Origin of the sequence: Streptomyces sp. NPDC047525 (assembly GCF_040643025.1) — a bacterium.
Classification (GTDB): Bacteria; Actinomycetota; Actinomycetes; order Streptomycetales; family Streptomycetaceae; genus Streptomyces; species Streptomyces durmitorensis.
This window is the reverse complement of sequence record NZ_JBEYTL010000010.1, coordinates 1-56962: the sequence shown is the minus strand read 5'-3', so window position 1 is coordinate 56962 and position 56962 is coordinate 1. Positions and strand designations below refer to the sequence as shown.

The 56962-nt window shown below is 71.3% G+C and carries 51 protein-coding genes and 1 pseudogene (1 of these 52 cut by a window edge); 24 read left to right on the top strand and 28 right to left on the bottom strand.

Translation table 11 applies throughout. The annotated features are described in order from the left end of the window. From ABZ833_RS28335 to ABZ833_RS28290, 10 genes are all read left to right on the top strand, one after another. Nucleotides 1–405 carry the end of an extracellular solute-binding protein gene (locus tag ABZ833_RS28335; protein ID WP_361051966.1) on the top strand. 858 nt of this gene lie to the left of the window's left edge, so the window shows 405 of its 1263 coding nt (coding positions 859–1263); its start codon lies beyond the left edge, outside the window; it ends in the stop codon at nt 403–405. Between the two features lie 129 nt (nt 406–534). Next, a complete protein-coding gene (locus ABZ833_RS28330) occupies nt 535–1413 on the top strand; it encodes a sugar ABC transporter permease (protein ID WP_361051963.1) in 879 nt (292 codons plus the stop codon). Further along, the gene (locus ABZ833_RS28325; RefSeq protein WP_361051960.1) at nt 1413–2303 is read left to right on the top strand and encodes a carbohydrate ABC transporter permease; all 891 of its coding nucleotides are present in this window, start codon (nt 1413–1415) and stop codon (nt 2301–2303) included. Before ABZ833_RS28330 ends, ABZ833_RS28325 begins: the two co-directional genes overlap by 1 nt. A gap of 198 nt (nt 2304–2501) precedes the next feature. After that, nucleotides 2502–3701, top strand: coding sequence for an ROK family transcriptional regulator (locus ABZ833_RS28320; RefSeq protein ID WP_249587155.1), 1200 nt, complete (start codon nt 2502–2504; stop codon nt 3699–3701). A gap of 120 nt (nt 3702–3821) precedes the next feature. Then, entirely contained in the window at nt 3822–4907 is a 1086-nt protein-coding gene (locus tag ABZ833_RS28315) for a substrate-binding domain-containing protein (protein ID WP_361051956.1), read from the top strand. A 192-nt stretch (nt 4908–5099) separates the two neighbouring features. After that, entirely contained in the window at nt 5100–5879 is a 780-nt protein-coding gene (locus ABZ833_RS28310) for an ATP-binding cassette domain-containing protein (protein ID WP_249587153.1), read from the top strand. After that, a complete protein-coding gene (locus ABZ833_RS28305; protein ID WP_361051953.1) occupies nt 5876–7162 on the top strand; it encodes a sugar ABC transporter permease in 1287 nt (428 codons plus the stop codon). The genes ABZ833_RS28310 and ABZ833_RS28305 overlap by 4 nt, the downstream gene beginning before the upstream one ends. A gap of 201 nt (nt 7163–7363) precedes the next feature. Then, a complete protein-coding gene (gene dxs / locus ABZ833_RS28300; protein ID WP_361051950.1) occupies nt 7364–9298 on the top strand; it encodes a 1-deoxy-D-xylulose-5-phosphate synthase in 1935 nt (644 codons plus the stop codon). A 145-nt stretch (nt 9299–9443) separates the two neighbouring features. Next, complete coding sequence (locus tag ABZ833_RS28295) at nt 9444–10949, top strand: amino acid permease (RefSeq protein ID WP_361051947.1); 1506 nt, start codon at nt 9444–9446, stop codon at nt 10947–10949. Between the two features lie 83 nt (nt 10950–11032). Beyond that, the gene (locus ABZ833_RS28290) at nt 11033–12523 is read left to right on the top strand and encodes a glycosyltransferase family 39 protein (protein WP_361051944.1); all 1491 of its coding nucleotides are present in this window, start codon (nt 11033–11035) and stop codon (nt 12521–12523) included. Here the strand turns inward: ABZ833_RS28290 and ABZ833_RS28285 are convergent. Then, complete coding sequence (locus ABZ833_RS28285) at nt 12499–12885, bottom strand: NTP pyrophosphohydrolase (RefSeq protein WP_361051941.1); 387 nt, start codon at nt 12883–12885, stop codon at nt 12499–12501. The genes ABZ833_RS28290 and ABZ833_RS28285 overlap by 25 nt on opposite strands. A gap of 111 nt (nt 12886–12996) precedes the next feature. On the opposite strand from ABZ833_RS28285, the gene ABZ833_RS28280 reads away from it, so the two are divergent. After that, the gene (locus ABZ833_RS28280) at nt 12997–14118 is read left to right on the top strand and encodes a hypothetical protein (RefSeq protein ID WP_361051938.1); all 1122 of its coding nucleotides are present in this window, start codon (nt 12997–12999) and stop codon (nt 14116–14118) included. Nucleotides 14119–14200: 82 nt separating this feature from the next. On the opposite strand, the gene ABZ833_RS28275 is transcribed toward ABZ833_RS28280, so the two are convergent. From ABZ833_RS28275 to ABZ833_RS28255, 5 genes are all read right to left on the bottom strand, one after another. Next, entirely contained in the window at nt 14201–16342 is a 2142-nt protein-coding gene (locus tag ABZ833_RS28275) for a 3-hydroxyacyl-CoA dehydrogenase NAD-binding domain-containing protein (protein WP_361051935.1), read from the bottom strand. Further along, a complete protein-coding gene (locus ABZ833_RS28270) occupies nt 16339–17565 on the bottom strand; it encodes an acetyl-CoA C-acyltransferase (protein ID WP_361051932.1) in 1227 nt (408 codons plus the stop codon). Before ABZ833_RS28270 ends, ABZ833_RS28275 begins: the two co-directional genes overlap by 4 nt. An 869-nt stretch (nt 17566–18434) precedes the next feature. After that, entirely contained in the window at nt 18435–19712 is a 1278-nt protein-coding gene (locus ABZ833_RS28265; protein WP_361051929.1) for a ribonuclease D, read from the bottom strand. A gap of 78 nt (nt 19713–19790) precedes the next feature. Then, complete coding sequence (locus ABZ833_RS28260; protein ID WP_160507754.1) at nt 19791–20453, bottom strand: response regulator transcription factor; 663 nt, start codon at nt 20451–20453, stop codon at nt 19791–19793. A gap of 285 nt (nt 20454–20738) precedes the next feature. After that, nucleotides 20739–21422: a DUF3000 domain-containing protein gene (locus ABZ833_RS28255; RefSeq protein WP_361051926.1), complete on the bottom strand. Its 684-nt coding sequence runs from the start codon at nt 21420–21422 to the stop codon at nt 20739–20741. A 121-nt stretch (nt 21423–21543) separates the two neighbouring features. Between ABZ833_RS28255 and hemE the strand changes: the two genes are divergently transcribed. Continuing rightward, complete coding sequence (gene hemE / locus ABZ833_RS28250) at nt 21544–22608, top strand: uroporphyrinogen decarboxylase (protein ID WP_249587138.1); 1065 nt, start codon at nt 21544–21546, stop codon at nt 22606–22608. Between the two features lie 174 nt (nt 22609–22782). Here the strand turns inward: hemE and ABZ833_RS28245 are convergent, their stop codons facing one another. Next, nucleotides 22783–24165 carry an FAD-dependent oxidoreductase gene (locus tag ABZ833_RS28245; protein WP_361051923.1) on the bottom strand — a complete coding sequence of 461 codons (1383 nt, stop codon included), beginning with the start codon at nt 24163–24165 and terminating at the stop codon, nt 22783–22785. A gap of 37 nt (nt 24166–24202) precedes the next feature. Next, entirely contained in the window at nt 24203–25168 is a 966-nt protein-coding gene (locus tag ABZ833_RS28240; protein ID WP_361051920.1) for a DUF4349 domain-containing protein, read from the bottom strand. A 153-nt stretch (nt 25169–25321) separates the two neighbouring features. On the opposite strand from ABZ833_RS28240, the gene hemG reads away from it, so the two are divergent. The 3 genes from hemG (at nt 25322) to ABZ833_RS28225 (ending at nt 28015) form a co-directional block, all read left to right on the top strand. After that, nucleotides 25322–26773 carry a protoporphyrinogen oxidase gene (gene hemG, locus ABZ833_RS28235; protein WP_361051917.1) on the top strand — a complete coding sequence of 484 codons (1452 nt, stop codon included), beginning with the start codon at nt 25322–25324 and terminating at the stop codon, nt 26771–26773. A 4-nt stretch (nt 26774–26777) separates the two neighbouring features. Next, nucleotides 26778–27497 (top strand): hydrogen peroxide-dependent heme synthase, encoded by a 720-nt coding sequence (gene hemQ / locus ABZ833_RS28230; RefSeq protein WP_351158322.1) that lies wholly within the window; start codon nt 26778–26780, stop codon nt 27495–27497. Between the two features lie 143 nt (nt 27498–27640). Continuing rightward, on the top strand, nt 27641–28015 hold the full coding sequence (locus ABZ833_RS28225; RefSeq protein ID WP_249587133.1) for an RNHCP domain-containing protein: 375 nt from the start codon (nt 27641–27643) through the stop codon (nt 28013–28015). On the opposite strand, the gene ABZ833_RS28220 is transcribed toward ABZ833_RS28225, so the two are convergent. From ABZ833_RS28220 to ABZ833_RS28175, 10 genes and pseudogenes are all read right to left on the bottom strand, one after another. Continuing rightward, the gene (locus tag ABZ833_RS28220) at nt 28016–29635 is read right to left on the bottom strand and encodes an alpha/beta hydrolase (protein ID WP_361051914.1); all 1620 of its coding nucleotides are present in this window, start codon (nt 29633–29635) and stop codon (nt 28016–28018) included. Nucleotides 29636–29740: 105 nt separating this feature from the next. Next, nucleotides 29741–30502 (bottom strand): TIGR04222 domain-containing membrane protein, encoded by a 762-nt coding sequence (locus tag ABZ833_RS28215; RefSeq protein WP_361051911.1) that lies wholly within the window; start codon nt 30500–30502, stop codon nt 29741–29743. Between the two features lie 214 nt (nt 30503–30716). Then, nucleotides 30717–31451: pseudogene (locus ABZ833_RS28210) on the bottom strand (DUF4142 domain-containing protein); the annotation flags it as partial. A 133-nt stretch (nt 31452–31584) separates the two neighbouring features. Continuing rightward, entirely contained in the window at nt 31585–32637 is a 1053-nt protein-coding gene (locus ABZ833_RS28205; protein WP_361051908.1) for a TIGR04222 domain-containing membrane protein, read from the bottom strand. A gap of 30 nt (nt 32638–32667) precedes the next feature. Next, nucleotides 32668–33969, bottom strand: coding sequence for a DUF692 domain-containing protein (locus ABZ833_RS28200; protein WP_361051905.1), 1302 nt, complete (start codon nt 33967–33969; stop codon nt 32668–32670). Nucleotides 33970–34078: 109 nt separating this feature from the next. Then, nucleotides 34079–34846, bottom strand: a complete 768-nt coding sequence (locus ABZ833_RS28195) for a DUF4142 domain-containing protein (RefSeq protein WP_361051902.1) — start codon at nt 34844–34846, stop codon at nt 34079–34081. Nucleotides 34847–34945: 99 nt separating this feature from the next. After that, nucleotides 34946–35536, bottom strand: coding sequence for a TIGR03086 family metal-binding protein (locus tag ABZ833_RS28190; protein ID WP_361051899.1), 591 nt, complete (start codon nt 35534–35536; stop codon nt 34946–34948). A gap of 7 nt (nt 35537–35543) precedes the next feature. Then, nucleotides 35544–35993: a hypothetical protein gene (locus ABZ833_RS28185; RefSeq protein WP_361051897.1), complete on the bottom strand. Its 450-nt coding sequence runs from the start codon at nt 35991–35993 to the stop codon at nt 35544–35546. 78 nt (nt 35994–36071) lie between these two features. Continuing rightward, on the bottom strand, nt 36072–36737 hold the full coding sequence (locus tag ABZ833_RS28180) for a TetR/AcrR family transcriptional regulator (protein WP_361051894.1): 666 nt from the start codon (nt 36735–36737) through the stop codon (nt 36072–36074). Nucleotides 36738–36899: 162 nt separating this feature from the next. Next, nucleotides 36900–37847, bottom strand: a complete 948-nt coding sequence (locus tag ABZ833_RS28175) for a LysR family transcriptional regulator (protein ID WP_361051891.1) — start codon at nt 37845–37847, stop codon at nt 36900–36902. Nucleotides 37848–37960: 113 nt separating this feature from the next. On the opposite strand from ABZ833_RS28175, the gene ABZ833_RS28170 reads away from it, so the two are divergent. Both ABZ833_RS28170 and ABZ833_RS28165 read left to right on the top strand, forming a co-directional pair. After that, nucleotides 37961–38857 (top strand): NAD(P)H-binding protein, encoded by an 897-nt coding sequence (locus ABZ833_RS28170; RefSeq protein WP_361051888.1) that lies wholly within the window; start codon nt 37961–37963, stop codon nt 38855–38857. A gap of 50 nt (nt 38858–38907) precedes the next feature. Further along, complete coding sequence (locus ABZ833_RS28165) at nt 38908–39273, top strand: darcynin family protein (protein ID WP_249587122.1); 366 nt, start codon at nt 38908–38910, stop codon at nt 39271–39273. A 47-nt stretch (nt 39274–39320) separates the two neighbouring features. Here the strand turns inward: ABZ833_RS28165 and ABZ833_RS28160 are convergent, their stop codons facing one another. Beyond that, nucleotides 39321–40067: an aminoacyl-tRNA hydrolase gene (locus tag ABZ833_RS28160; protein ID WP_361051883.1), complete on the bottom strand. Its 747-nt coding sequence runs from the start codon at nt 40065–40067 to the stop codon at nt 39321–39323. 86 nt (nt 40068–40153) lie between these two features. Here ABZ833_RS28160 and ABZ833_RS28155 point away from each other — a divergent pair, with 86 nt between their 5' ends. Both ABZ833_RS28155 and ABZ833_RS28150 read left to right on the top strand, forming a co-directional pair. Next, complete coding sequence (locus tag ABZ833_RS28155) at nt 40154–41134, top strand: ATP-binding cassette domain-containing protein (RefSeq protein ID WP_361051880.1); 981 nt, start codon at nt 40154–40156, stop codon at nt 41132–41134. After that, nucleotides 41131–41799: an ABC transporter gene (locus tag ABZ833_RS28150; protein WP_361051877.1), complete on the top strand. Its 669-nt coding sequence runs from the start codon at nt 41131–41133 to the stop codon at nt 41797–41799. Before ABZ833_RS28155 ends, ABZ833_RS28150 begins: the two co-directional genes overlap by 4 nt. A gap of 25 nt (nt 41800–41824) precedes the next feature. Here the strand turns inward: ABZ833_RS28150 and ABZ833_RS28145 are convergent, their stop codons facing one another. The 4 genes from ABZ833_RS28145 to ABZ833_RS28130 all read right to left on the bottom strand — a co-directional run bounded on the left by ABZ833_RS28145 (nt 41825) and on the right by ABZ833_RS28130 (nt 45339). After that, the gene (locus ABZ833_RS28145) at nt 41825–41965 is read right to left on the bottom strand and encodes a hypothetical protein (RefSeq protein ID WP_249587119.1); all 141 of its coding nucleotides are present in this window, start codon (nt 41963–41965) and stop codon (nt 41825–41827) included. 10 nt (nt 41966–41975) lie between these two features. Continuing rightward, a complete protein-coding gene (locus ABZ833_RS28140) occupies nt 41976–42908 on the bottom strand; it encodes a polysaccharide deacetylase family protein (protein WP_361051873.1) in 933 nt (310 codons plus the stop codon). A gap of 310 nt (nt 42909–43218) precedes the next feature. Beyond that, nucleotides 43219–43911 (bottom strand): alpha/beta hydrolase, encoded by a 693-nt coding sequence (locus ABZ833_RS28135; protein WP_361051870.1) that lies wholly within the window; start codon nt 43909–43911, stop codon nt 43219–43221. A 147-nt stretch (nt 43912–44058) separates the two neighbouring features. Further along, nucleotides 44059–45339 (bottom strand): MFS transporter, encoded by a 1281-nt coding sequence (locus ABZ833_RS28130; protein ID WP_361051867.1) that lies wholly within the window; start codon nt 45337–45339, stop codon nt 44059–44061. Nucleotides 45340–45476: 137 nt separating this feature from the next. On the opposite strand from ABZ833_RS28130, the gene ABZ833_RS28125 reads away from it, so the two are divergent. Further along, entirely contained in the window at nt 45477–46553 is a 1077-nt protein-coding gene (locus ABZ833_RS28125) for a LacI family DNA-binding transcriptional regulator (RefSeq protein ID WP_361051864.1), read from the top strand. Between the two features lie 15 nt (nt 46554–46568). Here ABZ833_RS28125 and ABZ833_RS28120 read toward each other — a convergent pair whose 3' ends face one another. The 5 genes from ABZ833_RS28120 to ABZ833_RS28100 all read right to left on the bottom strand — a co-directional run bounded on the left by ABZ833_RS28120 (nt 46569) and on the right by ABZ833_RS28100 (nt 52579). Next, nucleotides 46569–47021, bottom strand: coding sequence for a hypothetical protein (locus tag ABZ833_RS28120; protein WP_361051861.1), 453 nt, complete (start codon nt 47019–47021; stop codon nt 46569–46571). A 99-nt stretch (nt 47022–47120) separates the two neighbouring features. Further along, nucleotides 47121–48335 carry a D-mannonate dehydratase ManD gene (gene manD, locus ABZ833_RS28115; RefSeq protein WP_361051858.1) on the bottom strand — a complete coding sequence of 405 codons (1215 nt, stop codon included), beginning with the start codon at nt 48333–48335 and terminating at the stop codon, nt 47121–47123. A gap of 66 nt (nt 48336–48401) precedes the next feature. Continuing rightward, entirely contained in the window at nt 48402–49940 is a 1539-nt protein-coding gene (locus ABZ833_RS28110) for a mannitol dehydrogenase family protein (protein ID WP_361051855.1), read from the bottom strand. Beyond that, the gene (locus tag ABZ833_RS28105) at nt 49933–51075 is read right to left on the bottom strand and encodes an NAD(P)-dependent alcohol dehydrogenase (RefSeq protein WP_361051852.1); all 1143 of its coding nucleotides are present in this window, start codon (nt 51073–51075) and stop codon (nt 49933–49935) included. Before ABZ833_RS28105 ends, ABZ833_RS28110 begins: the two co-directional genes overlap by 8 nt. Nucleotides 51076–51172: 97 nt before the next feature. Then, on the bottom strand, nt 51173–52579 hold the full coding sequence (locus ABZ833_RS28100) for an MFS transporter (protein WP_361051849.1): 1407 nt from the start codon (nt 52577–52579) through the stop codon (nt 51173–51175). A gap of 135 nt (nt 52580–52714) precedes the next feature. Between ABZ833_RS28100 and ABZ833_RS28095 the strand changes: the two genes are divergently transcribed. The 4 genes from ABZ833_RS28095 to sph all read left to right on the top strand — a co-directional run bounded on the left by ABZ833_RS28095 (nt 52715) and on the right by sph (nt 56843). Beyond that, nucleotides 52715–53596: a GntR family transcriptional regulator gene (locus ABZ833_RS28095; protein ID WP_361051846.1), complete on the top strand. Its 882-nt coding sequence runs from the start codon at nt 52715–52717 to the stop codon at nt 53594–53596. A gap of 136 nt (nt 53597–53732) precedes the next feature. Continuing rightward, entirely contained in the window at nt 53733–54926 is a 1194-nt protein-coding gene (locus ABZ833_RS28090) for a Cmx/CmrA family chloramphenicol efflux MFS transporter (protein WP_361051843.1), read from the top strand. Nucleotides 54927–55062: 136 nt separating this feature from the next. Beyond that, nucleotides 55063–55641, top strand: a complete 579-nt coding sequence (locus ABZ833_RS28085; protein WP_361051840.1) for a TetR/AcrR family transcriptional regulator — start codon at nt 55063–55065, stop codon at nt 55639–55641. Between the two features lie 209 nt (nt 55642–55850). Continuing rightward, nucleotides 55851–56843: a sphingomyelin phosphodiesterase gene (gene sph / locus ABZ833_RS28080; protein WP_361051837.1), complete on the top strand. Its 993-nt coding sequence runs from the start codon at nt 55851–55853 to the stop codon at nt 56841–56843. Nucleotides 56844–56962 lie beyond the last annotated feature (119 nt).

Genomic DNA, 56962 nt, shown 5'->3' with positions numbered 1-56962 from the left:
GGCGTCGCGCCGATCCCCGGCAAGGCGGGCCCGCTGGAGTCCACCCTCGGTGTCGCCGACTGGATGATGGCGTTCAAGGACGGCGGCGCGGAGAAGGAAGGCGTCAAGAAGTTCCTGGACTTCACGTACTCCAAGAAGATGCTGGAGTTCGACGAGATGTACAACCTGATGCCTGTCACCCAGGACACGCTCAAGGAGATGCAGACCAACGGCAAGCACAAGGACCTGGAGCCGTTCTTCGAGGTCCTGCCGAACGCCAAGTTCTACCCGCTGGGCGACACCTCGTGGGACGTCATCTCCGCGGAGATGAAGAAGACCGGTGGCAAGGCCGCGAGCGACGACCCGAAGTCGGTCCTCGGTGACCTCCAGAAGAAGGCGGAGGACGCGGCTGCCGCGAGCAAGTAGCGCTCAGACGGCTCCCCTTCGTCCCGTACCTCTCGTACGTCCCGTTCGCTAGGAGACCTTGTGTCACTGAAGGCCCCTCCGCCCCCGGCCGACACCGGCCGGGGACGGAGCGGGCGCGCACCCAGGCCGGTGAGCCGTCGCAGCGGCATCGCCCGACTCGGCCCGCTGCCCTGGATAGCGCCCGTCATCCTGCTGATCCTCGCCGTGGTCATCTGGCCGGTCGTCGAGCTGGTCCGCACCTCGTTCCTCAACATCTCCATCGCCGGGATCGTGCGCGGCAGCGCGGGGACCGACAAGTACAAGAAGCTCTTCGACGAGACCGACTTCGGGGCGGTCCTGCTCTGGACGGTCGTGTGGACCGTCGTCGTCGTGACCGTGACGATGCTGCTCTCGCTGGCCCTCGCCCAGCTGTTCAACCAGAAGTTCCCCGGCCGCACCGTCACCCGCTGGGCGCTCATCGCACCCTGGGCTGCATCCGTCCTGATGACCGCCATCGGCTTCAAGTGGATGCTCAACCAGACCGCGGGCGTGCTCAACACGCTGATGCTGGACCTCGGCCTGATCGACAAGTCCAAGGACTGGCTCGGCAAGCCGGAGACGGCCTGGCCGTGGATGATGGCCGTCGCGATCTTCGTGTCGCTGCCCTTCACCACGTACACCCTGCTAGCCGGGCTGCAGACCATCCCGCACGAGGTCTACGAGGCGTCGCGGATCGACGGGGCGGGCGGCTGGCAGACGTACCGGCACATCACGCTGCCGATGCTGCGGCCCGCGTTCCTCGTCGGCGTGGTCATCAACCTCATCAACGTCTTCAACTCCTTCCCGATCATCTGGGCCATGACGCAGGGCGGTCCCGGCTATGACACCTCCACGACCATGGTGTTCATGTACAAGCTGAAGGAGACCGACATCGGCGAATCCGCCGCCATGTCCGTGGTCAACTTCGCGATGGTCGTCGTGCTCGTGCTGATCTTCCTGAAGGTCAGCCGGTGGAACGAGGAGGACTGATGGCCACCGCGACGGCTCCCCGGGCGGGGTCCCCGAAGGGCCCCGCGCCCGAGCACAAGCCCAGGCCCAAGCGCACGTTCCGGCCGCGCACCCTGGTCATCACGGTGGTCGCCTGGGCGCTCGCGGCGATCTTCCTCGCTCCGTACCTGGAGATGGTGATCACCGCGCTCCGCCCCAAGAGCGAGCTGCGCGACCGGACCTACCTGCCGCAGGACCTGGAGTGGTCGAACTTCATCGAGGTCTGGAAGGAGTCGGAGCTCGGCCAGAACCTCCAGGTGACCCTGCTGGTCGCGGGCGGGGCGACGCTCCTGGTGCTCCTGGTCTCGCTGCCCGCCGCGTACTACACGGCGCGCATGCGCTACCGCGGACGCAAGGCCTTCCTGCTCCTCGTCCTGATCACCCAGATGTTCCAGCCCACCGCCCTGCTGGTCGGTCTCTACCGCGAGTTCCACCAGCTGGACATGCTCAACTCGGTCTGGACGCTGATCATCACCAACGCGGCGTTCAACCTCGCGTTCGCGGTGTGGATCCTGACGGCCTACATCAGCTCCATCCCACCGGAGCTGGAAGAGGCGGCCATGGTGGACGGCACGAGCCGCTTCGGCGCGATGGTGAAGGTGACCCTGCCGCTCGCGCTGCCGGGTGTGGTCACCGCGGTGATCTTCACTTTCATCACCTCGTGGAACGAGTTCGTGATGGGCCTCACGCTCACCACCGAGCCCGACAAGCAGCCGCTGACCGTTGGCATCAACAACTTCATCGGCGCCTACACCGTGGAGTGGAACTACCTCTTCGCGGCCTCCGTGGTGGCGATCGTGCCGGTCATCGTGCTGTTCGCCTTCATCGAGCGGCACGTGGTCTCGGGTCTCACCGCGGGATCGGTCAAGTAACGGATCGGCCCTCTCAGGCCGGGTCTGGGTGGTTTGGGGTGCATCCTCGCCGCTTGGACCCGGCCTGTCCGCTGTTCAGGAGCGCCGATTTACGTCAAGGACTTGACTGCGCCAACCCGTTCAGCAGAGCTTGGAGTTCACAACTTGTACGGGCGGCGACGATGCCGTTACGTCAGACGGAAAAGGGTGGCTGAGTCAATGGAGACTCCGGGGTCGCAGTCGTCGCTGCACCGGGCCAATCTCGAGCGGGTCGTACGTGCCGTACGGCTCGCCGGGTCGCTCACTCAAGCGGAGATCGCCAGGACGACGGGTCTGTCCGCGGCCACGGTCTCCAACATCGTCCGGGAGCTCAAGGACGGCGGAACGGTCGAGGTCACGCCCACCTCGGCAGGCGGCCGCAGGGCCCGCAGCGTCTCGCTCAGCGGCGACGCGGGCATCGTCATCGGCGTCGACTTCGGCCACACGCACCTGCGCGTGGCCGTGGGGAACCTCGCCCACCAGGTGCTCGCCGAGGAGGCCGAGCCGCTGGACGTGGACGCGTCGGCCGCGCAGGGCTTCGACCGCGCCGAGCAGCTGGTCAGCAGGCTGATCGCGGTGACCGGCGTGGACCGAACGAAGATCGCGGGCATCGGCCTCGGCGTGCCGGGCCCCATCGACGTGGAGTCGGGCACGCTCGGCTCGACCTCGATCCTGCCGGGCTGGACGGGCACCAAGCCCGCGGAGGAGCTCAAGGACCGCCTCGGCGTCCCCGTGCATGTCGACAACGACGCCAACCTCGGCGCGCTCGGCGAGCTGGTCTGGGGGAGCGGCCGCGGGGTCAAGGACCTCGCGTACATCAAGGTCGCCAGCGGTGTCGGCGCCGGTCTGGTGATCAGCGGACGGATCTACCGCGGCCCCGGCGGCACCGCCGGGGAGATCGGGCACATCACCCTGGACGAGTCGGGCCCGGTCTGCCGCTGCGGCAACCGCGGCTGCCTGGAGACCTTCACCGCGGCCCGCTATGTGCTGCCCCTGCTCCAGTCGAGCCACGGCACCGAGCTGACCATGGAGCGCGTGGTCGCCCTCGCGCGTGAGGGCGACCCGGGCTGCCGCCGGGTGATCGCGGACGTCGGCCGGCACATCGGCAGCGGCGTGGCGAACCTCTGCAACCTCCTGAACCCCAGCCGTGTCGTCCTCGGCGGTGACCTGGCGGAGGCCGGTGAGCTGGTCCTGGGGCCCATCAGGGAGTCCGTGGGGCGCTATGCGATCCCCAGCGCGGCGCGCCAGCTCTCCGTCCTTCCAGGGGCTCTCGGAGGCCGCGCCGAAGTCCTGGGCGCACTGGCTCTCGCACTCAGCGAAATGGGCGATTCGACCCTTTTGGACGGCTCGCTGCCCGCGACCGCACCTGCCTTCACTTAGATAACGCATGGCACCGTTGTCATCTCGTTAAGGATTTACTCCTTGACGCTGGTGTGGCGGCCGAGTTGACTTCGAGCCACCTCGGCCGCAACGACGCGGCCACGTCAGGGAGGTTGGACAGTGAACACCCATCTGCGTCGTGCCGCGATAGCCATGACCGCTACCGCGATGGCCGTTTCCCTTGCCGCTTGTGGCGAGGCTGGTGGCGGTGACAAGGGAGACGGGGACAACAAGACCATCGGTCTGTTGCTGCCCGAGAGCAAGACCACGCGTTACGAGTCCTTCGACTACCCGCTGATCAAGGCGAAGGTCCAGGAGCTCTGCTCCGACTGCAAGGTCAATTACAAGAACGCGTCCGAGAACGTCTCGACCCAGAAGCAGCAGTTCGACGACCTCGTCGACTCCGGCGTCAAGGTCATCGTCCTGGACGCGGTCGACTCCGGTGCCACCAAGGCGTGGGTGCAGGAGGCGAAGAAGAAGGACATCAAGGTCGTGGCGTACGACCGTCTCGCCGAGGGTCCGGTCTCCGCGTATGTCTCCTTCGACAACGAGAAGATCGGCAAGCTCCAGGGCCAGGGCATCCTCAACGCCCTGGGGGACAAGGCCAAGGACTCCAATGTCGTCATGATCAACGGCAAGGAGTCCGACCCGAACGCCGCCCTCTTCAAGAAGGGCGCGCACTCGGTCCTCGACGGCAAGGTCAAGAAGGTCGTCTACGAGCAGACCGGTGAGTGGGACCCGAAGATCGCGGGCGAGAAGATGGGCACCGCCATCACCTCCCTGGGCAAGGACGGCTTCGACGCCGTCTACTCGGCCAACGACGGCATGGCGGGCGGCATCGTCGCGGCGCTCCAGTCGGCCAAGGTCAAGGGGATCCCGGTCGGCGGCCAGGACGCCGAACTCGCGGGCATCCAGCGGATCCTGAAGGGCACGCAGGCCTTCACGATCTACAAGCCCTACAAGCCCGAGGCCGAGAAGACCGCCGAGGTCGCGGTCAAGCTCCTCAAGGGCGAGAAGATCGACTCGCTGGTGACGGCCAAGCTCGACAGCCCCAGCGACAAGGCCATCCCGTCGGCCCTCGTCCAGGCCTTCGTCGTCACCAAGGACGACATCAAGGACACCGTGGTCAAGGACAAGTTCTACAAGACGAGCGAGATCTGCACCCCGGACTTCGCCAAGGCCTGCGCGGACGCCGGCATCAAGTAGCCGCGTTGCAGGCAACGGACTCGTACGGCGTCTCGGTCCCCGTCACGCTTGCCCCGCTGTCGGGGGCCAAGACGCCGTACGTCTGCTCGCCTTCCTGCCTCATCCCCCCTTAGCCCACACATCACATCCCGCCGTACGCCATGTCCGTACGGCCTCCGCCGCACCCCTCGGCGGACGAAGGAGATGGTTTGCATGTCCGCTCCGCCCGTGCTGGCGTTGCGCGGAGTCTCCAAGCGCTTCGGTGCCGTTCAGGCGCTCACCGATGTCGAACTGGAAGTACACGCAGGTCAAGTGGTCGCCCTGGTCGGCGACAACGGAGCCGGTAAGTCGACCCTGGTCAAGACGATCGCCGGGGTCCACCCGATCGACGAGGGCACCATCGAGTGGGACGGCAAGCCCGTCTCCATCTCGCGCCCGCACGACGCCCAGGGACTCGGTGTCGCGACCGTCTACCAGGACCTCGCACTCTGCGACAACCTGGACGTCGTGGCCAACCTGTTCCTCGGCCGTGAGCTCGGCCGCGCCAAGGTCCTCGACGAGGTGGCGATGGAGAAGCGTGCCAAGGAGCTCCTTGACACCCTCTCCATCCGCATCCCGAGCGTGCGCATCCCGATCGCCTCGCTCTCCGGCGGTCAGCGCCAGGTCGTCGCGATCGCCCGTGCCCTGGTCGGCAACCCCAAGCTGGTGATCCTCGACGAGCCCACCGCGGCGCTCGGCGTCGAGCAGACCGCACAGGTCCTCGACCTGGTCGAGCGGCTGCGCGAGCGCGGCCTCGCGGTGCTCCTCATCAGCCACAACATGGCCGACGTCAAGGCTGTCGCCGACGACGTGGCCGTCCTGCGCCTCGGCCGCAACAACGGTGTCTTCGACGTCAAGGACACCAGCAACGAAGAGATCATCGCCGCGATCACCGGAGCCACGGAGAACGCCGTGACCCGGCGCAAGGCGCGCAACGCGGAGGCCGCGAAGTGAGTGAGACCGTGAACACCCCACCGCAGAAGGTGGACGCTCAGGCCCCGGCCGCCGCCGCCATCCCGGTCGTCGACCCGCGCCTGCTCGTCCGTGAGCAGGGCTTCGCCGGATACCTCGGCGAGTTCAAGCGCAAGATCAAGGGCGGCGAGCTCGGTTCCATACCGGTCGTCACCGGTCTGATCGTGATCTGGACGATCTTCGAGATAACGACGGGTCGATTCCTCGACCCGTCCAACCTCAGCAACATCGCGCAGTACATCGTCGGCCCCGGTCTCATCGCGACCGGCATCGTCTTCGTCCTGCTGCTCGGCGAGATCGACCTGTCGGTCGGCTCGGTCGCCGGTCTCACCGCCGCGGTCAGCTCGGTCCTCGCGATCAAGCAGGACGTGAACGAAGGCCTCGCCGTCATCGTCGGCCTGGCCGCCGCCGCCGCGATCGGCGCACTGCACGGCTTCTTCTTCGCCAAGATCGGGGTCCCGGCCTTCGTCGTGACACTGGCGGGCTTCCTGGGGTGGAGCGGACTGCAGCTGTACGTCCTCGGCAACACCCTGAGCCTGAACAACCTCTCCGACGGCATCATCTACAACCTGAACAACTACTACTTCAGCGATGTCGCCGCCGCCTACGGCCTCGCGACCGTCGCGGTCCTCGCGTACGGCTACTCCCAGTGGAGCCAGCGTCTGCGCCGCAAGGCCGCCGACCTGCCGCACCGCCCGGTCAGCGAGCTGGCCCTGCGCACCGGGGTCGTCGCTGTCCTCGCCTACGTCGTGGCCTTCGTCCTGAACCAGGAGGACGGCCTGCCGCTCGGCCTGACCGTCTTCGTCGCCGTGGTGGTCCTCGCCAGCTTCGTGCTGCGCCGCACCAACTACGGGCGCCAGGTCTTCGCGGTCGGCGGTGGCGTCGAGGCGGCCCGCAGGGCCGGCATCAACGTCGTATGGATCCGGATCTCCGTGTTCACGATCTCCGGCTTCCTCGGCGGCCTGGGCGGCCTCTTCATCGCCTCCCAGTCCGGCGTCGCCGACTCGAACCTGGGCGGCGGCGACACCCTGATGCTGGCGATCGCCGCGGCGGTCATCGGCGGCACCAGCCTCTTCGGCGGCCGGGGCACCCCCTGGTCGGCCCTGCTCGGCATCCTGGTCATTCAGTCGATCATGACGGGCCTGTACATGTCGGGCAGTTCCAGCAAGGCGGTGCAGTCGATGATCACGGGTGCCGTACTCCTTGCCGCTGTTGTGCTCGACTCCGTTTCCCGCAGGAGCCAGAAGGCGGCAGGACGCGCCTGACCTGGAAGAACCCAGAGCAGAGCTGCCCGGAACCGCAATGGAGCGGTGCCGGGCAGCTCTCTGTCCGCCTCCGATGTACGCCCGTTCGCGTGACACGGAACATCCGGCCCGGACGCCGTCCTCAGCGACGGAACATTAGACTCAACAGGCCCGGCAACAATCCGGTCAACGCTTGAACAGCTCTACTGCAAGGAGGCACGGGTGCCGCTGCTGACCCGCATCAGGGGACCGCGCGATCTGGACCGGCTCAGCCTGGAGGAGCTGAACCAGCTGGCCGGCGAGATCCGCGCCTTCCTCGTCGACGCAGTGTCCAAGACAGGCGGCCACCTCGGCCCCAACCTCGGCGTGGTCGAGCTCACGATCGCCATGCACCGCGTCTTCGAGTCCCCGCAGGACAAGGTGCTCTTCGACACCGGCCACCAGAGCTACGTGCACAAGCTGCTCACCGGCCGCCAGGACTTCGCCAAGCTGCGCACCAAGGGCGGCCTCTCCGGCTACCCCGCGCGCGCCGAGTCCGAGCACGACGTGATCGAGAACTCGCACGCGTCGACGGTCCTCGGCTGGGCCGACGGCCTCGCCAAGGCCAACGAGGTGCAGGGCAAGGACGACCACGTCGTCGCCGTCATCGGTGACGGCGCGCTCACCGGCGGCATGGCCTGGGAGGCGCTGAACAACATCGCCGCCGCCAAGGACCGCCCCCTGGTGATCGTCGTCAACGACAACGAGCGTTCGTACGCCCCGACCATCGGCGGCCTCGCGAACCACCTGGCGACCCTGCGCACCACCGACGGCTACGAGCGCTTCCTGGCCCGCGGCAAGGACCTCCTGGAGCGCACCCCGGTCGTCGGCAAGCCCCTCTACGAGACGCTGCACGGCGCGAAGAAGGGCCTGAAGGACTTCATCGCCCCGCAGGGCATGTTCGAGGACCTCGGCCTGAAGTACGTCGGCCCGATCGACGGCCACGACATCGAGGCCCTGGAGTCCGCCCTGGTGCGCGCCAAGCGCTTCGGCGGCCCGGTCATCGTGCACTGCATCACCGAGAAGGGCCGCGGCTACAAGCCCGCCGAGCAGGACGAGGCGGACCACTTCCACGGCATCGGCCCGATCCACCCCGACACGGGCCTGCCCATCGCCGCCTCCGGCATGGACTGGACGTCCGTCTTCGGCGAGGAGATGGTCAAGCTCGGCCGGGAGCGCGAGGACATCGTCGCGATCACCGCCGCCATGCTCCAGCCGGTGGGCCTGAAGAAGTTCGCCGAGGAGTTCCCCGACCGGGTCTACGACGTGGGCATCGCCGAGCAGCACGCGGCCGTGTCGGCGGCGGGCCTGGCCACCGGCGGCCTGCACCCCGTCTTCGCCGTGTACGCGACGTTCCTCAACCGCGCCTTCGACCAGCTCCTGATGGACGTGGCCCTGCACAAGTGCGGCGTCACCTTCGTCCTGGACCGCGCCGGCGTCACCGGCACGGACGGCGCCTCGCACAACGGCATGTGGGACATGTCGATCCTCCAGTGCGTGCCGACCCTGCGGATCGCCGCCCCGCGCGACGCCGACCAGGTCCGCCTCCAGCTGCGCGAGGCCGTCGAGGTCACGGACGCCCCGACCGTCGTGCGCTACTCGAAGGGCGCGGTCGGCCCGGCGGTCAAGGCCGTCGGCAAGGTCGGCGGCATGGACGTCCTGCGCAAGGCGGGCACGAACCGCCCCGACGTGCTCCTGGTCTCCGTGGGCGCGCTCGCGCCCATGTGCCTGGAGATCGCGGACCTCCTGAACAAGCAGGGCATCACGACGACGGTCGTCGACCCCCGCTGGGTCAAGCCCGTCGACGAGGCCCTCGCCCCGCTCGCCGAGCAGCACCGCGTGGTCGTCACCGTCGAGGACAACTCCCGCGCCGGCGGCGTCGGGTCGGCCGTCGCCCAGGCCCTGCGCGACGCGGGTGTCGACGTGCCGCTGCGCGACTTCGGCATCCCGCCGCGCTTCCTCGACCACGCGTCGCGCAAGGAGATCATGGCCGAGATCGGCCTGACGGCCCCGGACATCGCCCGTCAGGTGACCGGCCTGGTCGCCAAGCTGGACGGCCGGTTCGAGCGCACGGCGGCCGTGGACTCCGTCGAGGCGGGGGAGCCCGCGCGCGACTGAGTCAACATGCACCGCCGATGGGCCGGTTTCAGCACCCTGTACGGGTGGTGGAACCGGCCCATTCGCGTGAATAGGCTCGCGCCGGGGCCTACGGGGTACTCGCCCTCTCGATCATGTCGGGGACGACAAGCGTGGAGGTAGGTCCGTGGCAAGCAGTCTTTTCAGAACGAAGAGCATCGAGCAGTCCATCCAGGACACCGAGGAGCCCGAGCACGCGCTCAAGAAGTCGCTGTCCGCCCTCGATCTCACGGTCTTCGGCGTCGGCGTCGTCATCGGCACCGGCATCTTCGTGCTGACCGGAGCGGTGGCCAAGGAGACCGCGGGGCCCGCCACCGCGATCGCCTTCGCCGTCGCCGGCGTCGTCTGCGCCCTCGCGGCGCTCTGCTACGCGGAGTTCGCCTCCACCGTGCCGGTGGCCGGATCGGCGTACACCTTCTCGTACGCCTCCCTCGGCGAGCTGCCCGCCTGGACCATCGGCTGGGACCTGGTCCTGGAATTCGCCCTCGGCACGGCGGTGGTCGCCGTCGGCTGGTCCGGCTACGTCCGCTCGCTGATGGACAACGCGGGCTGGCATCTGCCCGAATCGCTCTCCGGGCCCGATGCCGCAGAGGGCTTCAGCTTCGACATCCTCGCCACGGCCCTGGTCCTTGTCCTCACGGTCGTCCTCGTCCTCGGCATGAAGCTCTCGGCCCGCGTCACCACGGTCATCGTCGCCATCAAGGTGGCCGTCGTCCTCATCGTCATCATCGCGGGCTCCTTCTTCATCGACTCCGACAACTACAAGCCGTTCATCCCGAAGGCGGAGGAGGTGACCGCGGGCAACAGCATCGATTCCCCGCTCATCCAGCTGATGTTCGGGTACGCGCCCACCAACTTCGGCGTCCTCGGCATCTTCACCGCCGCCTCCATCGTCTTCTTCGCCTTCATCGGCTTCGACATCGTGGCCACCGCGGCCGAGGAGACCAAGATGCCGCAGCGGGACATGCCGCGCGGCATCCTCGGCTCGCTCCTCATCTGCACGGTCCTGTACGTCGCCGTGTCGATCGTGGTCACGGGCATGCAGCACTACAGCGAGCTGTCCGTGGACGCCCCGCTCGCCGACGCCTTCAAGGCCACCGGGCATCCCTTCTACGGGGGCATCATCAGCTTCGGCGCCGCCGTCGGCCTCACCACCGTCTGCATGATCCTGCTGCTCGGCCAGACCCGCGTCTTCTTCGCGATGAGCCGCGACGGACTGCTGCCCCGGTTCTTCTCCCACGTCCACCCGAAGTACCGGACGCCGCACCGGCCGACCATCCTGCTCGGTGTCCTCATCGCGATCCTCGCGGGCTTCACCAGCCTCGACGAACTCGCCGAGCTGGTGAACATCGGCACGCTCTTCGCCTTCGTCGTGGTCGCCCTGAGCGTCATCATCCTGCGCCGCACCCGCCCGGACCTGCCCCGCGCCTTCCGCACCCCGCTGGTGCCGCTGGTGCCGATCCTGTCGGTGGCGGCCTCGGTGTGGCTGATGCTGAACCTGCCGGCCGAGACCTGGCTGCGGTTCGGCGTCTGGATGGCGCTCGGCTTCGTCGTCTACTTCGTCTACGGGCGTTCGCACAGCCTGCTGGGCCGGCGAGAGAAGCAGGCGACCCCGACCGGTGACACCGAGTAGCTGAATCGGTCACTTCCGGCCAATCATCCGGCCCCGTATGTCCCGATCAATGGGGGACTGCGGGGCCGGATAGCGTGCTCCCCATGCTCGCCGAGCCCTCCGCATCACTACGCTCCGTACGCACGCTCGGGCCGCCGCGCCCGCGTACGGAACAGGCCCCGGCGCCCTCCGCGCGGTACTGGCCGCGCCTGCTCCCCCTCCTCGCGGCCCTGGCCTGCGTCACCCGGATCCCCTCCTTCCGGTGGCCGCTGTGGAGCCCGGACGAGGGGTATCTCGCCGTCCAGGCACGGATGCTGGCGGACGGGGGAGAGCTCTACGAGACGGTCGTCGACCGCAAGCCGCCGCTCGTCCCCTGGCTGTACGAGGGGGCGTTCGCGCTCTTCGGCGATGCGACGCTGCTCCCGCTGAAGGTGCTCGCGGTGGCGGCCCAGCTCCTGACCGCCGTCCTCCTCGTGTGCGTCGCCCGGCGCCGCTGGGGCGACGGCGCGGGCCGTACGGCGGGCGTGCTGTACCTCCTCGTCTCGGTCGGCCTGAACCCCGAGGACGCCCAGGCGGCCACCTTCGAGGTCTTCATGCTGCCCTGCACGGCGGCCGCCATATGGTGCGCGGACCGCCGCCGCTGGAGGGCGGCGGGCGCCGCGGTGGCCTGCGCCTTCCTGGCCAAGCAGACCGGGGGAGCGGTCCTGGTGCCGGTGGCGTGGCTGCTGTGGCAGGCGGGCGGCTCCCGAAGGGACGTACTGCGCCTGGGAGTCGGACTCTTCGGGCCGGTCCTCGTGGTGGCCGCGGTCACGAATCCGGCGGGATTCCTGTTCTGGACGGTGACGGGATCGGGCGCGTACGCCTCCTTCACCGGGTCCGAACTCCACGTGCTGTCGCGGGGGTTGACCAACGCGGCGATCCTCGCGGCGGCCTGCGCGGGGATCATCCCGCCGGTCGTACGGGTCCTGCGCATCGCCCGCACCGGTGCGACGGAGCTGTGGCTCTGGCTCGCCTCATCGGCGGGCGCGGTCCTCGTCGGCTTCCACTTCTTCGGGCACTACTACCTCCAACTGACGCCGCCCCTGGCCCTGTTGGGCGCCGCCGCACTCCAGATCCTGCCCCGGGAGCGCACCCTGACGGCGGTGTCGGTCTCGGCCGGGGCGTGCGCGCTGTTCCTGGCCTGGGGGATGCTCGCACCGCGCCCCGAACTGGCGCACGCGGAGCGGATCGCGGGGGAGGTCAGGGCCCGCACGTCACCCGGGGACCGCGTGCTGGTGTGGGGCATGCACCCCGAGACGTACTGGCTCGCCGACCGCGCCCCCGCGAGCCGCTACCTCACGGCGGGGCTCCTGACCAACTACAGCGGGGGCCGCGACGGGCCTCAGGTGGGGGAGAAGTACGCGGTGGACGGAGCCTGGCCGGTCTTCCGCGGCGAGCTCGCGGCCGGTCCGCCCGCGCTGATCGTGGACGACTCCCGGGGCAAGCCCTTCGCGCCGCAGCGGGTCCCCTCGCTGCGGCGGATCCTCGCCGCGGGGTACCAGCCGGTGGGCACGGTGGAGGGCGCGGTGATCTACTCGCGCTCGGCCCCGGGCTGACGCACGGAGCGCGGCCCCAGGCACTCGGCGTTCAACTCGCCGACGCGGCGGCGCAGTTCGCGGTCGGCGGTGACGACGACGCACGGCTGCGGCGCGGCCTCGGCGACCAGCTCCACGATGCGGTCGTCCCCGCTGCCGGGCGCGGAGACCACGCGTACCCCTTCGACGGACTCCACGCCGCGGGCCGCGCCCTCGACCACGAGGGTGACGTCGAGCGGCCCCGGAAGGCCCGGGAGACCCGCGTCGGCGTACGGGACGAGCCGGTCCCGCAGCCGCTCGGCCGCCCCGTGCCGGTCGCGCCACCAGCCGTCGGGGACCGAGCCGACGACATTGGCGGCGTCGACGACGAGGAGAGTTCTCATGGCGTCACCCTGGCACACCGGGGCCGAGGCCCGGACGGGAGAGCTGTGCGCCAAACGTAGACTTGGTGGGCCGGAGAAGACGCACGCTCGTAGGAAGGTCGGCGCAGAGTCATGCCGCTGAGGTCCGCCCCCAGGCCCGAGCGGGAGCCGTCCCGCCCGACGGCCGCCGCCGCCGGCCACGTCGCGACCGGCACCCTCGCCACCGGCCGCTGGCTGCTGCGCGGCAAGGACGACAGGCTCACCGCGTACGCCCGCTCGGCGGACGGCCTGCTGCGCTGGACGGAGACCCGCCCCGGCGGCCCGGACTGGACGGGCCCCGAGCTCTTCGAGGCGCCGCACCTGACCCACCTGACCCTGGCCCAGGGGGCCGACGGGTACGTGCACTTCGTCGCGCTGCGGAAGCTTCCCAAGGAGGGCGGCGGCACGGAGGTCGACGTCGTGCACGCCGTTCAGTACCAGTCGGGCAGGCCGCTCATGGACTGGCGCTCGCTCGGCAATCCGCACACCAAGCTCGTCGAGCGCGCCCCGCACCTGGGTGCGCCGACCGCCGCGGTGGACGCCGCAGGGACGGTCCACGTCTTCGTACGGGACGCGGTGAACAGCGTCCGGCTGCGGCGCGAGGGCAAGGGCGGCAAGTGGGAGGGGTGGAAGGACCTCAAGGTCCGCGAGGTCCTCGACGGCATCACGGCGGTCGCCACCTCCACGGGCCGCATCGAGGTCTTCGGCCCGGCGGAGAACAAGACGCTGCACTGGACCCAGGACAAGCAGGGCGCCGAGTTCCAGCGCACCGACGACATCCCGCTGCCCCCGGCCACCGGCTCGGGCACGGCCCTGGAGACGGCCCCTGACCGCCTCACGTACTACGCCGCCGACGCCCGCGGCAAGGGAGTCCTGGCCCACCGCGGCGACGACGAGGACCTGCGGCCCCTCGGCGGAACCCCCGAGGCGGGCCCCACGGCCGCCCTGCGCGCGACGATAGAGGGCCACGACTGCACGGTCCTCGCCCACCGGGGCCAGGACGGGCGCCCGGTGATAGCGGCCCACCCGACGGAGGACGAGAAGGCGGGCGTCTGGTGGGCGGGGACGGGCGACCCCTGTCTGGGTTCCCCGGCGCTGGCGCTGGACGCACAGGGCCGCGTGGTCATGGCGACGATCGGCCTCGACGGGACGCTGCGGCTCGCGCGCCAGAAGGCGGAGTCGGGCCTCGCCCTTGACGCGTGGACGCGGGTGTAGCGGGCCTGGGCGGCAAGCGTGCGAAACGGGCGATGCCCGGCAGGCCAGGAGGCCGGCCGGGCATCGCCCGTATGCGGAGGTGCTACGCGGGAACGCTGGCCACGCCCGGCGCCAGGAACCGCTTGCCGTTGACGCGCTCGCTGACACCGGCACGGTCCAGGTACGGTGTGACGCCGCCCAGGTGGAAGGGCCAGCCGGCGCCCGTGATCAGGCACAGGTCGATGTCCTGCGCCTCGGCGACGACGCCCTCGTCGAGCATCAGGCCGATCTCCTGCGCCACCGCGTCCAGGACGCGGTCGCGGGTCTGCTCCTCGGTCAGGACGGTGTCGCCCTGCTTGAGGAGCGCGGCGACCTCGGGGTCCAGCTCCGGCTTGCCGGAGTCGTAGACGTAGAAGCCGCGCTTGCCGGCCTTGACGACGGCGGCGAGGTTCGGCGACACCGTGAAGCGCTCCGGGAAGGCGCGGTTCAGGGTCTCCGACACGTGCAGACCGATGGCGGGACCGACCAGCTCGAGGAGCACCAGCGGCGACATCGGCAGGCCGAGCGGCTCGACGGCCTTCTCGGCGACGGCGACCGGGGTGCCCTCGTCGATGACGTTCTGGATCTCGCCCATGAAGCGGGTGAGGATGCGGTTCACGACGAACGCCGGGGCGTCCTTCACCAGGACCGCGGTCTTCTTCAGCTTCTTGGCGACACCGAAGGCCGTGGCCAGCGAGGCGTCGTCCGTCTGCTCGCCGCGCACGATCTCCAGGAGCGGGAGGATCGCGACGGGGTTGAAGAAGTGGAAGCCGACGACCCGCTCGGGGTGCTTCAGCTTCGACGCCATCTCGGAGACCGAGAGCGAGGAGGTGTTCGTGGCGAAGATCGCGTGCGCCGGAGCGACGGCCTCGACCTCGGCGAACACCTGCTGCTTGACGCCGATCTCCTCGAAGACGGCCTCGATGATGAAGTCGGCGTCGGAGAAGCCCTCGGCCTTGTCCAGGACACCGGAGACCAGGCCCTTGAGGCGGTTCGCCTTGTCCTGGTTGACGCGGCCCTTGAGGAGGAGCTTGTCGATCTCCTCGTGGACGTAGCCCACACCCTTGTCGACGCGCGCCTGGTCGATGTCGGTCAGGACGACCGGCACCTCGAGGCGGCGCAGGAAGAGCAGCGCGAGCTGCGAGGCCATCAGACCGGCGCCGACGACGCCGACCTTGGTGACCGGGCGCGCCAGGTTCTTGTCCGGGGCACCCGCCGGGCGCTTGGCGCGCTTCTGGACGAGGTTGAACGCGTAGATGCCGCTGCGCAGTTCGCCGCCCATGATGAGGTCGGCGAGCGCCGTGTCCTCGGCGTCGAAGCCCTTCTGCAGGTCGCCGTCCTTGGCGGCCGCGATGATCTCCAGGGCGCGGTAGGCGGCCGGGGCCGCACCGTGCACCTTGGAGTCGGCGATGCCACGGCCACGCGCCACGGCGGCGTCCCAGGCCTCGCCGCGGTCGATCTCGGGGCGCTCGACCGTGAGCGAGCCGTTCAGGACGGAGGCCGTCCAGATCAGCGACTGCTCCAGGAAGTCCGCGCCCTCGAAGAGCGCGTCGGCGATGCCGAGCTCGAAGACCTGCTTGCCCTTGAGCTGGCGGTTCTGGTTGAGCGAGTTCTCGATGATGACCGAGACGGCCTTGTCGGCGCCGATCAGGTTCGGAAGCAGCGCGCAGCCGCCCCAGCCCGGTACGAGACCGAGGAAGACCTCGGGCAGCGAGAAGGCCGGAAGCGCCTTGGAGACGGTGCGGTACGAGCAGTGCAGACCGACCTCGACACCGCCGCCCATGGCAGCGCCGTTGTAGTACGCGAAGGTCGGCACGGCGAGCCCGGAGAGCCGCTTGAAGACCTCGTGGCCGCCCTTGCCGATGGCGAGCGCGTCTTCATGCCGCTTCAGGATCTCGACGCCCTTGAGGTCGGCGCCGACGGCGAAGATGAACGGCTTGCCGGTGACACCGACACCGACGATCGTGCCCTCGGCCGCCTCCTTCTCGACCTGGTCGATCGCGGCGTTCAGGTTCGCGAGCGAGCCGGGGCCGAAGGTGGTCGGCTTGGTGTGGTCGAAGCCGTTGTCGAGCGTGATGAGCGCGAAGCGCCCGGCGCCCGCGGGCAGGTCGAGGTGGCGTACGTGCGCCTGCGTCACGACCTCGTCGGGGAACAGCTCGGCCGCACCCTTCAGAAGCTCGGTGGTGGAGCTGGTGGAGCTGCTCACTTGTCGCCTCCGGCGTCCTTGTGGTTCGGGTTCTCCCAGATGACGGTGGCGCCCATGCCGAAGCCGACGCACATCGTCGTCAGGCCGTAGCGGACGTCCGGCTGCTCCTCGAACTGCCGCGCCAGCTGCGTCATCAGACGCACGCCGGAGGAGGCGAGGGGGTGGCCGTAGGCGATGGCGCCGCCGTACTGGTTCACGCGGGTGTCGTCGTCCGCGATGCCGTAGTGCTCCAGGAAGGCGAGCACCTGCACGGCGAAGGCCTCATTGATCTCGAAGAGACCGATGTCGGAGATGGACAGGCCCGCCTGGGCGAGCGCCTTCTCCGTGGCGGGGATGGGCCCGTAGCCCATGACCTCGGGCTCGACACCGGCGAAGGAGTACGAGACGAGCCGCATCTTGACCGGCAGGTTGTTCTCGCGGGCGAAGTCCTCGGAGGCGATGATCGACGCCGTGGCGCCGTCGTTGAGGCCCGCGGCGTTGCCTGCGGTGACGCGACCGTGCGTACGGAACGGCGTCTTCAGCCCGGCGAGGCTCTCCAGGGTGGTCCCCGGACGCATCGGCTCGTCGGCGGTGGCGAGGCCCCAGCCGGTCTCACCGGCCTCCTCGTTCGTCCGCCGTACGGAGACGGGCACGAGGTCCTGCTGGATCTTGCCGTTGGAGTAAGCCTTGGCGGCCTTCTCCTGCGAGCGCACGGCGTACTCGTCGGCACGCTGCTTGGTGATCGTGGGATACCGGTCGTGCAGGTTCTCGGCGGTCATGCCCATGAAGAGGGCGGACTCGTCGACGAGCTTCTCGCTCACGAACCGCGGGTTCGGGTCGACGCCCTCGCCCATGGGGTGGCGGCCCATGTGCTCGACACCACCGGCGATGACGGCGTCGTACGCGCCGAACGCGATGGAGCCCGCGGTCGCCGTCACGGCGGTCAGGGCGCCCGCACACATGCGGTCGATGGAGTACCCGGGCACGGACTGGGGCAGGCCCGCCAGGATCCCGGCGGTGCGGCCCAGCGTCAGGCCCTGGTCGCCGATCTGCGTGGTCGCGGCGATGGCGACCTCGTCGATCTTGGCGGGGTCGAGGGCCGGGTTGCGGCGGAGCAGCTCCCGGATGGCCTTCACGATGAGGTCATCCGCACGGGTCTCGTGGTAGATGCCCTTCGGGCCCGCCTTGCCGAACGGGGTGCGGACGCCATCAACGAAGACGACGTCCCTGACGGTACGAGGCACGATGGCTCTCCTCCAGGGTGCGGGTGCGCCTGCCGGCGCGCTTCCGGGTTCCATGCTACTTGCCGGTAACTATGCTGCCCAGTCCCGGCTCGGGGAGGCGAAGGTCACATTGTTCGGGCGGGGGCGCCTGGGGTGGGGCGGGGCCGGTGCGGTGGCCCCACTCGGCCGGTGGGGGCGCCACTTGTCCCGCCGCTGCGCGGCGGATGCTTCCCCACCCACCCGCCCGATCGCCCGGCATCCGTCCGGGACCGTAGGACTGGAACCGGTGCGTGCGCTCCTGCTGGCCGGTGGGGGCGCCTCCTGTCCCACCGCTGCGCGGCGGATGCCTCCCACCCACCCGCCCGATCACCCGGCAGCTGCCGGGGACCACCGGTGCGTGTACCCCTGCTGGTCGGTGGGGCGCCTGCTGTGCCGCCGCTGCGCGGCGAATGCTTCCCCGCCCACCCACCCGATCACCCGGCATCCGCCCGGGGGCGTGAGCCGGTGTGTTCTGCGCTGCTCGGTGGTCCGCTTCCGCGGCGGTTATTTCCCTCCCACCCACCCGATGGCCCGGCACCCGCCGGGGACCGTAGGGGGCGCACCCACGTACCTACTCACTCACCCCGCACTGCGGGGTAATCGGGTGGGTGGGAGGGAGACATCCGTCGCGAAGCGGCGGGACAGGAGCCGCCCCACTTGCCTGCAGTGGGAGTTGCCCGCTTGCTCCGTTGCCCCTGTGCTGCGGGGTGATCGGGTGGGTGGGTGGGAGGCGTTCGTCGCGGAGCGGCGGGGCGCCCACTTGCCCCGCCGTGTGAATCACCCACCCGCCCCCTCGCCCCGCACTGCGGGGTGAACGGGTGGGTGGGAGAGGGGCCGTCAGGCGAGGGGCGTTACTCGGGTGAGGCCGTCAGGGCCGTGACCAGGGCCGGCGTTACCTGGGAGATCTGCCACCGCCGCGCACCGTGCGCGGCCAACGCTCCCGCCACAGAATCCGCGTCCACCTGAGCCGGCGGCTCCCAGCACACCCTCCGTACCGTGTCCGGAGTGATCAGGTTCTCCTGAGGCATGTTCAGCTCCTCGGCCAGCGCCGAGACAGCCGCCCGCGCCGCGGAGAGGCGCGCCGCGGCGGCCGGGTCGCGGTCCGCCCAGGAGCGGGGCGGCGGGGGCCCCGACACGGCCGCCCCCGGCTGCGGAAGCTCGGAGTCGGGCAGGGCCTTGGCCCGGTCCACCGCGGCCTGCCACTGCTCAAGCTGACGGCGGCCCATGCGATGCCCGAAGCCGGTGAGCCCGGCGAGCGCGTGCACGTTCGGGGGCAGCCCCAGCGCCGCCTCCACGATCGCGCCGTCACTGAGGACCTTGCCCGGCGACACGTCACGCCGCTGGGCCACCTTGTCACGGGCGGTCCACAGCTCACGTACGACCGCCATCTGACGACGGCGCCGCACCTTGTGCATGCCGGACGTGCGCCGCCAGGGGTCCTTGCGCGGCGGAGCCGGCGGAGCGGAGGAGATCGCGTCGAACTCCTCGCGGGCCCACTCCAGCTTGCCCTGCCGGTCGAGCTCCTTCTCCAGGGCGTCCCGCAGGTCCACGAGCAGCTCGACGTCGAGCGCCGCGTAGCGAAGCCAGGGGTCGGGCAGTGGGCGCGTCGACCAGTCGACCGCCGAGTGGCCCTTCTCCAGGACGAAGCCGAGTACGCCCTCGACCATCGCGCCGAGGCCGACCCGGGGGAAACCGGCGAGGCGCCCGGCGAGTTCGGTGTCGAAGATGCTGGTGGGGATCATGCCTATTTCGCGGAGGCAGGGCAGGTCCTGCGTGGCGGCGTGCAGCACCCACTCCGCGCCGGCGATCGCCTCGCCGAGCCCCGACAGGTCGGGGCAGGCCACGGGGTCGATCAAGGTGCTGCCCGCGCCTTCACGGCGCAGCTGCACGAGATAGGCGCGCTGGCCGTACCGATAGCCGGACGCACGTTCGGCGTCCACGGCCACGGGGCCACTGCCTGCCGCGAAAGCGGCGATCACCTCTGCGAGGGCGGTCTCGTCGGCGACCACCGGAGGAATGCCATCACGCGGCTCGTCCAAAGGGATCGGCGCCGTTTCGACGTCGTCCGGAGGGCCGCCTCCGGTGGTTCGCAGTGAGCTGTCTGCTGCGGTCTCTTGGGCGTCGGTCACCTGTCAAGGGTATCTGTGTATGCACAGCGCCCGTCGACGGAACGTTCCGTCGACGGGCGCACGAGGGGTGTAAATGAGTCAGTGGATGATTCCGGTGCGCAGGGCCACCGCTACCATCCCGGCCCGGTCACCCGTGCCGAGCTTGCGTGCGATCCGGGCGAGGTGGCTCTTCACGGTCAGTGCCGAGAGCCCCATCGAGACGCCGATGGCCTTGTTCGACTGGCCCTCCGCGACCAGGCGGAGAACCTCCACCTCGCGGCCGGAGAGCTCGCGGTAGCCACCGGGGTGGCTCGGGGCGCCGGGCGGGCGGCGGTGCATTCGGGCGGCGGCCGAGCCGATGGGCGCGGCGCCGGGACGGGTGGGGAGACCGACATTGTTGCGGGTGCCGGTGACGACGTAGCCCTTGACGCCGCCCGCGAGGGCGTTGCGTACGGCGCCGATGTCATCGGCGGCGGAGAGGGCGAGGCCGTTCGGCCAGCCCGCCGCGCGGGTTTCTGAGAGGAGCGTCAGGCCGGAGCCGTCGGGGAGGTGGACATCTGCGACGCAGATGTCACGGGGGTTGCCGATGCGGGGACGAGCCTCCGCGATCGACGAGGCCTCGATCACATCGCGTACACCGAGGGCCCACAGGTGGCGGGTGACGGTGGAGCGTACGCGGGGGTCGGCCACGACGACCATGGCGGTCGGCTTGTTCGGGCGGTAGGCGACCAGGCTTGCGGGCTGCTCGAGGAGAACGGACACCTAGGCCTCCTGGGGTGCGGGACTGAACCGGCTCGGGGATGAAGCCGGGACGAACCGTGCTTTCAAGGTCACCAACCTCTTCGGCACCAAACCCGCCCGCCTTTAGAGAATGATCACGATTTGGTGAGTAACAATTCGGACCATTCGGACATGTGATCGATCATCCGAAGATCGACCCGAATCGGAGTCGTTCAGAATCGCTCATCCGCATGACCGTTCGGTCCCGTCAACGCTCCGTCGACGCCCCGTCCGGTCTCGTCCGTTCCCGTCCGGTCCCGCCGTCGGTCACGGCGTCTGCGGCCCCCGTCGCTGCGGCAGCGACACCACGGACCCGGACCCGGCCCCTGGCCCTTCGCCGTGCCCCTGGTTCACCGGCGGCAGCCCCGCGATCTGGCAGAGCAGATCGCACCACGCCGCGAGATGCGCCGCCGTGTCCGGCACCCCGCCGCGCCCCTCGCGCGGCGTCCACGACGCCCGGATCTCGATCTGCGACGCGGGCGGCCGCTCGGAGAGCCCACCGAAGTAGTGCGAACCCGCGCGCGTGACGGTGCCGCTCGGCTCCCCGCAGGCCAGGCCGCGCGCCTGGAGGGCGCCCGTCAGCCAGGACCAGCAGACCTCCGGAAGCAGCGGGTCCGCCGCCATCTCCGGCTCCAGCTCCGCGCGGACGAGCGTGACGAGGCGGAAGGTGCCCTGCCACGCGTCGTGCCCGTCCGGATCGTGCAGCAGGACCAGGCGCCCGTCCGCGAGGTCCTCGTCGCCCTCGACCACCGCCGCTTCCAGCGCGTACGCATAGGGGGCCAGCCGCTGCGGAGCCCGCGTCGGGTCGATCTCGATCTCGGGCCGAAGCCGTGCCCCGCGCAGCGCGTCGACCGCCGCGCGAAAGGGCAACGGAGTCGATTCCGCCACCTTCCCCTCCGTACTTTCCATCTCGCCAGCGCCGTCCGACCGTTGTCCTTGAGCCGCAGCCATGCGGGGAAGATTAAGGGGAACGGCGGCTTCGCGCAGGGAGAGACACCCGTGAGAGGCACCCCGGTCAAGGCAGGGTGTCCCTCAGGACAGGGGGCGCACCGGCCCGTGCGAGACTTTCCGCGTGAGTGCCAACAACAGCCCTGCGGGCCAGAACCCAGCGACGTACGACTCCGCTTTCATGAAGGCCTGCAGGCGCGAGCCCGTGCCGCACACGCCGGTCTGGTTCATGCGGCAGGCGGGGCGCTCACTGCCCGAGTACCGCAAGGTGCGCGAGGGCACGGCCATGCTGGAGTCCTGCATGATGCCTGAGCTGGTCACGGAGATCACGCTGCAGCCCGTGCGCCGCCACAAGGTCGACGCCGCGATCTACTTCAGCGACATCGTCGTGCCCCTCAAGGCCATTGGCATCGACCTCGACATCAAGCCGGGCATCGGTCCGGTCGTCGCCAACCCCATCCGCTCGCGCGCCGACCTCGCCCAGCTGCGGGACCTGACGCCGGACGACGTGAGCTACGTGACGCAGGCGATCGGCATGCTGACGGCCGAGCTGGGGTCGACCCCGCTCATCGGATTCGCCGGTGCGCCTTTCACTCTCGCGAGTTACCTGGTCGAGGGCGGTCCGAGCCGTAATCACGAGCACACCAAGGCGCTCATGTACGGCGACCCGCAGCTGTGGGCCGATCTGCTCGACCGGCTCGCGGAGATCACCGGCGCCTTCCTGAAGGTGCAGATCGAGGCGGGCGCGAGCGCCGTGCAGCTCTTCGACTCGTGGGTGGGCGCGCTGGCCCCCGCCGACTACCGGCGCTCCGTGATGCCCGCGTCGCAGAAGGTCTTCGACGCCGTGGCCTCGTACGGCGTGCCGCGCATCCACTTCGGTGTCGGCACGGGCGAACTGCTCGGTCTGATGGGCGAGGCGGGCGCCGACGTGATGGGCGTCGACTGGCGGGTCCCGATGGACGAGGCGGTCCGCAGGGTCGGTCCCGGCAAGGCGCTCCAGGGCAATCTCGACCCGGCCGTCCTCTTCTCCACGCGGGAGGCGATCGAGGCCAAGACGGACGAGGTCCTGGACGCCGCGGCCGGGCTCGAAGGGCACATCTTCAACCTCGGCCACGGTGTCCTGCCGTCCACGGACCCCGAGGCGCTGACGCGTCTCGTGGAGCACGTCCACACGCGGACCGCGCGCTGACGGAGCCGGTTCGCAACCGGTGCGCAACCCGTTCGTAGTTGGCTGAAAATCTCGCCTGAATGTGACGCGTGAGGCGAGGGAGAGGAGCAGGTCTCGCGAGGGTCCCGCCCCGTAAGGGGCGCGGGGAGCTGCGCGACCGGCCCCCACCGGCCCGCAGATCCATCACCGCGATGCCTACGGAGTGCTCCGCACCGCCGCGACCGCCTTGCGCGCCGCCACCAGAACCGGGTCCCACACCGGTGAGAACGGCGGTGCGTAGCCGAGGTCGAGCGCGGTCATCTGGTCCACCGTCATCCGGGCCGTCAGGGCCACGGCCGCGATGTCGACGCGCTTGGCCGCGCCCTCGCGGCCGACGATCTGCACGCCGAGCAGCCGTCCCGTGAGGCGCTCGGCGAGCATCTTCACGGTCATCACGGCCGCGCCGGGGTAATAGCCGGCACGGCTCGTCGACTCAATGGTCACCGTCGTGTACTGAAGCCCTGCCGCCCGTGCCTCCTTCTCGCGCAGGCCCGTACGGGCGATCTCCAGGTCGCAGACCTTGCTGACGGCCGTGCCGACGACACCGGGGAACGTCGCGTAACTCCCGCCCACGTTCGAGCCGATGACCTGGCCGTGCTTGTTGGCGTGGGTGCCGAGCGCGATGTGGCGCTCGCGCCCCGAGACCAGGTCGAGGACCTCGACGCAGTCACCGCCCGCCCAGATGTTCTCGTGCCCCCGCACCCGCATCGCGAGATCCGTGAGCAGCCCGCCGTGCTTGCCCAGCGGCAGCCCCGCGGCCTCCGCGAGACCTGTCTCGGGGCGCACGCCGATGCCGAGCACCACCACGTCCGCCGGATACTCCGCGTCCTCGGTGGCCACCGCCCTGACCCGGCCGTCGTCACCGGTGAGGATCTTGGTGACCTCGGCGCCGTTGACCATCTCGATGCCCATGCCGGACATCGCGTCATGGACGAGGCGGCCCATGTCCGGGTCGAGCGTCGACATCGGCTCCGTGCCGCGGTTGACCACCGTGACCTCGTAGCGGCGCTGGATCAGCGCCTCGGCCATCTCGACGCCGATGTAGCCCGCGCCGATGACGACCGCCCTGCGGCCCGGCGTGCGGGCCAGCGTGTCCAGGAGCGCCTGGCCGTCGTCCAGGGTCTGCACGCCGTGCACGCCGGGGGCGTCGATGCCGGGCAGGGACGGGCGGACAGGACGGGCCCCGGTGCCGATCACGAGCTTGTCGTACGACGTCCAGCCCTCGGCCCCCGACTCCAGGTCCCGGGTGCGGACCCGGCCGCCCTCGACGTCGATCTCCTCGACCTCCGTACGCATCCGGAGGTCGATGTCGCGCTCCCGGTGCTCCTCGGGCGTACGCGCGATCAGCTCGTCCCGCGAAGGGACGTCGCCGCCGACCCAGTAGGGGATGCCGCAGGCCGAGTACGAGGTGAAGTGGCCGCGTTCGAACGCGACGATCTCCAGCTCGTCCGGGCCCTTGAGCCTGCGTGCCTGTGACGCGGCGGACATGCCCGCCGCGTCACCCCCGATGACCACCAGTCGCTCTCTCGCGCTACTCATACGGACACGCTACGACGCGGCGGCAGTTGACGGACCGCTAGTCGTCGTCGCCCTCGCGCGCCGGTGCCTGCGCGGCCGTCGGCGCCGCAGGCACCGCGGGGGCCGTCGCCACCGAGGGCCTGCGCGGCAGCCGGGTCCGCACGAGGCGCCGCCACAGCAGGAACAGCAGCACCGCCACCGCCGCGAACGGCAGGATCGCGCCGATGGCGACCGCGAGCCACCGCAGCATCGTCACGAACGCGTTCCAGCCGCCGGACAGCGCGTCCACGAACGTCGGGTCGTCGTCGTCCGCGGCCGCCTTCTTCACGGCCGTCTCGCTCAGCGAGAGCGTGATCGTCGACATGCTCGTACGGTCCTTGAGCGAGGACTGCCGCGCGAGCAGCGCCTCCAGTTCGGACTGACGGCTGCTCAACTCCCCTTCCAGGGTGACGACATCGCTCAGCTTCGTCGCCTTGTCCATCAGCTCCCGCACGCGCGCCACGCTCGCCCGCTGCGACTTGATGCGGCTCTCCACGTCGACGACCTGGTCGGTGACGTCCTGCGCCTTGGCCTTCCGCTCGATCAGCTTGCCCGTGCCCTCCAGGGACGTGAGGACCTCGTCGTACCGGTCCTGCGGGACGCGCAGCACGATGCGGGAGCGCTCGTGGCCGCGGCCGTCGCGGTCCGTGGTCTCGTCGCCGACGACGCCGCCCGCGTCGGTGGCCGCCGCGCGCGCCTCGTCCAGGGCCTTCGGCACGTCCTTGACGCGGACGGTCAGGGTGGCGGTGCGGATGATGTGCGTACCGGTGAGCTCGGGGGGCTTCTTCTTGCCGGACTGATCCGCCCGGCTGCCGCCGCCCATCCCCTTGTCGTCCTTGCTGCCGGCCGCGGCCTTGTCGCTGTCACCGCCGCTGTCGCCGCTGTCGCCGCCCGCGCTGCACCCGGTGAGCGCGAGGGCGACCGCGAGCAGGACGGCCGAGAGTGCCTGGACGGTGCGGTGCCTGGACGTGCTGGACGCGTGCATCTCGACGTACCCCCCGAGGATCGTGGTGACTGGTGCTCCGTTGTCTGCTCCTTTGACGCCGGGGAGAGGCGAAACGGTGGTTGCCGACCGGTCCCGATGGGGTCACGGTCGGGACTCGTCCGACGCGAAGTGGCCGCCTCGTAGAGTGGAGGCATGCGCGAAACGGACACACGTACGGGTCATGTCGTTGTCATCGGTGGCGGGATCGCCGGGCTGGCCGCCGCCCACCGATTGCTCGACACCGGGTCCCGCGTGACCGTCCTGGAGGCCTCCGACCGGCTCGGCGGCAAGCTGCTCTCCGGCGAGATCGAGGGCGTCCGCGTCGACCTCGGCGCCGAGTCGATGCTGGCCCGCCGCCCGGAAGCCGTCGCCCTCGCCCGCGAGGTGGGCCTCGCCGACCGGTTGCAGCCACCCGCCACCGCGACCGCCGCGATCTGGACCCGCGGGGCCCTGCGGCCGATGCCCAAGGGGCACGTCATGGGCGTACCCGGCGACGCGTCGGCCCTCTCCGGAGTGCTCTCCGACGAGGGGCTCCACCGCATCGAGCAGGACCGTGAACTGCCGCCCACCGAGGTCGGGGACGACGTCGCGGTCGGTGAGTACGTCGCGGCGCGCCTGGGCCGCGAGGTCGTCGACCGCCTCGTGGAGCCGCTCCTGGGCGGGGTGTACGCGGGGGACGCCTACCGCATCTCGATGCGCTCGGCGGTCCCGCAGCTCTTCGAGGCCGCCCGCGCGCACACCTCGCTCACCGAGGGCGTACGCGCCATCCAGGCCCGCGCCGCGAAGAACCAGCAGACCGGCCCCGTCTTCATGGGCATCGAGGGCGGCGTCGGCCAACTCCCGCTCGCCGTTGCCGATTCGGTACGCGCGCGTGGCGGTGAGATCCGCACCGGGGCGCCCGTCACCGAGCTGCGGCGCACCCCGGAGGGCTGGCAGGTGAGCACCGCGGAGCAGACCATCGACGCCGAGGCCGTCGTCGTCGCCGTGCCTGCGTACGCCGCCGCCGCGCTGCTCGGCGTCGAGGCGCCCGCCGCGGCGGCCGAGCTCGCAGGCGTCGAGTACGCCTCCATGGCCCTGATGACCCTCGCCTACCGCCGCAGCGAGACCGACCTCCCCGAAGGCAGCGGTTTCCTCGTGCCGCCCGTCGACGGACACACCATCAAGGCGTCCACGTTCGCCTCCCGCAAGTGGGGCTGGATCGCCGAGGAGGACCCCGACCTGCTGGTCCTGCGCACCTCGGTGGGACGGTACGGCGAAACCGCGGTCCTGAGGCGCGAGGACGCCGACCTCATCGCGCTGTCCCGGCGCGACCTGCGCGCGGCCACCGGACTGGAGGCCGAGCCCGTCGCCACCCGCGTCACCCGCTGGCACGACGGCCTGCCGCAGTACCCCGTCGGCCACCACGCGCGCGTGGCCCGCGTCCGCGAGCACGTGAGCAAGCTGCCCGGCCTCGCCGTGTGCGGAGCCGCGTACGACGGCGTGGGCATCCCCGCGTGCATCGCGAGCGCCTACGCCGCCGTCGACCAGCTGGGCGGCGACCTGGCCGGTGTGCAGGAGCTCACCGCCAACCCGGTGCAGAGCCTGCACGGCGGCGGAGGAGAATAGGGCCATGAGTGACGACGCCCCCGCCAAGAGCCCGAACGCGGGCAAGAAGGCCAAGGACCTCAACGAGGTCATCCGCTACACGCTGTGGTCCGTCTTCAAGCTGCGCGACCTGCTCCCCGAGGACCGCGCCGGCTACGCCGACGAGGTCCAGGAGCTCTTCGACCAGCTCGCCGCCAAGGACATCACCGTCCGCGGCACGTACGACGTGTCGGGGCTGCGCGCCGACGCCGACGTCATGATCTGGTGGCACGCCGAGACGGCCGACGAGCTGCAGGAGGCCTACAACCTCTTCCGCCGCACCAAGCTGGGCCGCGCCCTGGAGCCGGTCTGGTCGAACATGGCGCTGCACCGCCCCGCCGAGTTCAACAAGTCGCACATCCCGGCCTTCCTGGCCGACGAGACGCCGCGCAACTACATCAGCGTCTACCCCTTCGTGCGCTCCTACGACTGGTACCTGCTGCCCGACGAGGACCGTCGCCGCATGCTCAAGGACCACGGCATGATGGCCCGCGGCTACCCCGACGTGCGCGCCAACACGGTCGCCTCGTTCTCGCTCGGCGACTACGAGTGGCTCCTTGCCTTCGAGGCCGACGAGCTCTACCGCATCGTCGACCTCATGCGGCACCTGCGCGCCTCCGAGGCCCGCATGCACGTCCGCGAAGAGGTGCCGTTCTACACCGGCCGCCGCAAGTCCGTGGCCGACCTCGTGGCGGGCCTCGCCTAGTTAATTCGGTTGCCGCGTCCGTCCGGTGCGGGTTTCATCGAGAGGTCGAAGCCAAGGACAGAGAGACGGTGAATGTATGCCCAGGGCCCTGCGGAACAGCTCGGAGTCATCCCCTTCCGCACAGCTCAGGAGTCATCCTCACCATGTCCCGCAACACCTCACGGCGGGCCCGCACTGAAGCGCGCGCCCAGTCCTTCCGCTGCCTCCAGTGCGGTCTCGACGTCTCGATGACCGCCCCCGGCACCGACCACCGCAACCACTGTCCCAACTGCCTGTGGAGCCGTCACCTCGACGACACCCCGGGCGACCGGGACGCGGACTGCGGAGCCCGGATGGAACCCCTCGCCATCTCCGTACGCGGAGACGGCGAGTGGGTCCTCGTCCACCGCTGCACCCACTGCGGCGTCCTGCACGCCAACCGCACGGCGGGCGACGACAACGCCCTGCCGCTGACGCGGCTCGCGGTGCGCCCGCTGGCCCAGCCGCCGTTCCCGCTGGAGCGGCTGTCCGCCTTGTAGCTAGTGCTCCTTGGGGAGAGCCGCCGCCCGCGTGCCGGACAGCGGCTCGGGCTCCTTGTGCGGTGCGCACGCCGCGCGCCGCACGGGGAGCCTGCCCTCCAGGAGGTAGGCCTCCATGTGGCCGTTGACGCACTTGTTGGGGCCGCCGCCGATGCCGTGCGTGCCCGCGTCCCGCTCGGTCACCAGGACCGAGTCACCCAGCCTCCGGTGCAGCTCCATGGCGCCCGTGTACGGGGTCGCCGCGTCACGCTCGGCGGCCAGGATCAGCGTCGGGGGCAGCTCGCCCTTGTCGGTGCCGACGTCGACGGGACGCTGCCGGGGCGCGGGCCAGTAGGCGCACGGCAGGTTCATCCAGGCGTTGTCCCAGGTCTCGAAGGGAGCGCTGCGCGCCAGGCGCGAGTTGTCGCGGTTCCAGGTCCCGAAGTCCGTCGGCCAGGGCGCGTCGTTGCACTCGACCGCGGTGTAGACCGCGTTGCCGTTCTCCTGCTCCTTGGCTGCCTTCGGCTCGGGCGCGGCCTGCTCGATCAGCGGCTTCGGATTGCCCTTCAGGTACGCGGAGAGCGCCGAGGCGCGCGTCGGCCAGTAGTCGTCGTAGTACCCGGCCTGGAGGTACGCCGACTGGAGCTGGCCGGGGCCGACCTTGCCGCCCGCGGGCTTGGCCGCCAGCTTGTCGCGCACCTTCTCGTAGCTGCGCAGGACCGCTTCGGGTGTCTTGCCCAGGTGGTACGTCTTGTCGTGCTTGGCCACCCACGTGCGGAAGTCGCCCCAGCGGTGCTCGAAGGCCGCGGACTGGTCGAGGTTGTTGCGGTACCAGATCTGCGCGGGGTCGGGGTTGACCGCCGAGTCGAACACCATGCGGCGTACGTGGGAGGGGAAGAGCGAGGCGTACACGGCGCCGAAGTAGGTGCCGTACGAGGCGCCCATGAAGGTCAGCTTCTTCTCGCCGAGCGCCGCCCGCAGCACATCCAGGTCACGGGCGTTGTTCAAGGTCGAGTAGTGCTGCACGGCCTTCCCGGAGCGCTCGACGCAGCCCTCCGCGTACGCCTTCGCCTGCTTGATGCGCTTCAGCTTGTACGCGGCGTCGGGGTGGGTCGGCGACTGCGTGGGCGCCTTGGCGAACTTCTTGGGGTCCTGGCAGGAGATCGGGGCCGAGCGGCCGACCCCGCGCGGGGCATAGCCCACGAGGTCGTACGCCGCCGCGATGCGCTTCCACTCGGGGAGCATGCCGACCATCGGGAAGTACATGCCGGACCCGCCGGGACCGCCCGGGTTGAACACGAGGGCGCCCTGGCGCTTGACGGCCTTGCCCCGTCGCGGCTCGGCCTTCCTCGTGGCCTTGGTGCGGCTGACGGTCAGCTTGATCTGCTTGCCGTCCGGGCGGGCGTAGTCGAGCGGCACCGTGACGGTGCCGCACCTGATCGAGGGGGGAAGGTTCTCCGCGGCGGGGCAGGCGCCGAAGCGGACACCGGCCGCCGTGGCGCGCTGGGCGGCGACGAGGGTGCCGTGCGCCTCCGGGTAGGGGGAGGTGTCGGCCGCGGACGCGCTTCCCGTGGGGGCGGCGACGAGTGCGGTCAGGACCAGGGATCCGGCGGTTCCGTAGAGGGCGGCTGCTGCTCTCATCGCTCTTCATCCTTCATTCGGCCGTGCATTGCTCGAATAAAGGGATGATTCGTTCGGTAAATGGCGAAGTAAAGCACCGCCCTGCCGGTGTCGGGCGTGTCGGGCTCAATGACCCCGATGCGCCGCGTCCCGGTGTGCGAACGCCGCACGCAGCTCCGGGTCGGCGAGCGCGCGCGTGCCGCGTACGGCCACGGCGGTGAGGTCGGAGCCGCCGCGCGCCGGGAGCGCGCTCAGGAGGAGCTGGCCCGCGGGCGACGCCCATCGGGGGTAGGGGTGGATCTCGAAGCGGGCGACGGCGAGGCAGCTCGCGTTCAGGACCAGGGGCAGCGCGAACCAGAGCGCCACGGGCACCTCTCCCGGCGGCTCCTGGACGGGCATCAGCAGGGCGACGGCCCCCAGCGCGACCACCGCCACGGTGGCCGCCCGCACCTGCCGGACCGCTCCCGCGACGCCCGACCAGACGCCGTCCGGCAGGGCGAGGCCCGCGGCGACCAGGCGGTCCGCGAGGGCGCGCATCGCGTCGGTGCCCGCCGCGGCCCGGCGCACCGGCGCTATCGGCGACTGTCCGTCGGGACCTATCGCGCCGAGCACGGAGCGCTCCATGTCGTCGCCGCACACCGGGTCGACGACGGTCGCCCAGCCGGTGTGCGCGAGCAGCAGCCGCCGGGTGCGGGCCATCGACACCAGGGTGAGGTCGGTGACGCGCGCGGGGCCGCCGGAGAGGAACGCGGCTTCGTAGAGCGTCAGTTCATGGCGGTGCCCCGGGACCGCCCCGTGCGGGGCGGTGCGGTACGCCGTGAGGCACAGCCGCGCGCAGGAAAGGCCCGTCGCGACCCAGGCCACGAGAAGGAGCGGAAGCCAGAACATGCCGGTGTTTTATGCGAGGGAGCGGGGGCAGCGCCATGGGTTATTCAGCATGCGGACGGGGGATCGCGGGTACGTAACGTTCCGCTTTGCTGCGGGGCTTGTCCTTCTCTTTGTCCTTCTCTTTGTCGTTCTCCTTTTCCTTCCCCTCGCTCTCCTCATCCCTCTTGTCCGCCCTGTCCTCCTTGGGCTGCGCCGACTCCGACTCCGTCTCCGTGGGCTTGGGGCGGGACGCCGGCGGGGGCAGCGGGAATGTGGGGGAGGGGGAGACCGGGGTCGCCGGATCCGGGGACGCGGTCGGGCCAGGCGGCGCGGGGGAGCGGGTCACCGGGGCGGGGGCCCCCGACGCCGCGTCGCGCGCCAGGTCGTCGAAGTCGACGAGGCCCGTGCCCTCCAGGACCGTGATGTGGTCGAGGACCGTCGTGTTGGCGTCGTCGGCGAGCGTGCGCACCAGCGAGTTGCGGGTGGTCGCGCGGACCTCGGCGACCACCGAGAAGACCTTGCCGTGGGCGGCGCGCAGGATGTTGGCGAACTTCTCGTCGTACGCGGCGCCGTGCGCGTCGCTCATCTCGTCGAGCCAGCCCCGCTGCTGCGAGGTCGGCTGATTGGGCAGCTCGAGATTGAGCTGCGTCGCCACCTCGCGCACCCGCGCGTCCAGGAACGTATGGCCCTCGACGAGGTGCTCGCCCGCGGTCTGGACGGCCTTGGTGGTGCCGCGTGCCTCGGCCTGCTGTCCGGCCGGGAGCTCCCAGAGGCCCGCGAGCCGCACCTTGGTGATGAAGTCGCGGTCGAGCGCGGAGAGCGGGCCGAACTCCGTCGAGACGGTCTCCGCGTCGAGTCTGTCCAGGGCGGTGCCCGACCTGTCCTCGTACGACCAGAGCGGGAAGAGCAGCGCGGCCAGCGTCGCGACGAGCCCCGCGACGATGAGGCCGGTGCCGTTGATGGATCGCATGACGCCTCCTGTTGCACCGCCGCACGTTAGTGCGCGGCGGGGAGGCGTCCGCGGGTTACCGCCCGGATTACGTCAACTTCCGTACGGGTGAGGGGTATTGCGTGCGGGTGGGCCCGTGCCCATGGCGGAGCGGTCAGGAACCGCCGCCTCCGCCTCCGCCGCCACCCCCGCAGCCGCCCCCACCTCCGCCGCCGGAACTTCCGCAGGATGACCCGCCTCCGCCGCCGGAACTTCCGCAGGATGACCCGCCTCCGCCGCCGGAGCTTCCGCAGGATGACCCGCCGCCTCCGCCGGAACTTCCGCAGCCGCCGCCCCCGCAGGCCGAGCCGCCGCCCCCGCCGCACCACGAGGGGCTGCTCGACGAGCACACGTACCCCGAGCCGCTCGAATGCGACAGCAGATGGGGGGCCGCCGGACGCCTGGGCCGGATCCCGTACGCGGCGGTCAGCTGTGCCAGCAGCTCGGGGTCGAGCACGCCGTTCAGGCCGCCGATGGCCACTCGGTTCATCGCGTCGTACGCATGGGCGTTGGCGGCGCGGTACTGGTCGAGCGCGGTCCGTCCCGCGGTGCTGACCCGGCTGTCGGCGGACTTGGCGCAGAGCGAGCCCGTGAGGCCCCCGATGAAGACCCCGACGAACAGCAGGACCATCGGGCCGGTCACGGAGCCGCCCGACGGCCCGTCGCCGGCGCCCGCGAAGCCGAGGATGCAGACGACGAAGAACCCCGCGAAGGTCACGACGTTGTGCAGCCTCGACTTGACCCGCCAGCGGGCCAGGGCCTCGGGTCGTACCATCAGGCCGCGCCAGGCCAGCGCGTCGCCCAGTGCCTGCACGGCGGGGCTGCGCATCACGCCGATCCGCAGCCAGTGCAGGGCGCCGCTCGGCGCGGCGGCGTGCACCTGGAGCAGGGCGCCCTCCACCGGGTTGCGGGCTTCGGACCGCTGGATGCCGACGATGCCGGGTCCGGCGATGGCCAGTCGGCCGTCCTCGTGCATGGCCGTGATCACGGCATCGGTGACCCTGCCGGGCCCGCCCGCGAGGAACGCGGCCTCCAGGGGGTCGAACACGGCTTGGTGCTGGGCGTCGGGCTGCCGGACATCGGCGTGCAGCGCCGTGGACAGGCCGACGGCGAGCACCGTCGACGAGGCCATGACCAGCACGAAGTAACAGATCGTCAGAACTTCCACGGTATTTCCCTATCCCCCGTATACAGCTGTCTATCCCCGTCGCAGCGCGAACCGCGCCGCCCGCAGCCACCGCGTCACCGGCCGCGCGTCCAGCGGCGCGGGCCCGGACCGCTCCAGCCACCACTGGGTCAGCTCGCCGCGCGTCCGCGCGTCCTCGGGCTGCCCGGCGAGCAGCAGCCGCTCGGCGAAGTCCAGTGCGTCACGGCGGTACCCGCCGGACATCGGCCGTGCCTGGGCATAGGCGGAGAACTCGGCGCGATAGGTCTTGCCGAGAATCTCCGGCAGCTCGGGCGCCACCTTCGCCACGACATCCGCCCGCTTGCCGGTCAGCGCCCGGCTCTGCACGGCAAGCCGGGCCCGGTCGAACCCCTCGGGCGCGGGCGTCCCCGCGACGAGCGCGGAGAGAAGCGCGGTCTGGGCGAGGGCGAGACGCTGGCGGGTGGAGGCCGGGACGTCCGCGGGACGCGCGGCCGGTGCCGTGCCGGTCGCGCACTCACCGGAGGCCGGCGCCCGGGTCCGCACCGTCTCCCGTATCGCGTCCAGCTCCCGCTCGAGCTCCTGCGGCGCGGGGAAGTTCTCGTCCCGCTCCAGGAGGACGCCCGGCGGGGTCACCCGTGACGCCAGGTCCGCCAGGATCGCGAGGACCGGCTCGGGGACCGGGTGGGCGTGGCTGTCGTGCCAGACGCCGTCCCGCTCGAAGCCGCCCGCGACATGGACGTACGCGATGGCCTCGACGGGCAGCTCGTCCAGGGCCTTGGCCGGGTCCTCGCCGCGGTTGACGTGGTTCGTGTGGAGGTTGGCGACATCGATGAGGAGGCGTACGCCCGTGCGCTCGACGAGCTCGTACAGGAACTGCCCCTCCGTCATCTCCTCGCCGGGCCAGGAGATCAGCGCCGCGATGTTCTCCACCGCGAGCGGCACCGGCAGGGCGTCCTGTGCGATGCGTACGTTCTCGCACAGCACGTCGAGGGCGTCGCGGGTGCGCGGCACCGGGAGCAGATGGCCCGCCTCCAGCGGCTGCGAAGCGGTCAGCGGGCCCCCGGCGCGTACGAACGCGATGTGCTCCGTGACGAGCGGGGAGCCGAGGGCCTGAGCGCGCTCGGCGAGCGCCGCGAGGCGGGTCTCGTCGGGGCGGTCGGCGCCGCCGAGGCCGAGCGAGACGCCGTGCGGCACCACCGTGACGCCGCGCTCGCGCAGCCGCAGGAGGGAGTCGGGGATGTGCCCCGGGCACAGGTTCTCCGCGACGGCCTCGACCCAGTCGATGCCGGGCATCTTCTCCACGGCGTCCGCGATCTCCGGACGCCACCCGATTCCGGTCCCCAGATGTTTCATGTTCCCCCTCCTCCGCCAAGACCCCGCGTCGTGCCCGTGTCTTGTGAACGTGTGCAGGGGTCATGGCCCCCGCACACGCCGCCGAACCCCTGAGGAGGGACGTTCAGAGCTACATTTGAGGTTCCGGCCGGTCCGTGTTGACCTCTCCGGGCGGGGCCGGTGAAGGCCGTGACGTCGTGGACACATCGCCCGTCGGCCCGGCGGGAGGCGGCTCCGGGGGAGCGACGCCGGAGGGCGGCGGAGGCCCGGTGGGGCTGGTCGTGGCGGTGGCGGCGCCGCCGTTCGCAATGTCGTCGAAATCGACGAGTCCGGTCGCCTCCAGCATCGTGATGTGGTCGAGGACCGTCTGGTTGGAGTCGCTTGCGAGCTGCCGTATCAGCGTGTTGCGGGTGCTGTCCCGGATCTGCGCGATCACGCTGAACACCTTGCCGTGCGCGGCGCGCAGCAGATTCACGAACTTCCGCTGGTACGTCTCGCCGCTGGCCTCGGTCAACTCCTGGAGCCAGCCCTGCTGTTGGGCGGTGGGCTGGTTCGGCAGCTCGACGCCGAGCTGCGCCGCGACCGAACGGGCCCGCTTGTCGAGGTCCGTGTGGCCGACGATCAGGTGGTCACCCGCCTCCTTGATCGCCTCGGTCGGCGCGCGTTCGACGGCCTGCTGGCCCGCGGGCAGCTCCCACAGTCCCGCGAGCCGCACCTTCACCAGCAGATCGCGGTCGGCCGCCGAGAGCGGACCCCACTGTGTGGCCACCGACCCGGCGGCCAGGTTGGCGGGCCCCGTGCCCGAACGGTCGGCGTAGGACCACATGGGGAACGCCAGTGCGCCCAGTGTGACCACGAGTGCCGCGATGATCAGAGCCGTGCCGTTGATGCGCCGCAATGTGCCGTGCCTCCCTGCCCGTGAACCTGCCGTGGAGGCAAGCTACTTCCTGGTACCGGGAGATACGGAAGAGGCGTGCGTGATGTTCAACGCTTCGCCTCACCGGTGTGAGAACGCGGGCTCCCGTCCCAGGAGAGCCAGCATCTCCTCCAGCGGGGACGCGTCCTCCGGCGTGGGCAGGGCCGGTGCGAACGCGGCCCCGGGGCCCCGGCGTTCGGGGTCCTTCGGCACCCGGCGGGCGATGTCGAGTGCGGCCTCGACAACCGGCAGGGGGAGGTCGATGGCGACGTCCAGGGTCGTCGCCACGTCCCAGGAGTGCACCATGTAGTCCAGGAAGTGGAAGCCGACGGCGATCCGCCCCGTGAAGGTCCCGCCGATCTCGGGAAGGGTGAACCCCCGCTCCACGACGCCCTCTTCGGCGAACGCGGCAAGGACATGACGCACCGACTCGTCGTAGACCTTGAACGGGTCGCGTCCGGGATCCTGCTCGATCCAGTACGTACGGTCGGCGCCCGAGCCGCGTGCCGCCGCCGCGAATCCGTGGTGCTGCGCGGTCATGTGCGCCACGAGGTCGCGCAGCGTCCAGCCGGCGCAGGGCGAGGGCCGTTCCCAGTCGCCGTCGCGGGCGGCGCGCAGGACGCGGAGCGATTCCTGGACGGCGGTGCGGTCGAGTGCGATGAGGTCGGTCATGGGGTCCTCACGGTCCTTCCGAGGTGTGATCCGAGGTGTGAACGGCCTTGTCCGGCCAGGGAGTCGGGTCGCGGATCAAGGCGTGCGCGGCGGTCCAGGAGGCATCGGGGTCGAGCCGGTCCGCCGTCCAGGTGGTGGCGCGTGCCGTGCCCCGGTTCCGGTACGCGCGGACGATCCGCAGATGGTCGGGGCGCCCGACGAACCCGTACAGCGATCGCTCGTCGGTCCAGACCGAGACGGAACCCGAGCGCTTGCGCCACGGGTCGAGCCAGAGCCACATGCCGACCGCGCCGGGAGTCCTCGGCCAGCTCCGGCGCAGCCGCAGCCCCGACAGGGCGATCGGGAGGCCCCGGTCGTGACGGTCGGCGGTGAACTCCGTGACGCTCACCAGGACCGGGCCCGGCGTGGACGCTTCGGGGCCCGCTTGCCATGGCGCACGCAGAATCGATGGAAGCATGCGGCGAGCATAAATCTAAACGAACGGTCGTGCTACTTGTTTGCCGAAGTCGGTTCCACCGCCGAACCGGCCGGACGGTCAGGGGAGTCGAGGTGCCAGCGAAGGGTCCGTCGCCGCAGCGCGCAGCCGGGCCGTGATGGCGACGGCCGCCCTGCGGTAGGCGTCCGGTTCGTCGTGCAGGACCGAGTGCGCGTTCGCCGTCTCCATGAGGGCGATGAACTCGAAGGCGAGCTGGGGGACATCGGTGTCCGGGTGCAGTTCGCCGGTGTCGCGGGCCTCGGTGAGGCAGCGCTCCACCTGGCCGGTCCAGTCGCGGTTGGCGCGGACCAGCGCGTCGTGCACGGCCCCCTCGCGGGCGTCGAACTCGGCGATCACCCCGTAGAAGAAGCAGCCGCCGGGGAAGATCCGCTGCTCCGAGTAGTCGAGCCAGCGCGCGCACAGCTGCCACACGCGGCCGAGGCCGGGCGGTGACTGGTGGGCCGGGTCCACCACGTTGTCCAGGAAGATGCGTCCCGCCGCGCGGACGGTCGCGAGCTGTAGCTCCTCCTTGGAGCCGAAGAGCGCGAAGACCCCGCTCTTGCTGAGTTTCAGCTCGGTGGCGATCCGCCCGACCGACAGCGCGTCCAGGCCCTCGACCGAGGCGATGTCGACCGTGCGGCGCAGGACCAGACGCCGGGTCTGGTTGCCGCGCTCGACGCGGCCGTCGAGCTTGGTGTCGACCGTGCCGTCGGCTCTGGTGCCCATCTCGGTCTCCTCGGCGCGGGGGCGGGGTGGTCGGCGGCCACGGTGCGGGAACCGGGTGCGACCACATGCGACCACAGAATATGCGGTGCTCGGGGGCGTCGAGCAGGGATGGCCAGACGGCAGTGGTGGTCAGGCGGCCGGGCCTCCGGGGTGCGCGAAGAGTCAGGCGGCCGGGCCTCCGGGTGCGCGAAGTGTCCGGCGTACGGCGTCGCGGAGCCAGTGGTGTCCCGCGTCGGCCGCGTGGCGGGGGTGCCATGCCATGCCGATGGTCAGGAGCGGCAGGGGTACGGGGATGTCGAGGACGCGCAGGCCGAGGGCGGTGGCCGGGTCGGTCAGGGGAGAGGGGGTGGCGCCGGGGAGCGCTGTGGGGACGAGGCAGACGACATCGCTGCGGGCGGCGAGGGTCATCGCGGCCAGGTGGCTGGGCAGGACGACGGCGACCCGCCGCCGAAGGTTCTGCTCGGCCAGTGCGGCGTCCAGGGGGCCGGTGAACCGGCCGCGGCGGCTCACCACGACGTGCTCGGCTGCGGCGAGCAGGGCCGGGGTCAAGGGCCCGTCGGTGAGGGGGTGGCCGGGCCGGACAGCCGCCGCCATCCGGAGGGTGACCAGCTCCTCGACCCGGGTCTCGGGGTCGATGTGGTCGATGGACCCGACCTCCAGGTCGATCCGGCCCTCGCGCAGGGCGGGACCGGCTTCCAGCTCCTCGGCCCTGACCCGCAGGGAGACCCCCGGCGCCTCCTGCCCGGCCAGCTCGAGCAGCCCGGGAGCCAGTGCCGCGCCGACCAGGTCGGCCGCCTGGAGGGTGAAGGTCCGTCGCAGGTCGGCGGGGTCGACGCCGGTGCCGGGGGCGAGCAGCGCCCCGAGGCGGTGCACCACCGCGGCGACCTCCTCGCGCAGGGCCTCGGCGCGCGGGGTGGGGACCATGGTCTGGCCGGCCCGGACCAGGAGCGGGTCCTGGAGGACGCGCCGGAGGCGGGCGAGTGTGCGGCTCATGGCGGCGGGGGACGTGCGCAGGCGTGCGGCGGCGCGGGTGACGCTCTGCTCGGTGAGCAGGGCGTCCAGCGCGACGGCGAGATTGGCGTCGACTACAGGCTCTGGACCGCAGGTCATGTGGGTAATTCCATTTCAGGCAATGATTGCGTGCTGAAGTTCCCATTGTGGCAATATCCCCGGCCTCCGCAGGATGAGGGACGTACCGATCCGGCACGACCCACGAGGTTTTCATGATCGTCATCACTGCTCCCACCGGGAACATCGGCCGCCACCTGCTGCCCCTGCTCCTGGAGTCCGCCCCCGCCCGCGACGAGGAACTGCGCGTGATCGTGCGCGACCCCGCACGGCTTCCCGACGCGGTGCGCGAACGCGCCGAGGTGATCACCGGCTCGCACGGCGACGCCGCGGTAGTCGACCGGGCCTTCGAGGGCGCGGACGCCGTGTTCTGGCTCGTCCCGCCGGACGCCTCCCTGACCCCCGAGGACGCCTACTCCGGCTTCACGGGCCCCGCCGTGAAGGCCCTCGCCGCGCACGGCGTCGGCCACGTCGTCGGCGTCTCGGCGCTCGGCCGCGGCACCCCGGTCGCCGACAGCGCGGGACTCGTCACCGCTTCGCTCGCCCTGGACGACCTCATCGCAGGCACCGGCGTCGCGTACCGGGCCCTGGCCAACCCGTCCTTCTTCGAGAACCTCCTGGAGGAGGCCGGATCGATCCGCGAGAAGGGCGTCTTCACCGACGCCGTCGACGCCGACCGCAGGGCTCCCCTCGTCTCCGTCGCCGACATCGCGGCCGTCGCCGCGGGCCTGCTCCTCGACCGCTCGTGGACCGGCAGCGACAGCGTCCCGGTGCTCGGGCCGCAGGACCTCTCCCCCGACGACCTGGCCCGCATCATGACCGAGCAGCTCGGCCGACCCGTCCGCTACGAACGCCAGCCGCTCGACGAGCTGCGCGCCACTCTTCTCGGCTACGGCCTCAACGAGGCGTTCGTCCAGGGCGTCGTCGACATGAAGCGGGCCAAGAACGAGGGCCTCGACGCGGGCGTGGCTCGCGTTCCGGGCGCGGCATCCCCCGCCACCACCTTTGAGGAGTGGTGCGCGAAGACCCTCAGGCCCGCCGTCATCTCCTGAACGCGCGGAACCGAACACCCGGAACTGAACACACTACGGAGGCACTCGTCATGACCACTGAGACAACCGCACCGCCGGTCACCGCGTTCATGCTCATCAAGACCCAGCCCGAGTGGCTCGCCATGACCCCGCAGGAACGGGTGAACGCCTTCACCACCCAGGTGATCCCCGCGATCAAGGCCAAGACCACCGGAGTCCGGTCACGCTTCTACGACACGGAGTTCTACTCCACCCGCGTCACCGACGTCTGGGTCTGGGAGGCCGACGACCACGAGGCCTACCAGCTCCTCATCGACGCCTTGCGCGAAACCCCGTTCTGGGACCGCTACTTCGAGGTCGTCGACCTCCTCGTCGGCGCCGAGAACGGCTACGCCCGTACGTACGGCCTCGAACCCGTGGCCACCATCAGTACCTGAGCGCGGGGTGGGGCGGCAGGCGCTCGCCGCGGGCTGGGGCGGCAGGCTCAGCGCAAGGCCGGGTGGTCGGCGACCACCGTGCAGGAACCGGGCGCGATCTCCGTGAAGCCCGCGTCCCGCACCACCGGCAGGCCGCTCGCCACGAGTTCGCGCCAGAGTGAGGCGTCCGGGGTGCGGACGGAGAGCGCGAATCCGGCGTCGCGCCAGGCCGCGCGCTCCTCGTCCGACAGCTCCCACCAGGCCAGTTGGGCGCCGTGCCCCGCCTGCGCCATCGCCTTGCCGGCCGACATGTCGACATCGGGGTTCATCCACAGGACCGGCGCGGTCGCGTCCGCCGGCGGCACCGGCTCCGGGTCGTCCAGGTCCGTGCCGGAGACCTGGAGCCGCGCCAGGTCCTTGGGCCAGCCGTCCAGCGGCACCGGCGGGAAGACGCGGACCTCCGCCGACTTGCCCGTGACGGTGATGCCGGGGAGCGCCTCGGCCCGCCGCCACTCGGCGCCGCGGGCCCGCCGCACCACCTTGCGGATCCGGGCGTCCTGCCAGTCCCGCATGGCCTGGGCCCACTCGCCGTCCCCCAGGGACCGCTCGTCGTCGAGCATCACGAGCACCGCTCGGGCCGCGGTCTCCAGGGCGTCCGTACGGTGCGGAGGCTCGGCGCGCTCGATGCGCGCCACCAGCGGCAGCACGAACTGCGGTGCCTCGTCGCGTGTCGTCCGCTCCACGCGGAACGGGCTGTCCTGGGGGTCTTGGATGTCCTGCGGCTGGGGGTTCCCGGCGGACTGGTCGCTGCTCACGCGTCCAGTCTGCCAGGCGGAAGATCGGGCCGGTCAGGGGCTTTGCCTCTTGCCCCGCCACCGGACCCCTGCGCGAGGATGGCCGCATGGACAGTGATCTTGCGGGGGCCGCGCTGCGGCTCGACGGGGTGGGGCGGCGCTATGCCATGGGCGGGCCGTGGATCCTGCGCGGTGTCGGCTTCGGCGTACGCGCGGGCACGCTGGTGCGGATCGAGGGCGCGAACGGCACCGGCAAGTCGACCCTGCTGAGGCTGCTCGCCGGGATCGACGCCCCGACCGAGGGCCGCGTCGTCGGACGGCCGCGCACGGCGTACGTCCCCGAACGCTTCCCGGCGGCGCTGCCGTTCACGGCCGCCGGGTACCTCACGCACCTGGGTCGCATCCACGGCCTGGCGAAGGGGGTGGCCGCGCGGGCGGCGGAGGAGTGGCTCGAGCGCTTCGGGGCCGGGAGTTACGCGCGTACGCCCCTGTCGGAACTGTCCAAGGGCAGCAGCCAGAAGGTCGCCGTGGCCCAGGCGCTCCTCGCGGGACCCGAGCTTCTCGTCCTCGACGAGGCGTGGACGGGCCTGGACGCCGCGGCCCGCGACGAACTCGACCGGGCCGTGGCCGAACGGGTCGCGGACGGCGGCGCCGTGGTCTTCGTGGACCACGACCCGCGGCGGCTCGCGGGGACGGTCGACGCGGCGTACGCGGTGGTCGGCTCGGCGGTGAACCTCCGTACGCCGGAAGGCACTTCACCGGAGGGCGGCGCTTCGGACAGCCCTTCGGATGGCCCTTCGGTCGTGATCGAGGCGCAGGGGCCTCCGGGCGCCGAGCCGCCCTCCGTGCCGGGTGCCGTCACCGGGCACTCGCCTGAGGGGGTGCTGCGGCTGACGGTGGCGGCGACGCACTCGGATGTCGCGCTGCGCGCGCTGCTGACGGCGCGTCCGCCGTGGCACGTGGTGTCGGTGTCCGCCACGCCCGCCGTGTCCGCAGCTCCCGCGTCCGCGCCGACGACGAGCACGAGTACCAGTACGAGTACGAGTACGAGCACGAGTGCGAGCACGAGCGAGGTGCGCGACCGATGAACGCCCTGCTCCACTACCAGTCCGCACTCCTCCTGCGCTCCCAGCGCTGGCTCGCCCCCGTCATCCTGTACGCCGCGTTCCTCGCCGTCGGCGTACAGAGCGGGCAGCCGATCCTCGACTCCCTCGCGTACGCGGCCGCCGCGCTGCTGCCCGTCGCCGCCTGGCTCGTGCGGATCTGCGCCACCAACGAGCCGCCCGCGGCCCGCAGTTGTGCGGCCGCTGCTGCCGGTCCCTGGCGGGCGCAACTGGCCTGTCTGCTCTCCGCGTTCCTCGCGACGGCCCTGCTCGGTGCCGTCGCCACCCTCGTCGTGGCCGTGATCAGCGACCCGGCGAGCACCGATCACCGGACGGCCGTGAACCGGCTCGCGGCGAGCGGTGCGGGGCTGCTCGCGATGCTGGTGAGCGCACTGACGGGCACCGCCGTCGGCGCCGTCACCAGTCGGCCCCTGATGCGCTCGCCGGGGCGGGCGATCCCGGTGATGCTGCTCGCCTCGCTGCTCGCCCTGGTGACCACGGGTTCCCCCGCGAAGGCGGTCATGACCGCACTCGTCACGGGGTCGCGTGACGGGATGGTGCCGGTGCCGCTGCTGCCGGTCGCGGGAGCGGCGGTGCTTGCGGTGGCGGCGGTGGGGGCGGCCTGCGGGACGGCTTCGCGCAGGGGCTGAGTGCCTGGAGGAGGGCGGAGTCGGCTCAGCCCGAGCAGGCCGTGCGCTGCGCCTCGTGCCACTCGCACACGGGGCACAGCGTCACGCCCTTGTGCGTCTCCGGGTACTCGGTGGGCTCGCGGCACAGCACGCACTCGGCGAACGGGCCCTCGGCGGTGTCGTCCATGCGGCCCAGACTATCCGCGCGTACCGGTCGCCTCTCGCCCTTCAGTCGCCCTACCTGCTTTGGCTGCCCTTCCCTCCCCGGCCGCCCGGATCTGCTCCGACACCCGGACGAACCGGAAGCCGCGCTCGCGCAGCTTCGGGACGATCGTCCGCAGGGCGCGCTCCGTCGTGGGAGCCGCGCTGCGGGTGCAGTGCATGACGACGACGGAGCCGGGCCGCACCCCGTCGAGCACCTGCCGGGCCACCGCGTCGGCGTCCGTCGCGAAGGCGTCGCCGCTCACCACGTCCCACTGAACGGCCGTGACACCGCCCGGAGCCAGCGCGCGCAGCGCCCGCTTGTCGTAACAGCCGCCGGGGAAGCGGAAGTAGGGCACCTGATGCTCGACGCCCGCCTTGCGGAAGGCGGCGAAGGCGCGCTCCATGTCGGCGCGCATACGGGAGGCGGGGACGGTCGGCAGGCCGTAGCAGCGGCCGGTGAAGGCGTAATGGCTGTACGAGTGGTTGGCGACCTCGAAGAGCGGGTCCCGCCCGATGCCCTTGGCCTGCGCCGGGTACTCCTCGGCCCACCGCCCGGTCATGAAGAACGTCGCCGGAACCTTCAGCCTGCGCAGCGTCGCCACGAGCGCCGGATTGTCGAACCGCTCACCGGCCGCGGCGCGGGGCCCCTGGTCGGCGGTCATGTCGGCGTCGAAGGTGAGGGCGACGGTGGGGGCGGCGGACGCCGGGGTGCGGGGAGCGTTCTTGAAGACGGGGGTGAGGCCGGCGGGGCCGGGGGCGAGGGTCGGCGGGCGGGGCGGAGCACTTGCCGAGGGGCGTGCGGCCTGGTCGCGGCTGCCCGGCGCGGGGCCTGTGCCGCAGGCGGTGAGAGAGGCGAGCGCGCTGAGGGTGAGGGTGAGGACGGTCAGGGTGGAGGCGGTGGTGAGTCTTCGTGTGGGGGTGATCATCTGGCGAACATATCGGCACAAAAAGGATGAAAGGACGAAGAGTAAGCCGCACTGCCCCGGACGGCGGAACCGCTGTCAGCTCCGCAGGGTCGTTGGTGCGCTCCACGGGGCCGTCGGCGCGCTCACGGGCGTACGCCACCCGGAGTGCCCGCCGACTGACTCGCCGGGCATCGGGCGAGGCAGCCGACATGAGGCACGGCGGAACCCCCTCGGTGAGTGGTCCTTGGTGTCGCCGCCGAAGTAGCGAACAGTGCGGGCAAGACGGCCCACGCTCCGCTCGACCGGTTCCCCCGGCCGCTCGACCGGCTCTCTAGACCCACCCGTCCAGCGACCCCATGAACGCATCGAAGTCGTCGCGGTGAATGGTGTGTCCGGCGCCCTTGACCGTCCGTACCTCGAATCCGCGTCGCTCCAACTCCCCCTTCAGTTCATCGGAGATGAGGAAACTGGGGTCCGCGACCTGTACCAGGGACGGGACCGTCGGCGTTGCGGGTGTGCGGTCGAGGGCGTTCGGGCCGGAGAGGCCGAGTGCGGTGTCCGGGTCCCAGGCGGCCAGCGTGGCGACCTCGATGTCGATGTCGGCCTCCTCCCAGCGCGGGTTCAAGGTCGCGATCGCCGTCCGGGTCGCGTTCCGGAACTCGACGAACACCGCCGGGTCCACCGACCCGGCCGCGCCGAGCACCCACGCCGGGTCGGAGTAGACGGCCCGTGCCGGGGCCAGCCGCTCCGCCGCGAGAGCGAGCGTCAGGCCGCCCAGCGAGTGCCCGATCGCGAGCTCGGCCCCGCTCGGCAGCGTCTCGACCAGGTCGTCCGCGAAGAGCTCAGCGCTGTACGCGCCGCGCCCGCTCGCACCGTGCCCCCGCAGGTCGACGCCGATCACCCGGTAGCCCTTGTCGGCGAGGGCCGGACCCACACGGCGCCAGGTGCGGTGGTCCGACATGATGCCGTGGACCAGGAGGGCGACGCGGTCGCCGCTGCCCCATTCGCGGGTGTGCAGCTTCATCGTGATGGCCTGCTTTCTTGCTTCTCGTACGTGAACTTGTGCGTGCCCGCGCGCAGTTGTGCGTGGACTGGCGTGCGTGGACAGGCGTGGGTGCACGCTGTGCGTGGACTGTTGTACGTGAACCACCTCACCCCTGCCGCCGATTCCTCAGCGCACTCCGCGGATCGGGCGGACCGCCAGCGCGCCGAGGACGGACAGGGCGGCGCCCGTGACGAACAGGGCCGTGTAGCCGCCGCCGTCACTGCCCCCGCAGAGCGAGACGATGACGGACGCGACGAAGGGGGCCAGGATCTGCGGGCCCGCCTGCGCCATGTTCAGGACGCCCAGATCGCGGGCGGCGTCGTCGGCGCTCGGCAGGATCATGGACACCAGCGCGTTGTCGACGGCCATGAAGCAGCCGAAGCCCAGGCCGTTGAGAGCAGCGAAGACGATCATCGCGGTCCAGGTCGGCGAGACGGCCGGGATGACGAGGGCGACCGCGGAGATCGCGGCGGATGCGGCGACGAACAGCTTGCGCCGGTCCATCCGGTCGGAGAGCACGCCGCCGACGACGGTGGACACGGCCATCGCGACCGCGTTCACGGGCGCGATGATGGCGACGGCGTCCTCGGGCTCGATGCCGGACGGCAGGTCTATGTGGTCCTGGAGGATGTAGAGCTGGTAGCCGAAGACGCAGAAGTAGCCCAGCACCAGCAGCGCGCGCCCGATGAACGCCCAGCGGAAGTCGTGGTGGCGCAGGGCGCCGAGGAACGCGGCGAACTGGTTCTTCACCGGGGCCGGCCCGTGCGTGTGCGCCGTCCGCTTCGGTTTCTCGCGTGCCAAGGCGGTGAACAGAGCCGCCGAGAGCGCGACGAACAGGCCGAGCACCAGATATCCGGTCCTGAGGTGGTCGGCGAACGCCGAGCCGATCAGTGCGCCCAGGGTCGCGCCGATCGGCAGTCCGATGCCGACGGCAGCGGACGCCTTGCCGCGGGAGGCGAGCGGTACGCGGTCGGGGACGACCGAGGTGAGCGCGGCCTGGAAGACGTTCATCACGGCCTGGCCCAGACACCAGGCGATCGTCACGAGCAGTACCGTCCGGACCCCGCCGAGCAGCGCCATCGCGCCGACGGCCGCGACGCCGCCGCCGAGTATCCAGGGATTTCGGCGGCCGCTGCGGTCGGAGAGTGCGCCCGCCATGGGGTTGAAGACGGTGGCGAAGACGGCGCTGACACCGCTGACGAGGCCGAGCATGGCGACCTTGTCGGCTTTGTCGATGTGCTCGATCTGAAGCGGCAGCAGCACGCTGCCCACGCCGACGTAGAGCGTGTACATCGCGGTGTTGGCCAAGGCCAGGAGGGGCATGAGGCCGCGCGGGGCCCGGGTGGCGGCGTCCGGCGGAGTCCGGTCCTCCGGGGGCGTGTGGTCCTGGTGAGCGGAAAGGGCCACGTTGCCCTCCTCCTCAGAAGGTCGGTCGCGATGACCGAACGGTTCGTGACACGTGTAACTTGACACGTGTAAGTGCACTTTCTAGCACTCGTCTCATGCCCGCACCAGAGCCGCGGCGGGAAAGGATGCGCAGCAGGATGAACGACAGCTCAGGGCGCGAGGGCGCCGGTACAGAGCGCGAGGGCGCCGGACCCGTGCCCCCGACCAGCACCTCCGTCGCCCGGTACGCCGGAGTCTCGCGCGCGACCGTCAGCTACGTCCTGAACGGCCTGGCCGCGGGACGCGTCAGCCCCGCCACGCAGGAGAAGGTCCGTGAGGCCGCCGAGGAGCTCGGATACGTTCCGCACGCCGCCGCGCGGTCCCTGCGGTCCGGCAGCAGCGGGCTCGTCCTGATCGCCGTGCCCGCCGACACGGTGCCCGCCTTCGGGCCCCTGTTCACGGGCTTCATCGCCGCGTTCCAGGCGGAGTTGCAGGCGTACGGACACACCGGAGTCCTGCACGGCGCGAGCGCGGGGGACACTCCGCAGGCCGCTGTCCGCGCCTGGGCGGAGCTGAGGCCCGCCGCCGTCATCGCCATGATCGGCGCACCGCTCGACGAGGCCTCCGTGGAGATCCTGAAGCGCTCGGGCACTTCCGCCGTCGTCTCCTACGGGCCGCCCCCGGCGCCCGGCGCGCACGGCATCGCCATGGACCAGGAGGAGGTCGGCGCCGTGGCCGCCGCCCACCTCCTCGCGGGCGGGCGGCGCGACATCGGCGTCGTCGTCCCGGTCGAGCACGGCCTCGGCCTGTTCAGCGAGCCGCGCCTCAAGGGTGTTCGGGCCGTGGCGGCCACGTGTCCCGGCGCGCGAGTGGAGCCGGTCGGGCTGGCTTACACCGAGGAGTCGGCGGCCGAACTGGCCGCCCGGTGGCGCGACTTGGGCCTGGATGCGGTGTTCGCCTACAACGACGAGTACGCGATGCTCCTGATGCGGGCCCTCCAGGACTCCGGGATCGACATCCCCGGAGATGTCGCCGTGGTCGGCGCCGACGACCTGCTGCTCGGCAGGCTGCTGCGGCCGACGCTGACCAGCGTACGCATCGAACTCCCCCCGCCCGCCGATGTGGCCGCCCTGGTCGACCGCCTCATCCGCGAGCCGGAGACACCGCCCGCGGTGCACCGGCGTTCGACGGCACACATCGAGGCGAGGGAGTCCAGCCGCCGCCCGGCCGGATGAGGCACGCCCGCAGGGTCACCCCGCGCCGACCATCGCCCCGGCCCCCGGCAGCGCGAGCGACGCCGCATCGGCGAACCGCTGCCGCAGCAGTTCGTACTCCGCATGGCGGCGCGGCAGCCGCCCCGGCGGTCGTTCCACGGCGCGCGGGGCCGTGATCCGCTGGCCCAGCATGAACTGCTCCCGGGTCAGGTCCAGTTCGACCCCGCTCGGGAGGCGGTTCCACCAGTGATGCCCCTGCTGCTCGCCGTCGGCCGACCACACCTCGCCGACGAGCAACTGGCCGCCGAACAGGTCGTGCACGACGAGCGCGGTGATGTCGCAGTGCCCCCAGGCGGGGTTGTCGGTGGTCCACGGGGCGCGGGCGACGTCGTCGGGGGAGCAGGTGTCGGCTGACCACGCGGCGCGCAGTGCCGCGTGGAGGCCGGTCAGGGTCAGGGGATTCGCGGAGGCCTGGGCAAGCGGGTTCATGGCGTTCACCATGACACCCACCACTGACAACGCCCCGGCCGCGGACGACGCCTGCGCGGCAGGCGGCACCGGAACTCTCGACCGGCGTGAGGGTGCCGCTCACCAGTCGTGCACGGACCCGTCCCGCAGCCGGTTCACCGGCAGGTACTTGCGTTCGTACGGGAAGCGCGCCGCCGCCTTCTCGTCGAACTCGACGCCGATGCCCGGCTGTTCACCCGGGTGCATCAAGCCGTCCTCGAACCGCCAGGACGTCGTGAAGACCTCCTCGTACCCCGGCAGGTGCTCCATGTACTCCTGCATGCCGAAGTTGGGCACGGACAGGTCGACGTGGAGCGCGGCGGCGAAGGACGCGGGGGAGAGGTCGCCCGCGCCGTGCGAGCCCGTGCGCACCCCGTACAGCTCGGCCAGCGAGAAGATCTTGCGCAGATGGCTGATGCCGCCCGCGTGCGAGACCGACGTACGGATGTAGTCGATGAGCCGGTTGGTGATCAGATACTGGCAGTCCCAGACGGAGTTGAAGATCTCGCCGACGGCCAGAGGCGTCGTGGTGTGCTGCCGGATCAGGCGGAAGGCCTCCTGGTCCTCGGCCGGGGTCGGGTCCTCGATCCAGAACATGCGGTACGGCTCGAGGGACTTGCCGAGCCGGCCCGCCTCGATCGGGGAGAGACGGTGGTGCGCGTCGTGCAGGAGCTGGAAGCCATAGCCGAACCGCTCGCGGACCGCGGCCATGTAGGTGGGGACGAAGTCCAGGTAGGCGCCGGTGTCCCAGTCCTCCTCGGAGGGCAGCGCGCCGTCGGCGGGCTCATAGGTGACGCCGTCGCCCTTGCGCATGCCGTAGACCCGCTCCAGGCCCGGCACCGCGGCCTGGGCGCGCACCGCACGGAATCCGCGGTCGAGGAACCGCTGTACGTCGTCAAGGAGTTGGGGGACGGTGTCGCCGCTCGCGTGGCCGTAGACGGTGACGCCGTCGCGTGCCGCGCCGCCCAGGAGCTGGTAGACGGGGAGCCCGGCCACCTTGCCCTTGATGTCCCACAGCGCGACGTCGACGGCGGCGATCGCGGTCATCGTGACGGGACCGCGCCGCCAGTAGGCGCCCTTGTACAGGTACTGCCAGATGTGCTCGATGCGGTCCGCGTCCTGCCCTATGAGGACGGGGCACACGTGGTCGCTCAGGTAGGAGGCCACGGACAGTTCACGGCCGTTGAGGGTGGCGTCGCCGATGCCGGTCACACCGTCGGACGTGGTGAGCTTCAGGGTGACGTAGTTGCGGCCGGGGCAGGTGACGAAGACCTCGGCGGCGACGATGGTGGCCATGCCTGGACTCCCTTTCGATCGGGGGAAGTGAAGGACGTGCGGGAGGGGGGAGAAGGGCGGAGGGGGTCAGCGGGCGGTACGCAGCACTTCTCTCAGTGCCGCGTCGATGCCGCGCGGCGAGCCCAGCGCCGTCGCGTACTCGGCGACGAGCGAGGTGAACTCCGCGTGCCCGGTGACCTGTTCGGGCAGAAGGCCACCCGACTCGATCAGGATCCGCGCCGCCTCCGCCGGGCCACCCGCACGCGCCGCGAGCTGTCGCAGCCGCGCGGTCGCCGGGTCGGCAACCGCGCCGAGCGCCGCCTCGTCGTACGCGTCGGGGCCGCCGGTCACCACCCTGATGTACGCCGCGACCCCGAGCGCGAGGACCGGTGGGACGCGCCCCGCCGCGAGGTTCTCCTCGACGGCGCTCGCCCAGCGCACCGGGATCTTCAACGAGCCGTCGGAACCGACCTGTGCGGTGCGGTGCCCCAGGGCGGGATTCGCGAAGCGCTGCAGCAACTCCTCCACGTACGCACGGCCGTTGACGCCTTCCGGCAGGGTCAAGGTGGGAAGGATCTCGTCGGTCATCGCGGCGCGCACGGCCGCGCCCACCGGCTCGTCGGCCACCGCCTGATCCATCCGTGCCAGGCCGCGCAGCAGCCCGAAGTAGGCGAGGAGCGAATGGGCGCCGTTGAGCAGGCGCAGCTTCATCAGTTCGTACGGGGCCACATCCGCCGTGAAGACGGCACCGGCCTCCTCCCACGCGGGACGCGACGCCCGGAAGTCGTCCTCCAGGACCCACAGGCGGTACGGCTCCGCGACCACCGGCACGGTGTCGCGCACGCCGAAGCAGCGGGCCGCCAGCGCGCGGTGCTCGTCCGTCGTCGCGGGCACGATGCGGTCCACCATGGTGCTCGGTGTGGACGCCGATGCGGCCAAGTAGGCCTGGAGGTCGTGGCGTTCGGGCATGGGCAGAGCCTCGATGAACGTGTCGAGCAGCGCACGCAGGCGCCCGCCGTTGTCCATGAGGTTGTCGCAGCTCAGCAGGGTGACCGGTCCAGCGTGGCCGCGCAGCCGGTGCTGCAGGCCGCGGACCAGGAGCCCGATCGCGGTCATCGGATCGCCCCGCCCGGAGAGGTCCGCGCGGACCGCCGGATCGTCGAGGTCGAGCGAACTGCCTTCAGCCGTGAGGGAGTAGCCCTTCTCCGTGACGGTCAGCGAGACGATGCGCGTGGCGTCGGAGCCGATGGCCGCGACGACTTCGGGCGTCTGGTGCGCGGCGACAAGGCCGCGGTGGTGGACGCCCGGCACCTGGGCGGCAGGTCCACTGCCCTGGCTCAGCGTCAGCACCGTGTAGAGATCGTCCTGTTGGGACATGCCCTCGATCACGGGATGCGCCCCGCTCCGGCCCCGTCCGGTGGCCACACCCCGGATCCCCCACGGGCCCTCGGTGTGCCGCAGCGCGTCGGCGGTGTACACGGCCTGGTGCGCGCGGTGGAAGTTGCCGAGCCCGAGGTGGACGATGCCTGCCTCGGGGGCACGCGGCGGACGCCTGATCCCGGGTACGGGCAGGCGGCTGCGGGCCAGGCGGGGCAGGGCGTTGCCCGGAGCGGCGAGGTCAGCCACGATCCTGCCCCTCCTGCCGGGTTCCGGAAAGCGCTCCGGAGGCCGTCGCGAGCCCGGGTTCGACGAGCACCTTCAGCTGCGAGCGGTCCGTGAGCGCTGCCGTCAGCGCCGCGTCCGCCCGGTCGAGCGGGAACGACGCCGTCACCAGCGGTTCGAGCCGGATCCGCCCCGTCCCCGCGAGCGCGATCGCCGCCGGGAAGTCACCCGCGTACCGGAAGGCGGTGACGAGGGACATCTCCTGGCGCTGCATCCAGGCGAGCGGCAGCTCCGTCACCGGCGCCGACGGATTGCCGACGACGACCGCGGTGCCGCCGGGGCGAAGGGCCCGGATCGCACCGACGAGGGCGCCGCCGTTGCCGGAGCAGTCGAGCGCGACGTCGAAGCCGTCCGGGTCGGCGAGGGCGGTGGCCCTGGCCGGCTCGGGGGTCAGCTCCGCCGCGCCGACGGTCCCGGCGCCCAGTTCGGCGGCGTGGCGCAGCCTGGCACCGGCCACGTCGGAGACCGTCACCGAAGCGGCGCCCGAGGCCAGGGCCACTTGCAGGACGAGCAGCCCGATGGGCCCCGCGCCGGTGACGAGGACCCGGTCGCCGGGTGCGATCCCCGACCGGCGTACGGCGTGCACGGCGACGGCCAGCGGCTCGATCAGCGCGCCGTGGCGTACGTCCATGGAGGCGGGCAGCGGGTGCACGAAGCCCTCCGGGGCGACGAGGTACTCGGTCAGGGCGCCGTCGGTGGGCGGTGAGCCGAAGCACGTCCCGCGCGGGCAGAGGTTGTAGCGCCCGGCCCGGCACAGCGCGCACCGGCCGCAGGGGTGGGCGGGTTCGACGGCGACGGGGGTGCCGGGCTCGTGGTGTCCGGCGCCGGGTCCCGCGGCCACGACGACACCGCTCGGCTCGTGGCCGAGGACGGTCGGGGCACGGAGCACGTTCGGGCCGTTCTCGCCGTGCGCGTAGTAGTGCAGATCCGATCCGCACAGGCCGACGGCGGCGATGCGGACGAGGACCTCGCCGGGCCCTGGCACGGGCACCGGGCGCTCCTCGACGCGCAGGTCCTTCGGCCCGTGCAGGACCGCTGCACGGTGCGTCCCGGGCCCGTGCGGCATCGCTGCTCGCAGGCTCTTCGTCTCCTCGGTCACGAGGCGTCCTTTTCTCTCGCGGATGTGCGGATGCGCGGATTCACGAGTTCTCTTGCGGGAGTTCTCTTGCGGGGCGGTCGGTCGGCGGGAGGGCGCGTCAGCGGATCGGCAGCGGCTCCACCCGCTGGATCACGAACGCGTACGTCAGCGCGCCGACCACGGAGAGCGCACCGGACACGAGCAGCGGCACCACGTACGAGCCCCCGGAGGCGGCCAGCAGGAATCCCGTCACGATCGGACCGAGCGCGCCCGCGACGTTCGACGCGAAGTTCTGGATGCCGGCCAGCGAGGCGACGTGCCCCGGCGTCGGCGCCACATCGGCGGGCAGCGAGGCGACGCTCACCGTGGCGAACGTCAGTGAGGCGTAGCTGACCGAGAGGAGGGCGAGGGCGCCCGCCGCCGTCGGCACCACGACCGTGAGGGCGATGACCGAGGAGCAGAGCGTGCCGGAGATCAGGCAGGTCTTGCGGACCTTGGTGGTGGACCAGCCCTTGCGGAGCAGCCGGTCGGCCGTCCAGCCGCCGGTCAGGCTGCCGACGATGGCGACGAGGCCGGGGATGGTGCCGAAGAAGCCGAGGCTCAGGAGGTCGAAGCCGCGCTCGTCCACGAGGTAGCTGGGGAACCAGGTGATGAAGAAGTAGATGACGTAGTTGAGGCAGAAGAAGCCCAGCATCATGCCCCAGACGGTGCGGTAGCGGAACAGGTCCCGCCAGCGCAGCGACTTGGCCCCGCCGTCCGTCTGCTCCGCCGCGTCGCCCGATTCCTCCGGCTCGAAGCGCGCGCCCCCGCCCTCGATGTAGGCCCGTTCCTCCGTCGTCAGCTTCGGGTGGTCCTCCGGCTCGTGGTACCAGCGCAGCCAGGCGACGATCCAGACGAAGCCGAGCAGACCGCAGACGATGAACGCGGCCCGCCAGTGGAAGGCGGAGACGATCGCCGTGACCAGCGGCAGCGCGATGGCCGTGCCCACGCGCGCACCGTTGTCCCAGACGCTGTTGGCCAGCGTGCGCTCGCGCCGCGGGAACCAGCGGGACACCGCCTTGGCGGGCGCCGGATACCCGGCGGCCTCACCGGCCCCGAGCAGCATCCGCGCGCCGATCAGGGTGCCGACTCCGCGTACGAGACCCATGGCGACGGTGGCGAGGGACCACCAGATCGCCCCGATGGCGAAGACCCGCTTGACGCCGAACTTGTCCAGGGCGGCGCCCGCGGGCAGCTGGCAGATCGCGTACGTGATGAAGAAGGCGCTGAGGACGAAGCCCTGGATCTCCGGGCCTATGTCCAGGTCCTTGGACATGGCGGGCAGCGCCACGCTCAGCGTCGAGCGGTCCAGGTAGTTGACCGCGAGGCCTCCGAAGCAGAGCGCCACGATGCCCCAGCGGACGTTCTTCCCCCGGCCGCGCGGGCGGGGCGGCGCGGTGTCATCGCCGGGGTCGTCCGTCGGTTCCTGGGGTGTTCCGGCTGCGGATTTCTTCTGGAGGCCCGGGGTGGCCGGCGTCGTCGTCATCGGACTCCTTTGTACGAGGGACGGGCAGGGGCGGCTCGGGCGGCTCCCGGAGCAGCACCCTTTCTACCTGCGACGGAGCTACCATACAAGGCTTGTATGGTAGTGAATTCCAGACGCGGGTGAGAAGCTGACCCCATGGATCGCCGACCGTCACAGCCCCGCAGCGCCGCCTCGCCCACGCCCGAAAGCGCCGCACCGCGGGTCCGGGAAGACGCCGCACCGCGGGTCCGGGAAGACGCCGCACCGCCGTCCCGGGAAAGCGCCGCATCGCCGTCCCGGGACGGCGTCGCACCGCCCGTCCGTGAATCGGTCCGCACGCGCGTGCACGGGATCCTGCGCGGCCAGATCACCTCGCTCGAACTGCCCCCGGGCAGCCCGCTCTCGGAGAACGAACTGGCCAACGAGCTCCAGGTGAGCCGCACTCCGGTGCGCGAGGCGCTGATCCTGCTCGGCGAGGAGGCCCTGGTCGAGGTCTTCCCGAAGCTGGGCACGTTCGTCTCCCGCATCAGCGTCCCCGCGGTGATGGAGGCTCAGTTCGTGCGCGAGGCCATCGAGTTGGCCGCGCTGCACGAGGCGGTCAAGCGCTCCGACGCGCAGGACATCGCCGACCTGCGCGCGATCCTCGATCTCCAGCGCCAGGCCTGTGCGGCGGGCGACGCGGACACGTTCTTCGGGCAGGACGAGGCCTTCCACCGCCGCCTGATGGAGGCCAGCGGGCATCGCACGCTCTGGCGCACCGTGACCACGGCCAAGGCCCACCTCGACCGCGCCCGCCGGCTCAGCCTGCCGCTGCCGCACCGGGTGGAGACGCTCATCGAGGAGCACGCCTCGGTGGTCGACGCGCTGGAGAACCGGGACGACGCGGCGGCCGTGGCGGCGCTGCGCGGTCACCTCCAGGGCGTGTTCGACGACATCGGCACGATCCAGGCCCGCCACCCCGAGCTGTTCGTGGCCGACGGCGATGGTGCCGTGCCGGTGCGGCGGCGGGTGCATCCGGGAGTGCGCGGCCAGGTCTGATTCCTGACTGGTTCCAGGGGGCCCACCCATAACTGATACCCACTTCTGAAGCGATCGATTCAGAATGTGCTAGCGTCCTGACCGTCCGTTTTGGAGCGAGCGCTCCAAAAGGTAGTCGCGATCATGAGAGGCATCAATGCCACCTGCGGTGTACATAGTTGGGCTCGGCATCTTCACCCAAGGAACCTCGGAGTTCATGCTGTCCGGCCTCCTGCCGGGCATGGCCGCCGACCTGGGTGTGTCGATCCCGGACGCGGGGCTGCTGATCTCGGCCTTCGCGATCGGCATGGTCGTCGGCGCCCCGCTGCTCGCGGTGGCCACCCTGAGCTGGCCCCGGCGGACCGCCCTCGTCTGGCTCCAGGCGGCCTTCGTCGCCGCCCACGTGATCGGCGCGCTCGCCCCCGGCTACGGGGTCCTCTTCGTCACACGCGTGGTCAGCGCCCTCGCCTACGCGGGGTACTGGGGCGTGGCCGTGGCCACCGCGGTCGCCCTCGTGCCGCCGGCGGCCAAGGGGAAGGCGGTTGCCGTCGTGGCGGGCGGGCTCACACTGGCCACGGTCGTCGGCGTACCGGCGGGCACCGTCCTGAGCCAGTACTCCAGCTGGCGCGCCGCGTTCTGGGCGGTCGCCGCGGCCACCCTGGTGAGCCTCGTGTGCACGCTGCTCGTCGTCCCCGGCGGCCGGGCCGAAGCCGGGCGTACGTCGGTGAAGGCCGAGCTGCGCGGCATGGCGCGGCCCCAGCTCTGGCTCTCGTACGCCGTCACGGCCTTCACCTTCGGCGCGGTCATCGTCACCTTCAGCTATCTCGCGCCCCTGCTGACCGAGGTGAGCGGAGTGTCCGAGGGGTGGGTGCCCGCGGTCCTCGCCCTGTTCGGCGCCGGCGGGATGGTGGGCCTGGTCATCGGCGGACGCACGGCGGAATCGCACCCTCTGCGGACCCTCGGCCTGGGGCTCGGCGCGCTCGCCCTCTTCTCCGCGCTGCTCGCGCTCACGGCTCGCTCCACCGTCGTCGTGATCGCACTGGTCTTCCTGCTCGGCCTGGTCGGATACGTGACCAATCCGGCGCTCCAGTCACGCGTGTTCACCCTCGCCCCGGCCGCCCCGACGCTGGTCGGCGCCACCAATACGGCCGCGTTCAACGTCGGCAACACCCTGGCCCCGCTCCTCGGGGGTCTGACGATCGACGCCGGGCTCGGCTACGCCTCCGTCGCCTGGGTCGGCGCCGCGCTCGCCACGGCCGGAGCGGTGGCCGCGCTCTGGGCGGCGCGGCTCCAGCGGGCGGGGCGGGACGCCCAGACGGAGCCCCGGGAACGTACGCGAGTGGCCGCATGACGAAGTCGCACGACGAATCCACCGGGGCGCGCCCCCGCGCCACCGCCGCCCCCGACTGGTACGCCTCCGCCGGAATCTCACGGTCTTCGTCACCGACATTTTGTACGCATGTTCCAAAACCCGTACTGTGGGGGGCATGGCCAGGCCACGAGAGTTCGACGAGGACCGCGTCGTCACCGCGGCCATGGAGACGTTCTGGCGTCATGGCTACGAAGGCACGTCGACGCGCGCGCTGTGCGACAGCACCGGGCTCGGCCCCTCCAGCCTCTACAACACCTTCGGCGGCAAGCGTCAGCTCTATCTGCGCGCCCTGCAGCGTTACTACGAGACCAGCACGGCCGAGCAGATCGAGATCCTGCGGGGCGAAGGAACGGCGAAGCAGCGGCTGCGGGACATGATGGTCCACGCCGTGGACGCCGATCTCGACGAGGCGGACGGGCGCGGCTGCTTCGCGATCAACGCGGCCGTCGAGATCGGCGGGCTCGACCCGGAGGTCAAGGACGCGGTCCGGCGCAACTTCGACCGGGTCGAGGAGGAGCTGCGCACGGTCGTGACGACCGGTCGGCGCACGGGCGAGCTCCGCTCCACGGCCGACGCGGTGGCCGTCGCGCGCCGCGTGCAGAGCACGTACTACGGCCTTCGCGTCATCGCCCGCGTCCAGGACGACCGGCAGGCGCTGCTCGACACGGTGGAGAGCACGCTCGCCGATCTCTGATCCCCCGGGGGCCGGCGGGACGTTGCCCCGCTGCCACCGGGGCCGCGCGTTTCAGTCTTGGCGGGACACACAAAAACGTCACGCTCCCGCCGCGAGTTCTTTGTTCACGTGAAGTATCCCCAGAAGTAATCACGGCTGATTGGATTGCGGCGCCCCATCAGTCACATCACGTGCATCCGCACAACAACCCCCCACTCCCAGGAGATTCAGTGCCGCACCCAGCGCTGCGCAGGACTCAAGCCGCCGCGATCACCACGGTGCTCGCCGCGGCCACGCTCGCCGCCGTCGCCCCGTCCGCGACCGCCGACGCGCCTGCCGCCTCTGTCGACACTCCCGCACTCAAGGTGCTCTCGTACAACGCGTTTCTCTTCAGCAAGAACCTCTACCCGAACTGGGGCCAGGACCACCGCGCCAAGGCCATCCCGGCCGCGGACTTCTTCCAGGGCAAGGACGTGGTCGTCCTCCAGGAGGCCTTCGACAACTCCTCGTCCGCCGCGCTGATGGCCAACGCCGCGGACCGCTATCCGCACCAGACCCCGGTCATGGGCCGGAGCAAGGACGGCTGGGACGCCACCGGCGGCGCGTACTCCTCGGCGTCCCCGGAGGACGGCGGGGTCACGGTCCTGAGCAAGTGGCCGATTGTGCGCAAGGAGCAGTACGTCTACAAGGAGGCCTGCGGCTCCGACTCCTACTCCAACAAGGGCTTCGTCTATGCCCAGTTGGACGTCAACGGCACGAAGGTGCACGTCGTCGGCACCCACACCCAGTCCACCGACCCGGGCTGCGGCTCCGGCGAGGCGGCCGCGACCCGTGCCACCCAGTTCAAGGAGATGGACGCCTTCCTGGACGCCAAGAACATCCCGGCGGGCGAACAGGTCCTCGTGGCGGGCGACTTCAACGTCGACTCGCACAGCGACGAGTACGCCTCCATGCTCGCCGATGGCGGCTTCGCGCCCGCCGACGGCCGCACCGGCCACCCGTACTCCTTCGACACCCAGGACAACTCCATCGCCGCCGAGCGCTACCCGGACGACCCGCGCGAGGACCTGGACTACGTCCTGCACCGCAAGGGCCACGCCCGCCCCGCGAGCTGGCACAACGAGGTGGTCAAGGAGCAGAGCGCACCCTGGACGGTCTCCAGCTGGGGCAAGCAGTACACGTACACCAACCTGTCCGACCACTATCCGCTGATCGGTTCCTAGCGGTCGTGGACCGACCCGCGGGGTGCGTGGCGGCCGGCCGCCACCCCACCCCCGAGCCGGCGGGGCAGGTGGAGGGGCCCGGCGCCCGGACCGGCCCGCGCACGGCGGGGGTGTGTCAG

Bases quoted from the DNA above. Each gene is read 5' to 3' on its own strand.
- ABZ833_RS28325 (WP_361051960.1), top strand. From the start codon at position 1,413: ATGGCCACCGCGACGGCTCCCCGGGCGGGGTCCCCGAAGGGCCCCGCG.
- ABZ833_RS28320 (WP_249587155.1), top strand. From the start codon at position 2,502: ATGGAGACTCCGGGGTCGCAGTCGTCGCTGCACCGGGCCAATCTCGAG.
- ABZ833_RS28310 (WP_249587153.1), top strand. From the start codon at position 5,100: ATGTCCGCTCCGCCCGTGCTGGCGTTGCGCGGAGTCTCCAAGCGCTTC.
- ABZ833_RS28290 (WP_361051944.1), top strand. From the start codon at position 11,033: ATGCTCGCCGAGCCCTCCGCATCACTACGCTCCGTACGCACGCTCGGG.
- ABZ833_RS28285 (WP_361051941.1), bottom strand. From the start codon at position 12,885: ATGAGAACTCTCCTCGTCGTCGACGCCGCCAATGTCGTCGGCTCGGTC.
- ABZ833_RS28280 (WP_361051938.1), top strand. From the start codon at position 12,997: ATGCCGCTGAGGTCCGCCCCCAGGCCCGAGCGGGAGCCGTCCCGCCCG.
- ABZ833_RS28255 (WP_361051926.1), bottom strand. From the start codon at position 21,422: ATGGCTGCGGCTCAAGGACAACGGTCGGACGGCGCTGGCGAGATGGAA.
- ABZ833_RS28245 (WP_361051923.1), bottom strand. From the start codon at position 24,165: ATGAGTAGCGCGAGAGAGCGACTGGTGGTCATCGGGGGTGACGCGGCG.
- ABZ833_RS28240 (WP_361051920.1), bottom strand. From the start codon at position 25,168: ATGCACGCGTCCAGCACGTCCAGGCACCGCACCGTCCAGGCACTCTCG.
- hemG (WP_361051917.1), top strand. From the start codon at position 25,322: ATGCGCGAAACGGACACACGTACGGGTCATGTCGTTGTCATCGGTGGC.
- hemQ (WP_351158322.1), top strand. From the start codon at position 26,778: ATGAGTGACGACGCCCCCGCCAAGAGCCCGAACGCGGGCAAGAAGGCC.
- ABZ833_RS28225 (WP_249587133.1), top strand. From the start codon at position 27,641: ATGTCCCGCAACACCTCACGGCGGGCCCGCACTGAAGCGCGCGCCCAG.
- ABZ833_RS28220 (WP_361051914.1), bottom strand. From the start codon at position 29,635: ATGAGAGCAGCAGCCGCCCTCTACGGAACCGCCGGATCCCTGGTCCTG.
- ABZ833_RS28215 (WP_361051911.1), bottom strand. From the start codon at position 30,502: ATGTTCTGGCTTCCGCTCCTTCTCGTGGCCTGGGTCGCGACGGGCCTT.
- ABZ833_RS28200 (WP_361051905.1), bottom strand. From the start codon at position 33,969: ATGAAACATCTGGGGACCGGAATCGGGTGGCGTCCGGAGATCGCGGAC.
- ABZ833_RS28190 (WP_361051899.1), bottom strand. From the start codon at position 35,536: ATGACCGACCTCATCGCACTCGACCGCACCGCCGTCCAGGAATCGCTC.
- ABZ833_RS28185 (WP_361051897.1), bottom strand. From the start codon at position 35,993: ATGCTTCCATCGATTCTGCGTGCGCCATGGCAAGCGGGCCCCGAAGCG.
- ABZ833_RS28180 (WP_361051894.1), bottom strand. From the start codon at position 36,737: ATGGGCACCAGAGCCGACGGCACGGTCGACACCAAGCTCGACGGCCGC.
- ABZ833_RS28175 (WP_361051891.1), bottom strand. From the start codon at position 37,847: ATGACCTGCGGTCCAGAGCCTGTAGTCGACGCCAATCTCGCCGTCGCG.
- ABZ833_RS28170 (WP_361051888.1), top strand. From the start codon at position 37,961: ATGATCGTCATCACTGCTCCCACCGGGAACATCGGCCGCCACCTGCTG.
- ABZ833_RS28165 (WP_249587122.1), top strand. From the start codon at position 38,908: ATGACCACTGAGACAACCGCACCGCCGGTCACCGCGTTCATGCTCATC.
- ABZ833_RS28155 (WP_361051880.1), top strand. From the start codon at position 40,154: ATGGACAGTGATCTTGCGGGGGCCGCGCTGCGGCTCGACGGGGTGGGG.
- ABZ833_RS28150 (WP_361051877.1), top strand. From the start codon at position 41,131: ATGAACGCCCTGCTCCACTACCAGTCCGCACTCCTCCTGCGCTCCCAG.
- ABZ833_RS28145 (WP_249587119.1), bottom strand. From the start codon at position 41,965: ATGGACGACACCGCCGAGGGCCCGTTCGCCGAGTGCGTGCTGTGCCGC.
- ABZ833_RS28140 (WP_361051873.1), bottom strand. From the start codon at position 42,908: ATGATCACCCCCACACGAAGACTCACCACCGCCTCCACCCTGACCGTC.
- ABZ833_RS28135 (WP_361051870.1), bottom strand. From the start codon at position 43,911: ATGAAGCTGCACACCCGCGAATGGGGCAGCGGCGACCGCGTCGCCCTC.
- ABZ833_RS28125 (WP_361051864.1), top strand. From the start codon at position 45,477: ATGAACGACAGCTCAGGGCGCGAGGGCGCCGGTACAGAGCGCGAGGGC.
- ABZ833_RS28120 (WP_361051861.1), bottom strand. From the start codon at position 47,021: ATGAACCCGCTTGCCCAGGCCTCCGCGAATCCCCTGACCCTGACCGGC.
- manD (WP_361051858.1), bottom strand. From the start codon at position 48,335: ATGGCCACCATCGTCGCCGCCGAGGTCTTCGTCACCTGCCCCGGCCGC.
- ABZ833_RS28100 (WP_361051849.1), bottom strand. From the start codon at position 52,579: ATGACGACGACGCCGGCCACCCCGGGCCTCCAGAAGAAATCCGCAGCC.
- ABZ833_RS28095 (WP_361051846.1), top strand. From the start codon at position 52,715: ATGGATCGCCGACCGTCACAGCCCCGCAGCGCCGCCTCGCCCACGCCC.
- ABZ833_RS28090 (WP_361051843.1), top strand. From the start codon at position 53,733: ATGCCACCTGCGGTGTACATAGTTGGGCTCGGCATCTTCACCCAAGGA.
- ABZ833_RS28085 (WP_361051840.1), top strand. From the start codon at position 55,063: ATGGCCAGGCCACGAGAGTTCGACGAGGACCGCGTCGTCACCGCGGCC.